This is a genomic window from Nocardiopsis alborubida, from assembly GCF_012396365.1.
Taxonomy (GTDB): Bacteria; Actinomycetota; Actinomycetes; order Streptosporangiales; family Streptosporangiaceae; genus Nocardiopsis; species Nocardiopsis alborubida.
The window spans coordinates 173,015-230,685 of the sequence record NZ_JAAXPG010000006.1 but is presented as its reverse complement, the minus strand read 5'-3'; the positions used below and the strand labels follow the sequence as shown (position 1 = coordinate 230,685).

The following is a 57,671-nucleotide window of genomic DNA, read 5'->3' as shown; positions in this document are numbered from 1 at the left end:
CTCGGAGGGGATCCGGTCCAGGCCGGTGACCGCGACGTCGCGGACCACGAGCAGGCGGGAGCCGAGCAGCAGCCAGGCGACCACGCAGACCAGGGCGACCACCAGCAGAGCCACGAAGGCGAACTTCCAGGGATCGGACCGCTTGCGCGGCACCGCCTGTTCAGCGGCCTCCTCCTGCCCAGCGACCACCTACGCCCCTTCCGTGTGTCTGCTCGTCCGTTTCCCCCGTCGTCCGCCGCTCCCGCCTCAGTTCCCGGTGCCGTCGGCCCTCTCGGCGAGCGCCTCGACGATGCGCGGGCCCAGCTCGGTGACGTCGCCGGCGCCCATGGTGAGCACGATGTCGCCGGGGCGGGCCAGCTCGGCCGCCCGGCGCACGGCCTCGTCGCGGCCGGGTACGTACCGCACGCGGTCGTGCGCGACACGGGAGGTGATCAGCTCGCCGGTGACCCCGGGCTCGGGGTCCTCGCGGGCCGCGTAGACCTCGGTGACCACGACCTCGTCGGCCAGGCTCAGCGCGGCGGCGAACTCCTCGGCGAAGATGCGGGTGCGGCTGTACAGGTGGGGCTGGAACAGGGCCAGGACCCTGCCCCCGGCGTGCTCCCGACCGGCCTCGCGCGCCTCCTCGGCCAGGGACTCCAGCGCCGCCCGGGTCGCGCGCAGGTCGGCCTCGATCTCGGTGGGGTGGTGGGCGTAGCTGTCGTAGACGGCCACTCCCCCCGCCTCGCCCTTGGGCTCGAAGCGGCGCGCGGCGCCGGCGAAGTCGGCGATGCCCTCCACCGCCACCTCCAGGTCGTGGCCCAGCTCGTCGGCGACCGCGACGGCCGCGGCCGCGTTGAGCACGTTGTGGCGGCCCGGGACGGCGAGCTGGCCGTCCACGGGCTCCCCGCCCGCGGTGCGGATGGTGAACTCGGTGGTGAAGCCGCGGGCGCGCACCCGGGTGACGCGGTAGTCGGCGTCCTCGGCCTCGCCGTAGGTGAGCACCCGTTTGCCGCGCTCGCGGGCCAGCTCGGCCACCCGGCGGGCGCCGGGGTCGTCCACGCCCACGACGAGCGTGCGCTCGACCCGGTCGACGAACGAGGCGAAGTTGGCGTGGATCTCCTCGATGCCGCTGTAGTTGTCCAGGTGGTCGGCCTCGACGTTGGTGACCACGGCGATCTTGGGGGAGAGCATGAGGAAGGAGCCGTCGCTCTCGTCGGCCTCCACCGCGATGACCTCGCCGATGCCGGCGTCGGCGCCCAGGCCGGTGGTGACCAGCTTGCCGCCGATGACGTAGCCGGGGTCGGCGCCCACGTGCTGGAGCACCACCGCGACCATGGACGTGGTGGTGGTCTTGCCGTGGGTGCCCGAGACGGCGACGCCCTCGCGACCCAGCAGCAGCGCGCCCAGGGCCGCGGCCCGGGGCAGCACCCGCAGGCCGCGGCGGCGCGCCTCGGCCAGTTCGGGGTTGTCCTCGCGGATGGCGGAGGAGACCACCAGGGTCTCCGCCGTGCCGAGGTTCTCGGCGGCGTGCCCCACGTGGACGTCGGCGCCCATCTGCTCCAGTTCACGCAGGGTGTCGCTGTCGCGGGCGTCGCTGCCCGAGACCTCCACTCCCGACTGGAGCAGGACTCGGGCGATGCCGGACATGCCCGCCCCGCCCAGGCCGATGAAGTGGGTACGGCCCAGCTTGTCCACGGGCACCGGCTCGGTCTGCCGCACCAGGCTCATCGGGTGTCCTTCCCGTCGTCGTAGAAGGCCTCGTCGCCGTCGTCCTCGGGCACGGGCATGTCGGGCGTGGGTTTGTCGCCGCGGGCGATGGCCGTGACCTCGCGGGCCAGTTCCATGTCGGCGTCGCGGCGGCCCATCCGGGCGGCCGCCTCGGACATGGCCACGACCCGGTCGGTGTCGGTGAGCAGCGGGATGAGCTGCCGGGTGACCCACTCGACGGAGACGTCGGCGTTGTTGACCACCATCCCGCCGCCCGCCTGGACGATGGGTTCGGCGTTGAGGGCCTGCTCGCCGTTGCCGATGGCCAGCGGCACGAACGCGCCGGGCAGGCCGACGGCGGTCAGCTCCGCGCAGGTCATCGCGCCGGAGCGGCACATGGCCACGTCGGCGGCGGCGTAGGCCATGTCCATGCGGTCCACGTAGGGGACGGCGACGTAGGGGACGCCCATCTGGGTGAGGTCCTGGGGCTCGTCGGCGTTCTTGGGGCCGACCACGTGCAGGACCTGGACACCGCTGTCGCGGAAGGCGTCGCGGGCGGCGTAGGCGGTCTCGTTGATGCGCTGGGCGCCCTGGGAGCCGCCGAAGATCAGCAGGGTGGGCAGGTCGTGGCGCAGGCCGAAGTAGGTGCGGGCCTTGTCTCCCATGGCCAGCCGGTCGAGCGAGGTGATCTGCTGGCGCAGCGGGATGCCCACGAAGCGGCCGTTGCGGATCTGGGTGTGGGGGTGGCCGGTGAACACGTGCGGGGTCAGGCGCGCGCCCAGCCGGTTGGCCAGGCCCGGCAGGGGGTTGGCCTCGTGGACGACGATGGGGATGCGCCTGCGGCGGGCGGCCAGGTAGCCGGGCGTGGCCACGTAGCCGCCGAAACCGACGATGATGTCGGCCTGGAGGCGGTCCAGGTGCTCACCGGCCGCGCTGAGGGCGCCCGCGAGCTTGCCGGGCACGCTGAGCAGCTGCGGGGTGAGCCTGCGCGGCAGGGGGACGGCCGGGATGATGCCCAGCTCGTAGCCGCGCATGGGCACCAGACGGGTCTCCAGGCCCCGCTCGGTGCCCAGGCAGAGGATCTCCGTGCTGGGGTCCATGCGCCGCAGCGCGTCCGCAAGGGAGAGTGCGGGCTCGATATGCCCGGCCGTGCCGCCTCCGGCGAGGGCTACCCTCATCGTCGCCGATTCCTCCTTGGCCGGTCACCCGCCGGGACCGGTCCGCTCCTGTGCTTGGCCGTTGTCCTGCCACCGCGGGCGCCCGCCGTGCGTGGGCCGCGTGCCGTGGTGGGTCGCCCGGACGCCGCCGCGCCGCCGAGGTTGCTGACCGAGGCGGCGATGTTGTCCAGGCCCAGCCAGCTTAGAGCCCTTTGCACCCGACTGGGACCCCGGGCCTCCAGCGCCTTGCGCGCCTCGGGCTCGGTCTTGGCCAGCGCCAGCAGCACGCCCAGGGCCACCATGGTGGTCACCAGGGACGAGCCCCCGTAGGAGACCAGGGGCAGCGGGACGCCGGTGACGGGCAGCAGCCCGATGACGGCGCCCATGTTGATCATGGCCTGGCCCATGATCCAGGCGACGATGGCGAAGGAGGCCAGGCGGGGGAAGGGCTCCTTGACGCGGAAGGCCACGCGCAGACCGGCGTAGCCGAGCATGCCGAACAGGACGAGCATGAGCAGGGTGCCGATGAGGCCGAACTCCTCGCCGATGATGGCGAAGACGAAGTCGGACTCGGCGAAGGGCAGGAAGCCCCACTTCTCACGACTCTCACCGATGCCGACGCCGAGGATCCCGCCGGTGCCCAGGGCGTAGAGGCTGTGCAGCGACTGCATGCCCGAACCCAGGGGGTCGGCCTCGGGGTCCAGGAAGGAGGTGACGCGCGCCATGCGGTAGGGCTCGATGGCGATGGCGATGGCGGCCAGTCCCAGGACCAGGCCGAACATGGCCCCGAAGAGCCTGCCGGGCGCGCCGACCACCCACAGCAGGCCCAGGAAGGTGACCAGGAACACCAGGCCCGTGGACAGGTTGGAGCCCATCAGCACCAGCAGGACCAGCAGGCCGCATCCGGGCAGCAGCGGGATGAGCAGGTGCCGCCACTCGGTGAGCTCGCGCAGCTCCTCCTTGCGGGCCAGGATGTTGGCGCCCCACAGGGCGAAGGCGAGCTTGGCCGGTTCGGAGGGCTGGATGACCAGGCCGCCCAGGTCCAGCCAGCGGGTGGCGCCGTTGACCTCCACGCCCTGGAAGACGGTGAGCAGCAGCAGTGCCGCCGAGACGATCATCGCCGGGTAGCCGACCAGCCGGAAGATCCGCTGGGGCAGGTGGGAGGCGAGGAGCATCAGCGGCAGGCCGAGGGCGGCCGAGACCAGCTGCTGCTGGAACATCGAGAAGGCCGAGCCGGTCTCGTCGATGGAGTTGACCATCGTGGAGGACAGCACCATCATCAGGCCCAGCGCGATGAGCAGGACCGAGGTACCCAGGATCAGGTAGTACGAGGTGAGCGGCCGGTCCAGCAGGCGGACCCACTCGCGCCACAGGGCGCGCTCGCGCCCGCCCGCCGCCGCGCGCACCTTGGACCGGGTCGCCCCGGGAACCGCCGTCGTCGCCGCCATCCACACCCTCCGCACGAAATTCGCGCCTCAATACTGGCGTACCGGCGGGTGGGAAGCCGTGGACATTTCGCGCGTGTTGGCCATCTTTGGCGGCCCGTGGCGTGGCGGAGGGCACAGTGGGGGCCGCCCGCGCGCATTCTGTCACGCACGGGCGGTGTTACGTCACTCAGAGCAAGCGGCGCACGGCCTCGGCGAAGAGGCGACCCCGCTCGTGGTAGTCGGTGAACATATCCATGGAGGCGGCCGCGGGCGCCAGCAGCACGGTGTCCCCCTCCCCGGCCAGGGAGGCGGCGGCGGCGACCACCGCGTCCATGACGGTGCGGTCCCCCTCGGCGGGACCCTCGACCTCCAGCACCGGCACCCCGGGGGCGCGTTCGGCCAGGGCCTCGCGCAGCCGGGCGCGGTCGGCGCCGATGAGCACGGCGCCGCGCAGGCGGTCGGCGGCCATCGCGGCCAGGTCGTCGACCTCGGCGCCCTTGAGCAGGCCGCCCGCGATCCAGACCACGGACGGGTAGGCGCCCAGGGACGCGGCGGCGGCGTGCGGGTTGGTGGCCTTGGAGTCGTCCACGTAGTCCACGCCTCCCGCCGAGGCCACGAGGGCGATGCGGTGCGGCTCGGGCTCGAAGGCGGTCAGCCCGGCCCGGACCGAACCGGGGTACACGCCCACCGAGCGGGCCAGCGCGGCGGCGGCCAGGGCGTTGGCGACGTTGTGCGGCGCGGCCGGGCGCACGTCGGAGAGCGTGGCCAGTTCCTCGGCGCTGCTGTGCGGGTCCTCGACGAAGGCCCGGTCCACCAGCAGGTCCTCGACCACGCCGACCTCGCCCGCGCGGGGCGTGTCCAGGCGGAAGCCGACCAGCGGCGTGTGCGGGTCGCCGTCCTCCTCGGCCAGGCGCGCCGACCAGGCGTCGGCGGTGTTGACGACGCGGACGGTCCCGGGCGCGTAGACCCGGCCCTTGGCGCGGGCGTAGGGCTCCAGACCGCCGTGCCAGTCCAGGTGGTCGGAGGCGATGTTGAGGACGGTCGCGGCGTGCGGGCGCAGGCTGGAGGACCAGTGCAGTTGGAAGCTGGACAGCTCCACGGCCAGGACCTCGCGGACGCGGCCCTCGGAGTCGGGCTGGACCGCCTCCACGACCGGGGTGCCGACGTTGCCGACGGCGAGCGCGTCGCGGCCGTCCGCACGGAGCATCGCCTCCAGCATGCGCACGGTGGTGGTCTTGCCGTTGGTGCCGGTCACGGCCAGCCACACCTGGTCGGCGGGCTTGAGCCGCCAGGCGAGTTCGACGTCGCCGATGACCTCGATCCCGGCCTCGGCGGCCCGGACCAGCAGCGGGGAGTCGGGGCGCCAGCCGGGTGAGGTGACGACCAGGTCGCAGTCCCCGGGCAGCGGGGTGGCGCCAAGGACCACCTCGGCGCCCTCCGCCCGGAGCCGGTCTGCCACCGGGCGGACGGTGTCGTCGTCGCGGCCGTCGACGACCGTCACGCGGGCCCCGCGGGCCAGGAGCGCCCTGGCCACGGGGGGCCCGGACACGCCCAGGCCCGCGACGCAGACCCGGCGCCCCTCCATGGGCGCGCCCTCGGGTGCGGGGCCGGACGGTGTGTCGGAAGCGTGGTGCGCCATGCCTACCTCGGCATCCATTCCAGGTAGAAGAGCCCGATGGCGATCGCCACGAACAGGCCCTGGATGATCCAGAAGCGGATCACGATGGTGGGTTCGGCCCAGCCCTTGAGCTCGAAGTGGTGCTGGAGGGGCGCCATGCGCAGCACGCGTTTGCCGGTGAGGCGGAACGAGGTGATCTGGACCATCACCGACAGGGTGATGATGACGAACAGGCCGCCGATGAGCAGAAGCAGGAGCTGGGTGCGGGTGGTGATGGCCAGGCCCACGATCAGGCCGCCCAGGGCCAGGGAGCCGGTGTCGCCCATGAAGATCTTGGCGGGCGGGGCGTTGAACCACAGGAAGGCGATGCAGGAGCCGAGCACGGAGGCGGCCACCACGGCCAGGTCCAGGGGGTCGCGGACCGTGTAGCAGCTGTCCGAGAGGTAGGACACGCAGGACTGGCGCAGCTGCCAGTTGCCGATGATGACGTAGGCGACCAGGGACAGGATCGTCGCGCCGGTGGCCAGGCCGTCGAGGCCGTCGGTCAGGTTCACCGCGTTGGAGAAGCCGACGATGAGGAAGAGGGCCCACAGGACGAACAGGCCGATCATCAGCGGGGGGCCGAAGTCGCGGAGGAAGGAGATGCTGGGGGCGGCGGGGGTGTAGCCGTAGCCGTTGGGGAAGAGGGTGACGCCGTAGGCGAAGCCCACGCCGACGATGGCCTGGCCGACCATCTTCGCGCCGCTGCGCAGGCCCAGGCTGCGGCGCTTGTAGATCTTGATGAAGTCGTCGAGGAAGCCGACGCAGCCCATCCCGACGAACAGGAACATCACCAGCAGGCCCGAGGCGGTGGGCCCGCTGGAGCTGGGCTGCACGATCAGGAGCACCACGTGGGAGCCGAAGTAGCCCACGACGGCGCCGAGGATGACGACGATGCCGCCCATGGTGGGCGTGCCCTGCTTGGTCTTGTGGCCCTCGGGTCCGTCGTCGCGGACCTCCTGGCCGAACTTGAACCGGTACAGGAGCTTGATCAGCGGGGGCATCAGCCCCATGGAGACGACGAGCGCGAGGGCCGCCGCCAGAGTGATGCCGATCACCGGGCGTCACCCTCCGTGATGAGGTCGATAACCCTTTCGAGCCCTGCCACGCGTGATCCCTTCACAATGACGACGTCTCCTGTGCGCATCCGCGCGCGCACCGCCGCGGCGGCCTCGTGAACGTCCGCCACGCGGACGCTCTCGCCCTGCCACAGTCCCTGCCGCGCGGCGCCCTCGGCGCCGACGGCGATGCCCTCGGCCGCCTCACCGACCACGACCAGGTGGGCCACGCCCGTGCGTGCGGCGAGCTCACCGATCCTCTCGTGCTCGACCCCGCCGTCCTCGCCGAGCTCGGCCATGTGGGCCAGGACGGCGATGGAGCGGCGGCCCCGGGCGAGGGCGCCCAGGGTGGTCAGCGCCGCCCGCATGGACTCGGGGTTGGCGTTGTAGGCGTCGTTGACGAGGGTGGCGCCGGCGTGCTCGGTGACCTCCATCCGCCACCGGCTGACCGGTGTGGCGGCGCCGAGCGCCGCGGCGATCTCGTCCACGTCCATGCCCAGTTCGTCGGCGACCGCGGCGGCGGCCAGCGCGTTGTGGATCTGGTGGGCTCCGACGAGGGCCAGTTCCACCCGGGCGGTGCGCCCGGCCAGGTGGAGGGTGAAGGAGGGGGCGCCCGTGTCGCGCAGGACCACGTCCGTGGCGCGCACGGCGGCGTCCTCCCCCAGTCCGTAGGTGACCACGCGCGCACGGGTGCGCGAGGCCATGGCGTTCACGCGCGGGTCGTCGGCGTTGAGGACGGCGACCCCTCCCCCGCCCCTGGCCTCGGCTCCCGGCGGGAGCGCCTCGACCAGCTCGCCCTTGGCCTTGGCGATGGCGTCGCGGTCGCCGAACTCCCCCATGTGGGCGCTGCCGACGTTGAGCACCACACCGATCCGGGGCGGGGCCACGCCGCACAGGTGGGCGATGTGCCCGATGCCGCGGGCGGCCGCCTCCAGGACCAGGTACCGGGTGCCGGTGTCGGCGCGCAGCACGGTGAGGGGGTGGCCGATCTCGTTGTTGAACGAGCCCGCCGGGGCGACGGTCGGGCCCATACGGGCCACGACCTGCGCGATGAGGTCCTTGGTCGTGGTCTTGCCGGAGGATCCGGTGACCGCGACGACCTCGGCGCGCTCCGCTCCGCGGCGGGGATCGCTGAGTTCTCCCGCGACGTGCCGGGCCAGCCGCGTCAGGGCGGCGACCACTCCCTCGTCCCCGCCCTCCGCCAGGAGGTGGGGGGCGTCGACGGGCCGGGAGACCAGGGCCGCCGCCGCTCCGTCCGCGACCGCGGACGCGGCGAAGTCGTGCCCGTCGACGCGTTCGCCGCCCAGGGCGACGAAGAGCGCGCCGGGCGCTGCCTGCCGCGAATCGATGACGACGGGGCCGTCGACGACGGCTTCGGGGCGCGCTGATCCGCCGATGGCGGTTTGGGTGATCTCAGCGATCCGATCGAGCGTGAGCGCGATCAAATCCACTCCTCATGTCAGGCCCGGTCCACGACGCCACAGGGGCGGCTGGCCACCCGGCCGGAGTCTCAGGTCAGGGGATGACACCGCGGATGCCGCGCGTTGCCGCGCCGGGCCTCACCACGGTGTCGGCATGGGCCGCGTCGTGGTCGCCACCGGGGGCGTCACGTGTCGGGCTGCGATTGCCGGACCTACCTTAGAACATCTTGGGGCGTCCGGGATCCCGCCGGGCCCCGCGGGCGGCAATATGCGCCACTTCGTGACCGTCGGCCCGGACCTGCCCCGAAGCGCTCGGACGCCGTCCGGCACGGACTCGGAGGGGGCGCGGGCCGCGCCCGCGCCCCCTCGTCGAGTTGGTTCGCACTCCGGGAGTGTCGGGGTGTCAGCCCTGGTCAGGCACCCGGTGGATGTCCTGGAGGGCGACACCCAGCCGCTCACGGGCGCTCATGCCGAGGTGGTCCTCGATGGCCGCGCGCAGCACCTCGCGGTCGTCGAAGGGCAGTACCTCGCCCTTGACGTACTGGCCGGTCTCGTGACCCTTTCCAGCGACGACCACCACATCGCCCGGACGGGCGCGCTCGACGGCCAGGCGGATGGCCTCGGCCCGGTCGAACTCCACCGTGACCCGGGCGCGGTGCTCCTCGGGGACCTTGGCGACCCCTTCGAGCATCGACGCGGCGATGCTCACGGGGTCCTCGGTGCGCGGGTTGTCGTTGGTGATGACCACCTGGTCGGCCAGGCGCGCGGCGGCCTCGCCCATGAGCGGGCGTTTGGCGCGGTCGCGGTCGCCGCCGCAGCCGACCACCATGGTCAGCCCGCCCTCGGTGGTGGCGCGCAGGGCCGTCAGGACGGCCTCGATGGCGCCGGGCTTGTGCGAGTAGTCCACGAGCGCGGTGAAGTCCTGGAAGGCGTGGGGCACGGCGTTGGCCACGACCGGTTCCATGCGCCCGGGCACGCCCGGGGCGGCGGCCACACCGGCGATCGCGGTCTCCAGCGGCAGCCCGGCCTCGACCAGTCCGACGATGGCGGCCATCGCGTTGGAGACGTTGAAGGGGCCGGGCAGGGCGATGGAGGCGTTGGCCTCCATGCCGCCGGGGCCCACGATGCGGAAGGCGCTCCCCGTGGCCCCCAGACGCACGTCCACGGCCCGCCAGTCGGCCTCCATGGCGGTGGCGGGGTCGGCGTCGGTGTAGCCGTCCACGGCGAAGGTGGTGACGGGGACGCGGCCGTCGGCCTGCACCATGTCCACGAGCGCGCGGCCGAAGCGGTCGTCGGCGTTGACCACCGCGATGTCGCAGTACTCGGGGGTGAACAGGCGGGCCTTGGCGTCGAAGTAGTCGCGCAGGTCGGAGTGGAAGTCCAGGTGGTCCTGGGACAGGTTGGTGAAGACCGCGACGTCGTAGCGGGTGCCGCCCACCCGGCCCAGGGCCAGGGCGTGGCTGGAGACCTCCATGGCGGCGGCGGAGACGCCGCGTTCGCGCATGAGGGCGAACAGGCCGTGCAGGTCGGTGGCCTCCGGCGTGGTGAGCGAGGAGGTGACGCGCTCGTCACCCACCCGCATCTCCACGGTGCCGACGAGGCCGGTGTGCATCCCGGCGTGGCGCAGGCCCGACTCGACCAGGTACGTGACGGTGGTCTTGCCGCTGGTGCCGGTGGTGCCGATCAGCAGCAGGTCCTGCGCCGGGTCCTTGAAGATCCACGAGGCCGCCGTGCCCAGCGCGGCGCGCGCGTCGGGGACCACGACGACGGGCAGCCCGGTGGCGGCGGCCCGCTCGGCCCCGTCACCGTCGGTGAGGACGGCGGCGGCGCCCGCCTCGGCCGCCTGCGCGGCGAAGTCGGCGCCGTGCGCGCGGGTCCCGGGCAGGGCGGCGTACAGGTCGCCGGGCCCCACCTTGCGGGAGTCGTGGGTGATACCGCGGACGTGCACCTCCCTGTCGGGCACCTCGGGGGGTCGGTCCGCGCCCAGATCCGGGCGCAGGAGGGAGGTGTCCGGCCCGAGCAGCGCTGCGAGGGCGGACAGTGGACGAAGTGGCGTGTGTTCAGGTCGCATTACCGGTGGCACGTGTGGAGGTTAACCGCTGTCGACGACCGGCCGGTAATTTCCACGCTGCGTTCGCCGAGGTTTCCCGAACCGGGCGTTTCGCCCAGGTTGCGCGTGTTCGTCGCACGCGTCGATGACCGTCCTGTGTCCTTCGCGGCCGGGGGCGCGTCCTCCGCGGGCGGGCCCCGGGAACCGACGACCGAGAGGAGGAGCGACCGTGCCCTGGCGGGCTCCGGACGGTGCGGCGGCAGGCAGCCCTGGTCGGGCTGTCCCGCACCTGGTCTGGAGGTCTCCTCAGCTTGCGGGGGTTTGTCCGGGCGCCCGCGGGGTTCTGGAGGCGGCGGAGGCGGGTTTTCGCGGAAGGACCGCGCCGTAGGCGTCGGTTGAGGGTGGTGGCGGGCGACGGGTGGGGCGAAGCGAAGCGGAGGCCCCAAGGAACACTGCCTAGTCTGGAGGTCTCCTCGCACGCGGAGGTGGCACATGGCCGGAACCGTCCCGTCGGAGCGCCCCCTGGTGCTCGACGGCGGGCTGGCGACCCGTCTGGAGGCCTACGGCCGCGACCTGGGCGGCGGGCTCTGGTCGGCTCGGCTGCTGGCCGAGGAGCCCGACCTCGTCCGCAGGGTGCACCGGGACTACTTCGAGGCTGGCGCGGACGTGGCCATCGCCGCCGGTTACCAGGCGAGCGTTCCGGCGCTGACCGCGCGTGGCGCCACCGAGGCCGAGGCCCTGGCGCTGATCGCCCGCTCGGTGGAGCTGGCGCGGGCCGAGCGCGACGCGTTCGGCTCCGGCCTGGTGGCCGCCGGGGTGGGCCCCTACGGCGCGGCCCGGGCGGACGGCTCGGAGTACACCGGCGACTACGACCTGGACGAGGAGGGCCTGTACGCCTGGCACCGGGAGCGCTGGCGGGTGCTCGCCGACGCCGGGGCCGACCTGCTCGCCTGCGAGACCGTCCCCTCGGCGGCCGAGGCCCGTGCGCTGGCCCGGCTGCTGGCCGAGACCCCCGGCGCCCGCGCGTGGATCAGCTTCTCCTGCCGGGACGGCGAGCGCGTCAGCGACGGCACGCCCCTGCGGGAGGCCGCCGCCGAACTCGCCCCTCTGCACACCGCCGGACTCCTGGTGGCGGTGGGCGTCAACTGCACCGCGCCCCGGCACGTCCCCGCGCTGGTGCGCGCGGTCGCCGCGTGCGGCGTCCCGGCGGTGGCCTACCCCAACTCCGGGGAGGAGTGGGACGCGGCGCGGGGTCGGTGGACCGGCACGGCCGATCCCGAGGAGTTCGGCCGTGCCGCCGTGGGCTGGTACGAGGCCGGAGCGGTGCTCGTGGGCGGGTGCTGCCGCACCGGCCCCGAGCACGTGCGCTCCGTGCGCGCCCACCTGGACCGCGCCGCGCCCTGACCCGGTGGCCCGGCTCCGACCGGCCGTGATCTCGTACCCGTGGCGGGGTTCGAGCGCCGAGACCGGCCGCAAGCACGAGACCAACGCGGGCCAGGGCACGCGCCTCACACCGGCGTCGCTTCCGGCCAGCCCTCCTAACCGGCGCCCTGCTCCTCCGACAGCCGGATGGCGGGCGGCTCTGTCCCCGACGGCGGGATCTTCAGCGTCTTGAGCGCGAAGGACATGATGTCGTTGAACACCGGCCCCGCGGCCTCGCCGCCGTAGTAGTCCTCCTGCGGGTCGTGCAGCACCACCTGGACGACGACCTCGGGGTCGTCGGCGGGCGCGAACCCGGAGAAGGTGGACGTGTACCCGCCGCCGTCGTAGCCGCCCGTCTCGGGGTCGATCCGGTTGGCGGTACCGGTCTTGCCCGCGACCCGGTACCCGTCGATGCGGGCCTGGGGCGCGGTGCCCTCGTCGCTGGTGACCGCCTCCAGCATCAGCGCGAGCTGCCCGGCGGTCTCCTCGCTGAACACGCGCCGCTGTTCGGGCTCCTCGGACGGGGTGAACTCCCCCTGGGCGTTCACCGTCCCGGCGACCACCCGGGGCTCCACCCGCACCCCGCCGTTGGCGACGGTGGCGTACACCGACGCCATCTGCGCGGCGGTCACCGACAGGCTGTGGCCGATGGAGACCGACGGCAGCTGGGTGCCCCACCAGTCCTCCGGATCGTTGAGGACGCCCGCCTGCTCACCGGGCAGCTGGAGCCCGGTCGGCTGCCCGAGCCCGAAGTCCTCCAGGTAGGAGTGCAGGACGCCCCGTCCCACCTGGTCGGCGATCTTGATGGTGCCCACGTTGCTGGACTGGGCCATGATGCCGTTGGTCGTCAGGCGCAGGGTCTCGTGGGGGCTGGAGTCGTTGAACGTCTGGTCCAGGTACCGGATGCTGTCGGGCACGGTGTAGACCGTCTCCGGGGTGGTGAGCCCCTCCTCCAGGGCGGCGCCGATGGTGATGACCTTGTTGGTGCTGCCCGGCTCGAAGATCGTGGCCACCGCGCCGTTGGACCACTGCTCGGCGGAGCTGGAGGAGATGTCGCTCTGGGAGTAGGTGGGGTAGTCGGCCATGGCGAGGATCTCACCGGTGCCGACCCGCTCCACGATGACACTGCCGCCCTGGGCGTCCAGCTCCTCCACGCGCTCGGCGAGGGTCTGGGCGGCGTACCACTGGATGTCCTGGTCCAGGGTCAGGCGCACGTCCTGGCCCGGCTCGGGCTCACTGACCAGGCCGCCCGCCATGGGGATCTGGGTGCCGTCGGCGCCCACCTCGACGCGGCGCTTGCCCGCCTCACCGGCCAGGGTGTCGTTGAGGTAGCCCTCCAGCCCCTCCAGGCCGTGGCCCTCGGCGCCCACGAAGCCGACGAGGTCGGCGGCACCGGTCTCCTCGGGGTAGACGCGCTCGTAGGAGGTCTGCGAGCCCAGACCGGACAGGTTGAGGCCGGCCAGCTCCTCCCACTCCTCGGGCAGGACCCCGCGGGCGACCACCTCGTAGCGGCTGGGCGCGGCGTCCACCTTCTGGGCGACCTCGTCCTCCTCCAGGCCGAAGCGGGTGACGAGCTCCTCGACGAGCTGGTCGCGCTCGTCCTCGGCGACCATCTCGGGATCGACGAAGACGGTGCGCACCTCCAGCGACAGCGCGAAGGGGTTGCCGTCGGCGTCGGTGATCTGGCCGCGCAGGGTGGGGATGTCGATGGTCTGGAGGCGCGTGTTGGAGGCCGCCTCGGCGTAGTGGTCGGCCTCCACGACCTGGATCTGCACCAGGCGTCCGGCGAAGAGCAGCAGGACGGCCATGATCAGGGCCCCGCCGATCTTGATGCGGCCCGGCGGCTCGCCCCTGCGGAAGGTACGGCGCAGCAGGGGCGGGAACGAGGGCGGGGAGCCCCCGCGGCGGGGGCGCTCACCGCCGCGCGCCTCCCGTGCCGGACGCCCCTGGGCGCGCGCCGAGGGGCGGGTACCGCCGTCGGGGCGGCGCGGCTCGCGCTGGGGCCGCCTGTTGGGACGGGACCCCGAGCGGTTGGCCGCCCCGGGCCTGCGCGGGTCCCGGGGACGCCGGTCCCTGGGAGCGCTCACTCACCGCTCCCGATGGCGCCGCTGATCTCGCCGGTGTCGGGATCGAGGAAGAGCGGGGGCTCGCCGCCCTGCTCCATGCCCATGGCCTCGGCCTCGTCGGAGATGCGCTCGGCGCTCTCCAGCTCGGCGACGTCGCGACGCGCCTGCTGCTCCGCGTAGGACAGCTCCTGGTTCTCCTCCTGGAGGTTGGAGATGGCGAAGGCCTCCTCGGCCACGACGCTGCGCAGGACGAGCAGGCTGACGAGCGTGGCCCCCAGCAGGAACAGGATGAGCAGGACGAAGGGGATGCGCGGCGCCCGGCCCTGTGTGCCGCCCCCGGACCGGGTGCGCCCGGCCGGTGCGGGCGCGGACTTGGCCGGGGGCCTGGCCGCGCGCTTGGGCCGCGCGGGGGCCTTCCCGGCTGGGGCCTTGCCACCGCGGGCGGGTGCGCGGCGCGTGTCCGTCCTCGTGCTCATCTGGGTCTCCCTACTGCCGCGGTGGTCGCACGCGCTCGGCCGCCCGGAGGCGGGCCGACTGTGCGCGCGGGTTGCGTTCGTTCTCTTCGTCCGTGGGGAGTTCGGCGCCCCGGGTGAGGAGCCGGAGTTCGGGCTGCCGTTCGGGCAGGGGGACCGGCAGGTCGGCGGGCGTGGTGTCGGTGGCCAGCGCGGCCAGGGCCCTCTTGGTCATCCGGTCCTCCAGCGAGTGGTAGGACAGCACGGCCACGCGACCGCCGACCGCCAGGCGCGCGACCGCGGCGGGCAGGGCGCGTTCGAGGATGGACAGCTCGGCGTTGACCTCGATGCGCAGGCCCTGGAAGGCGCGCTTGGCGGGGTGGCCGCCGGTGCGGCGGGTGGCCGCCGGAATGGCCTCGCGCACCAGCTCGGCCAGGGCGCGGGTGGACTCGATGGGCGCCTGGGCGCGCTGGCGTTCGATGGCCCTGGCCACGCGGGAGGCGAAGCGCTCCTCGCCGTAGGTGCGCAGCACGCGGGTGAGCTCGGCGACCGGGTAGGTGTTGACGACCTCGGCGGCGGTGAGCGGCTGGGTGCGGTCCATGCGCATGTCCAGCGGCGCGTCGTGGGCGTAGGCGAAGCCGCGGTCGGTCTCGTCCAACTGCGGTGAGGAGACGCCGAGGTCGAGCAGCACGGCGTCGGCCTCGGCCGCGCCCGCCTCGTCCAGGGCGCGCGGGATGTCGGAGTAGACCGCGTGCACGAAGTGGGTGCGGTCGGCGTAGGGCGCCAGGCGTGCGGCGCTGCGTTCCAGGGCGGTGGTGTCGCGGTCCACGCCGACCAGGCGCATGCCGGGGCAGGCGCGCAGGAGCGCCTCGGAGTGGCCGCCCAGGCCCAGGGTGCCGTCGACCAGGACGGCGCCGGGGCGCTCCAGGGCCGGGGCGAGCAGTTCCACGATCCGGTCGAGCATGACGGGCACGTGCAGGGGGTCGGCTCCGGAGCGGGCCGCGTCGACGCGCGTCCGCTCCCCGCCGGTGTGCCTCTCGCCGGTGTGCTCCCCGTCCGCGGGGACGCCGTCCCCGCCCGGGTGGGCGCCCCCGGGCCCACCGTCCTGCCCGTGCTGCCGGATGTCCCCCATGCGCTGCTGTTCCTCCACGCTGTCGCCGTCTCCCCCCGAGTCGCCGCGGTAGCGCCCCGGTCGGTGCGCTCCACGGTGTCCTTGGCACGGCCCGGCGGGTTCCGGCGGGCCTCCGGACACGGCCGCTATTGTCCACCTTCCGGTGGCTTCGCGCTCACGACCTGGCACCGGGGAAGTCGCGCCAGCTCGTGGAGACCGCGTCCGGAGGCCGTTGCCGGACTCCGGCTTGCGAGGGTGTGGACTGTGTGCTGGTCGGCCCGGCGGTGCCTCCGCCGGGGTCACAGCACCCCGGGCAGCACCTCCTCCGACAGTTGCGCGAAGGCGGGTTCCTGCTCGGCCTCGTAGTCCGACCACGCCCGGGAGTCCCAGATCTCCAGGCGGGTGTTGGCGCCGATCACGACGCACTCCCGGTCCAGGTCCGCGTAGTCGCGGAGCTTGGCCGGGATGGTGACCCTGCCCTGTTTGTCGCAGTTCTCGTCCGAGGCGCTGGCGAAGAGGACCCTGCTGTAGTCGCGCACCGCCTTGGCGGTGACCGGGGTGGTGGCGAGCGCGTCGGTGATGCGCCGGAACTCCTCCGTCGGGAAGACGTAGAGGCAGCGCTCCTGGCCCTTGGTGATCACCAGACCCCCCGACAGCTCGTCGCGGTACTTCGCGGGGAGGAAGAGCCGCCCCTTCTGGTCGAGCCGGGGCGTGTGGGTGCCGAGGAACACACTTCCACCTCCCTCACCCTCGAAGTGGAGAATTCACCCTCTCCACGGTTCCCCACCTTACTCCACTCTTCCCCACCGTCAACAGATCTTTCCGGCTTTTGCGACCTCCGGGAACAGCGAAACCGCAGTTCACAGCACTGGTCGCGGAGGTGGGGGGAAGTGGAGGGCGCGGGGTGTGTCGCGGGGACAGGGGCCTTCGGGACCGCGGCGACCTGCGGCGACGCCTCCCGCGTACGCGCGTGCGCGCGTGGGGGACGGGGCGGGCGCCCGCAGGATCGGCTCGGCGTGTCGGACCGGCGTGACGGGTTTCGGGACCGGCCGGAGACAGGGTCCTCCCTACTCCGCACCCTCGCCCCGCACCGGTGCCGTCACCGAGGATCAGGAGGGTGGTTGGAGCCCTTTGACCTCTTTGGCCATCCCTGGAACCAATCGGCCGCTGATTCCGGCACTTTGGTTTGCAATCGGTTTGAATGGGCTTAGCCTCAGTTCCGAACAGCGACACACGGAGCCACAGGGAGCGGGAGGGGTCTGGTGTCACTCGGTACACACCACGGCGGTCGCGGGGGCGGCGTCCAGGGGGACGTCGGTGAGGTCGTCGCCGTGGCCGACCGCGTCCGCGCCGCGATCGAGAAGGTCATCGAGGGCAAGCCGGAGGTGCTGCGCCTGGCGCTGACGGTCCTGCTCGCCGAGGGCCACCTGCTCATCGAGGACGTCCCCGGAGTCGGCAAGACCATGCTGGCCAAGGCCCTGGGCCGGGCCGTGGACTGCTCCGTGCAGCGCGTGCAGTTCACGCCGGACCTGCTGCCCAGCGACATCACCGGCGTCAGCGTCTACCACCAGGACCGTCGCGAGTTCGAGTTCAACCCCGGCCCGGTGTTCGCCAACATCGTGGTGGGCGACGAGATCAACCGCGCCTCGCCCAAGACCCAGGCCGCCCTGCTGGAGTGCATGGCCGAACGCCAGGTGAGCGTGGACGGCCAGACCCGCGCCCTGGAACGGCCGTTCATGGTGGTGGCCACCCAGAACCCGGGCGACATGGAGGGCACCTACGCCCTCCCCGAGGCCCAGCGCGACCGGTTCATGGCCCGCGTCTCGGTCGGCTACCCCGCTCCCCAGGCCGAACTCGACATGATCGACTCGCACAGCTCCAGCTCGCCGCTGGACAACCTGACGCCCGTCACCAACGCCGCCCAGATCCGCGACCTGGCCGACCGGGTGCGCACGGTGCACGTGGCCCCGGGCATGCGCCGCTACGTCGTGGACCTGATCAACGCGACCCGGACCACCCCCGAGCTGCGCCTGGGCGCCTCGCCGCGGGCCACCCTGCACCTGGTGCAGGCCGCCCGCGCCTACGCCGCCCTGGACGGACGGCACTACGTCGTTCCCGACGACGTGCAGACCCTGGCCGTGCCGGTGCTCGCGCACCGGCTGCTGCCCGGCCCCGAGGCGCAGATGGAGCGCCTGACCCCCGAGCAGATCGTGGCCAAGCTGGTCGCGCGCCTGCCCGTGCCCGGACCGCAGTAGACCCGGCGCCCGCGGCCCTCACCCCCGCCCCGCCCCGTACGCACCCGCCCCCGAGAGAGGGTCCATGCGCCCGCACCGAACCCTCACCGCACGAGGCGTCTGCATGCTCATCCTCGGCCTGACCGCCCTGGTGGCCGGCCTGGTCGTGGGACAGCGCGAGGTCGTGGGCCTGGGCGTGCTGCTGACCGCGGTCCCGCCGCTGTCGGCGCTGACGGTCCTGGGTGCCGCCTCCCGCGTCGTGCACAGCCGCACCCTGTCCCCCGTCCGGATCCCGGCGGGGCACAACGCCCAGGTACAGCTGCGCGTGGGCAACTCCTCGCGGACCTGGCCGGTGGCCGCGGTGTCGGTGCAGGACACGCTGCCCGTACCCCTGGGCGGCGAACCCCGTTACACGGTGGGCTACCTGGGTCCGCGCGCCGTGCGCGACGTCGCCTACCTGGTGCGCCCGGCCGTACGCGGGAACTACCCGGTGGGCCCGCTGCGGATCGGGGTGACCGACCCGCTGGGGTGCGTGCGGGTCAGCCGCAGCGTGGGCGGGCCCTCGCGCCTGCTCGTGACCCCCGTGACCGTCCCGCTGACCTCGCTGGGCGCCGCCGACGGCTCCAAGGGCGAGGACTCGCCGCGGCGTTCGATGACCGGCGCCGGGGAGCAGGACCCCGTCCCCCGCGAGTACCGGTACGGCGACGACCTGCGCAAGGTGCACTGGCGGTCCACCGCCAAGCACGGTGAGCTCATGGTGCGCCGGGACGAGCAGCACTCGCGCGAGAACAGCGTGGTCCTGCTGGACACGCGGCGCGGGGCGCACGGGTACCCGGGTCCCGGCGGGTCCCTGGAGACCGCGGTGAGCGCGGCCGCCTCGGTGGCGGTGCACCTGCTCGACAGCGGCCACGAACTGCGCCTGCACACCGAGCGGGGCCGGGTACGGACCGCGAACGCGTCGGGCGTGCTGGACAGCCTGGCCGTCGCGGAGTCCTCCGACACGCCCGGACTGCTCGGCGGGATCGGCATGCTGGCCGACTCCCGCGGAACGACCAGCCTGGTCGTGGCGGTGCTGGGCGCGGTGAACCCGGAGGAGGCCGCCGCGCTGTCCCGCACGGGCGGCCGGGGCGTGCGCGTCGCCGTGCTGTGCGCGCACGCCGCCTGGCCCGGCCCCGACACCCTGCGCGGGGTCCACGACGTGCTGACCGCGGCGGGATGGCGCGTCCTCGTCCTGGGTTCCGCCGCCGAACTGCCCGACCTGTGGCGCCGCGCCTGCGCGCCCGCTCCCGCCGCCGCCGGGCCGCACACCCCTCGGAAGGGTCCGCGTTGAGAGCACTGATGCCCCTGGCCACCCTGGCCTGCCTGCTGATGGCGCTGCCGCTGCTGGGCGGCCTCGTACGGGGCGAGACCTGGTGGGTCCCCGCCCTCGTGATGACGGTGGCGGTGGGCGGGGTGTCCGCGCTGTACCGCCTCAGCGGCTGGAGCACCTTCCCGGTGCCGTTCCTCCAGGTGCTGGTGGCGGCGCTGCTGATGACGCCGCTGTTCGCCGGGCACGTCGCACCCCTGGGGCTGCTGCCCTCCGGTGACGTGGTGGCGCACCTGCTGCGGGTGTTCGACGAGGGCTTCGAGACGGTCAACGCCAGCGCGCCCCCGGTCTCCTCCACCGCCGGGATCATGCTGATCATCGCGCTGGTGTTCGTCCTGTTCGCGATCGTCGCGGACTTCCTCGCGGTGACCGCGCGCTGCCCCGGGATGGTCGGCGCCCTGGTGGCCGTGCTGATGGCGGTCCCGCTGATCGTGGACGACGCCGGACTGGGCTGGCTGCCCGCGGCCAGCGGCGCCGTGGGTTTCCTGCTGCTGCTCGCGGTGGACGTGTGGGTGCGCGGCCGCGAGTGGGGCGTGCGCGTCCCGGACGGCCACGACTCCTCGGCCCGGGTTCTGAGCGCGGTGCGCAGGACGGCGACGGTGTCGCTGGCCTCGGCCGCCGCGGTGCTCCTGGCGCTGACGGTGCCGCTCGCGGTGCCGTCGCTGCGCACCGACGCGCTCCACACGATGGCCGACGGCACCTACATCGGCACCGGCGGGGACCTCATCACCACCACGCACCCGCTGGTCTCGCTGCGACGCGAACTGGCCGCCTCCTCCGACCGCACGGTACTGACCTACCGGACCGACGCCGAACAGCCCGACTACCTGCGTACGTACGTGCTGGACGAGTTCGACGGCGCGAACTGGACGATGACGCCGGTGAACGCCTCGGGCGACACCCTGGTCGACGGGGAGCTGCCGCCGCCCACCGGGTGGGGGTCGGACTCCTCCGGCGAAGCGGTGACCACGCGGATCTCGATGGACTCGGACTCGCCCGGGATCGACTTCCTGCCGCTGCCGTACTGGGCGCGGACGGTGGACGTGGCCGGGGAGTGGTACGCCGACCCCGCCAGCCACATGGTGTTCACCACCGAGAGCGCGCCCACGGGGCTGAGCTTCACCGTGGAGACCGTGGACCGGGAGCCGTCGGCCGAGGAACTGTCCGACAGCGGCAGCCCGCGGTCTCTGCCTGGCGACTTCCGCGACCTGCCCAGCGGGCTGGACCCGCGGGTCCGGGAGCTGACCGAGCAACTGACCGAGGACGCCCGCACCCCCTACGAGCGGGCGGTGGCGATCCAGGACCACTTCACGGGGGGCGCGTTCACCTACGACCTGTCCCCGCCCGCGGTGCCCGACGGCGCCGACCCGCTCGCCTACTTCCTGTTCGAGGACCGGGTGGGCTACTGCGAGCAGTTCGCGGGGGCGATGGCGGTCATGGCCCGGCAGGTGGACATCCCGGCGCGGGTGGCGGTGGGCTACACCGCGGGCGAGCGCCAGGGCGACGACCGCTGGGCGGTGTCCGTGGGCGACGCCCACGCCTGGCCGGAGCTGTACTTCGAGGGCGCGGGCTGGGTGCGGTTCGAGCCGACCCCGTCCTCTGCCGGGGGGCAGGGCTCGGCGTCGGTGCCCGACTACTCCCAGGGCGGGCAGGAGGGCGCCGACGCCCCGGACGGCGCCGCGGAGGAGACGGCGGCCCCCTCCCCCGAGGAGTCGCAGGCCGCGGAGGACGAGGCCTCCGCGGAGGACGAGGAGCCCAGTGCGGCCCCTGAGGAGGACTCCGAGGACGAGCCGTCCTCGTCGGTGGTGGCCCCGGGCGGCGGTGCGCAGGACGGCCCGGACCTGTCGTGGCTGCCCGTGGCGGGCGCCGTCGCGGGCGTGCTGCTGCTGTTGGCGCTGCCCGCGCTGGTGCGCGCCCTGACACGCTGGTCCCGGACGGCGTCGCTGCCCGGCGTCGGGCGGGAGACGGGCGCCGGGGGCGCGCACACCGCGTGGCGGGAGCTGCGGGACACCTGCCTGGACCTGGGCGGTACGTGGTCGTTGGCGGAGAGCCCTCGTACCACGGCCGAGCGCCTGGCCGGTTCCGGTCCGGTGCCGCGGCCCGAGACGGCCCCGGCGGGACTGATGTCGGGGACCGCTCCGGGCCCGGTTCCGCCGGAGGCCGCGGCGGCGCTGCGGCGGCTGGCCCTGGCTGAGGAGCAGGCGCGTTACGCGCCCTCGCCCCGGGCCCCGGAGGGGCTGCGCGAGGACCTGCGGACGGCCCTGGCGGGGTTGGCCGGGGTGGTCGGGGCGGGAGCGCGCCTGCGCGCGGTGCTGCTGCCCCGGTCGCTGGCCCCGTGGCACCGACCGCGCCGCGCCGCCGACCCCGAGCCCGTGACGTCGTAGTTGGCTGGCCAGGAATGTGGCTGGCGTGACGCAAGGGTTCTGACCTGCGATGATCTTGTACTTATAGCCGATGTCGGCGCTCGAACCTCGCCATAAGCACAAGATCACTGCGAACGGGCGGGCCGGTGAACCCTTCCGGTCACCGCACCGGCGGTACGGGCCGGGGCTCACACCACGGGGCGGGGTCCGGTCCACGCCGCGCTCCGGTCCGTGTCCGGACCCTTCGTACGGGGATGCTCGCCCACCTCGCGCGCAGGGGGCAGGGCCTGCCCGCTGGCCCCTTCCCGCCGAAGCCGGGCGCCGGTCCGCCCGACGGTGGGCCCGTGTCCGGCCAGCAGGCCAGAGGCCCTCTCCGCTGGGTTCGGCGCTCCTCCGGAGAGACCACGGCCCCCGCCCGGAAAACGTGGTGGGCCCCGCACCACTGTGCGGGGCCCACCACGGGGAACTGCGTGTCCGGCACGGATCCCCTGCGGGATCCCCGCCCGACAAGGTGCGGCCGGGTGCGACCGCCGCGGGGCGTGGGAGCGGGGTCCTACTCCTCACCCTCCTGGCGGCGGCGCCAGCGCTCCTCGAAACGGTTCATCATGCCGGGACGGCTGCCGCCCCGACGCTTCTGCTTGGGCTCCGCCACCGCGGCGCCCTGGTCGGCACCGCCGCCACCCGAGGCCTTGCGCCAGGCGTTGGCGCCCCACAGGAAGCACAGCAGCATAACGAGGAAACCGAGGACGCTGATGGCGACCTGGGCGACTGTGGACTGGAGCATCAACCCCGTCATCAGCAGCACGACACCGACGACGAAACCGAGTCCGGCCTTGATGATCCAGCGCTTGTAATGGACCGCGGGGTTCGTTTGCCGAACGGTGTTCGCGAACTTCGGGTCCTCGGCATACAGCGCCCGCTCGATCTGGTCGAGCATGCGCTGCTCGTGTTCAGAGAGCGGCACGGCGCCTCCCTACGGCAGTCCCCGGTTGGGGTGACGGGTACTGAAGAACAGTCTCTTGGTCAGTGGTATGCCCAGAATACGATGAGCTAGCGCCCGGTGGAAAGAAAAGCTGCGTGCGTACCTGACCACCACAGGCCACGATACCCTCGCCCTGTATCGGAAACACCGGCTTCCATGCCTCTCTTCTACCCTCATTCCGGTCCTACCCTTGGGAACGCTCCGAAGGCCCCGGAAGTTGCCGCATCATACGTCGTTTTCGTCACGCTTGGCCAACACGGCCGACTGTATCGCGCCCGGCCCGAAACGTGCCGTTACGCGATCCATAACCCGTTCAACATCCCTCCAACCCGATTCCTCCTCCCCCAGCGCCAACTGGCGGTGCACCTGTCCCACCGGAATGACCCCCTCCACCCGCACCCCCACCAGGCGCAGCGGCACCCCCCGCAAACCGGATGCGGTGTACAGCTCGCGGGCGACGGCGCTGATCTCGCGGGCCACGTCGGTGCCCTCGGGCAGGGTCCGCGACCGGGTGATGGTGGAGAAGTCGCCGCGGCGCAGCTTCACGCTCACCGTGCGCCCCGCCTGCCCCGAGGCCCTCAGGCGGCGCCCGACCTTCTCGGCCAGCCTCAGCAGCTCACGGTCCACCACCCCGGGGTCGGTCACGTCCTCGTCGAAGGTCTCCTCCGAGCCGATGCTCTTGTCCGGCGACTCGGGCACGACCGGGCTCGTGTCCACGCCCCGGGAGAGCTCGGCCAGGCGGGTTCCGGCCTTGTCGCCCAGCTCCATGCGCAGCAGGTCCGGCTCGTAGCGGGCCAGCTGGCCGACCGTGCGCACGCCCAGCCGGGCCAGGGTCTGCTCGGTCCGGTCACCCACTCCGGGCAGCGCCCCGACCGGCAGCGGGTCCAGGAAGCCGCGCACGTGGGCGGTGGGCACCAGGAGCAGGCCGTCGGGCTTGCAGTGCGTGGAGCCGAGCTTGGCGGTGAAGCGGGTGGCGGCCACACCCACGGAACAGGTCAGGCGCTGTTCCCTGCGCACCCGCTCGCGGATCATCGCGGCGATGCGCACCGGCCCGCCCAGGCGGCGGCGTGCGCCTGACACGTCCAGGAAGGCCTCGTCCAGGGAGAGCGGCTGCACCAGCGGCGTCACCGAGCGCAGGATGTCCATGACGGCCTCCGACGCCTGGCGGTAGGCGCGGCCGTCGGGCGGGAAGACCAGGGCCTCCGGGCACAGGCGCAGGGCCCGCGCCATGGGCATCGCCGAGTGCACGCCGTGCGCGCGGGCGAGGTAGTCAGCGGAGGAGACCACGCTGCGCGGGCCGGTGCCGCCCACGATGACGGGACGTCCGCGCGCCTCGGGATGGCGCAGCTGCTCCACGCTCGCGAAGAAGGCGTCCATGTCCAGGTGCAGGATGTGGCAGTCGCCGTCCGGTCCGGAGCCGTCCGCGGGGAAGTCCGCGTCCAGCGCGGCGATGCCCTCCGGGGAGACCATGCCCCGCATCGCGGCGCCGCGTTCCAGTTGGCGTCGGCTCATACAGCCAGGTTATGCCGTGCCGGGGGAACCCCGTCCCCCGGCACCGGGGTTCAGGAGCGGTGCGCGACGACGTGCAGCTGGGTGGCGATGCCGATCAGCTCGGGGTGCTCGGCGGCGGCCCTCTCCAGCTCCACCAGGTGCTGCCCGGCGTGGGCGTCGCCCTCCCAGGCGTGCCCGGGCACGAGGTCGGCGAAGGCGCGGACGCCGCGGACGCTCTCCCCGGACAGTCCGGCCCGGCCGATCAGCTCCAGGACCTGCTGACGGGTGAAACGGCGCGGCATCGGGTCCCCCTCGCCCCAGCGGCCGTCGGGGTCGCCGAGCAGGTGGTGGGCCTCGGTGATGTGCCCGGCCAGCGCGCGGTGCAGGGCTCCGGCGACGGCGTTGGTGACCAGCAGGCTCACCGCACCGCCCTCACGGGTGGTGCCGACCACGTCGTGCAGCGCCGCGGCGGGGTCGTCGACGTACTCCAGCACGTTGTGCACCAGGACGAGGTCGGCACTGCCCGGTGCGAACAGGGAGGCCAGGTCGCGGGTCTCCCCCTGGACCCCGCGCACGGACACCCCCCGCTCCGCGGCGCGGCGCTCCAGGGCCGCGAGCGAGTCGGGGCTGGGCTCGACCACGGTCACCCGGTGGCCGAGTTCGGCCAGGGGGACGGCGGCTCCGCCGGTGCCCCCGCCCGCGTCGACGATCTCCAGGGGCCCGTCCCCGAGCCGGTCCAGCAGTCCGACGAGGGCGTCCCACACGACCGCGGTCCGGGCCGCGTTGGCAGCCCTCCCCGGTCCGGTCGCCCCGCTCGCGCCGAGGCCGCCGCCCGCGGCCACGCTGGTCCTGTCAGTCACCTGCGTTCCCTCAATCCACGTTGCCCCGGCGGTCCCCCGAGCGCCGATGTGCCGACACCCCCTAGAGCGAGAGCGTCGACTTGTTCTCCATCAGCCTGGACAGGAGTCCGCTGACGAAGTTGGGGGACTCGTCGGTGGACAGCTCCTTGGCCACGCCGACCGCCTCGGCGATCGCCACACCGTCCGGGATGTCGTCGGCCCACAGCAGTTCGTAGGCGCCCATCCGCAGGATGTTGCGGTCCACGACCGGCATGCGCTCCAGGGTCCAGCCGATGGCGTAGGTGTCCAGGAGCTCGTCGATGCGCTCGCGCCGCTCGTCGACCGAACGGGCCAGAGTCTCGGTGAAGTCGTTGATCGGCGGTTCGGGTTGGGCCCGCCGGCGCCGGATGACGTCCTCCACCGAGGTGGCGCGCACCTCGGCCTCGTAGAGGACCTCGACCGCGCGCCGCCGCGCCTTGCGCCGTGCTCCGCTCATCAGTTGACTCGCCCGAGGTAGTCGCCCGTGCGGGTGTCGACCTTGACGCGCTCGCCGGTGGTGATGAACAGGGGCACCTGGATGGTGGCGCCGGTCTGGACGACGGCGGGCTTGGTGCCGCCGGTGGAGCGGTCGCCCTGGACGCCCGGGTCGGTCTGGGTGATCTCCAGCTCGACGGCGGGGGGCAGCTCGATGTAGAGGGGGTTGCCCTCGTTGGTGGCCACGGTGGCCTTGGTGTTCTCGAGCATGAAGTTCTTGTCGTCGCCCACGACGGCCTCCGAGACCGGGATCTGGTCGTAGGTGGCGGTGTCCATGAAGATGAAGGACTCGCCGTCGTGGTAGAGGTACTCCATCTCGCGGCGGTCGACGTTGGCGAACTCGACCTTGGACCCGGCGTTGAAGGTCCTGTCGACGATCTTGCCCGTGAGGACGTTCTTCAGCTTGGTACGGACGAACGCGCCGCCCTTGCCCGGCTTGACGTGCTGGAACTCCATGACGTTCCAGAGGACGCCGTCGAGCCGCAGGGTCGTGCCGTTCTTGATGTCGTTCGTCGTGGCCACTTCGGTCGTCTCTCCAAGGGGTCTGACACGTCGGAGACCGGCCCACGCGGGGGCGCCGGTCGGTGTTCGGTGGGGCCGGGCCCGGGCACCTCGGGGAGCTCCCCGGGCGCACCGGCGCGCACGTCGCCTGTGTGCAGTCTAGTGGCTTCGCGGAACCCGGGCGTCGCCCGTGACCGCGCGGTACGCCTCGTCCAGCAGTTCGGGGGCGGGGCCGCTGAGGATGGTGGGCCGCGCCAGGCCGTCCAGGACGACGAAGCGCAGGGTGGCCCCGCGGGCCTTCTTGTCCACGCTCATGGCGGCGCGCAGCTCGGGCCAGGCATCGGGAGCGTAGGAGACGGGCAGGCCGACCGAGGAGAGCAGTGAGCGGTGGCGTCGGACCAGGTCGTCGCCCACGCGTCCGTCCAGGCGGGCGAGTTCGGCGGCGTAGACCATACCGATGGAGACTGCGTAGCCGTGCCGGAAGGTGTAGTTCTCGGCGCGCTCGATCGCGTGGCCCAGGGTGTGGCCGTAGTTGAGGATCTCGCGGCGGCCGCTCTCCCGCAGGTCGCCGGAGACGACGTCGGCCTTGACCCGGATGGCGCGCTCGATGAGTTCGCGGGTGTGCCTGCCCTCGGGTGCGGCCGCGCCCTCGGGGTCGTCCTCGACCAGGTCGCAGATGACGGGGTCGTCGATGAACCCGGCCTTGACGATCTCGGCGAGGCCGCCGATGTAGTCGGCCCGGGGAAGGCTCGGCAGGGTGGCGAGGTCGCACAGGACCCCCGCCGGGGGGTGGAAGGCGCCGACGAGGTTCTTGCCCTCGGGGGTGTTGATGCCGGTCTTGCCGCCGACGGCGGCGTCGACCATGCCGAGCAGGGTGGTGGGCACCAGGACGGAGCGCACGCCGCGCAGCCAGGTGGCGGCGACGAACCCGGCCAGGTCGGTGGCGGCGCCCCCGCCGACGCCGACGACGGCGTCGCTGCGGGTGAAGCCCCGCTGCCCGAGCCGGGACCACAGGTCGGCGGCGACGGCGGCGGTCTTGGCGGCCTCGCCGTCCGGGACGGGCATGGAGTGCGCCCGGTAACCGGCGGCCTCCAGGGCGCCGACCACGGGGCGGGCGATCCCGTCCAGGCTCCGGGGGTGGATGACGGCCACCTGGGCGGCGTCGCCGACCAGGGAGGGGAGTTCGGAGAGGACCCCGCTGCCGACCACCACGTCGTAGCGGCCGGCGGAGTCGCCCACACCGATCCGGGTCGCGGTCACTGCTGGGCCCTTCCGGAGTCCTGTCCGGCCAGCGAGGGCAGGATGGCGTCGACGATCTCTTCGGGGTGGTAGCCGGTCGTCTCGACGGTGACGGTGGCCAGGCGCTCGTAGACGGGCAGGCGCTCGTTGAGCAGCTGGCGCAGCCGGGTGCGGGGGTTGCCCGCGAGCAGGGGTCGGGCGACGTCCATGCCCACGCGCTTGGCGGCCTCGCCGAACTCCACCTGGAGGTAGACCACGTGGTGCTCGGCCAGGTCGCGCTGGGTGCCCTCGTCCAGGACCGCGCCGCCGCCGACGGCGATCACGCCCTCCCAGGCGCGCAGGCCCTCGGCGACGACCTCGCGCTCCAGGGCGCGGAAGCGCTCCTCGCCGTCCTCGACGAAGATGTCGCCGATGGGCTTGCCCGCGCGCTTCTCGACCTCGGTGTCGGTACACAACAGGTCGGCGCCCAGACGCCCGGCCAGGGCCTCACCGACGGTGGACTTGCCCGATCCGGGCGAACCGATGAGCACCGCGATCGCTTTTGCCACGCTCTGCCTGCCTAGGTGATCCGTGGGTCCCTTCACCGCGTGCGCGGGGGGTACCGCCCTGTTACGTGCGTCTTCCTGTCTAGCAGACCTCGAACACCCGGGTTCGGGGAGAGGAGGTTGTCCACAGGCCGGGCCACGCCGCTGGTGCGGGTGTTCGGCCCGCCCTGTGCCCGGATTCGGGGGCGACTTCGTCGCTCACAGGCGCGTCGTGCGCCCCCGAACCCAGGGTGGTCCCTTCCGTCCGTGCCCCGCCAGCCCCGAAGACGCCCCTGTGGACAACCGCTCCGGCAGCGGGGCGCCCGTGTCGGGGACCGAAGGTCAGCGGATGGTCAGCGCGTCCAGGTAGCCCTTGAGGTTGCGCGCCGTCTCGGCGACCGAGTCGCCACCGAACTTCTCGACGGCGGCCTCGGCGAGCACCAGGGCGACCATCGCCTCGGCGACCACACCGGCGGCCGGGACGGCGGTGACGTCACTGCGCTGGTGGTTGGCCTGCGCGGGCTCGCCGGTCTCGACGTCGATGGTGTCCAGCGCCCTGGGCACCGTCGCGATGGGCTTCATCGCCGCGCGCACGCGCAGCGGGTCGCCGGTGGTCATACCGCCCTCGACGCCTCCGGCGCGGTTGGTGCGGCGGCGCACGCCGTCCGGACCGGGTTCGATCTCGTCGTGGGCGGCGGAACCGCGGCGGGCGGCGGTGCGGAAGCCGTCGCCGACCTCCACGCCCTTGATCGCCTGGATGCCCATGAGCGCACCGGCCAGGCGCGCGTCCAGGCGCCGGTCCCAGTGCACGTGGCTGCCCAGGCCGGGCGGCAGGCCGTAGGCCAGCACCTCGACCACGCCGCCGAGGGTGTCGCCGGACTTCTTGGTGTCGTCGACCTCCTCGACCATGCGGGCGCTGGTCTGGGCGTCGAAGCAGCGCAGGGGGTCGGCGTCGATCGCGGCCAGGTCCTCCGGACGCGGCTCCGGCGCGTCCTCGGGCACCGCCACGGGTCCCATGGACACCACGTGGCTCAGGATCTCCACGCCCAGGGCCTGGCGGCAGAACTGGCGCGCCACCTCGCCGATCGCGACGCGGGCGGCGGTCTCGCGGGCGCTGGCGCGCTCCAGGATCGGCCGCGACTCCTCGTGGCCGTACTTCTGCATCCCGACCAGGTCGGCGTGGCCGGGACGGGGCCGGGTGAGCGGCGCGTTGCGCGCCACGCTCTCCAGTTCCTCGGCGGGCACGGGGTCGGGGGACATCACCTTCTCCCACTTGGGCCACTCGGTGTTCCCGACCTCGACCGCGACCGGACCCCCCTGGGTGCGGCCGTGGCGAATGCCCCCGATCACGGAGACCTGGTCCTTCTCGAACTTCATCCGGGCACCCCGGCCGTACCCGGCGCGGCGGCGGAGCAACGCGGCGGCGATGTCGTCAGAGGTGACGGAAACACCGGCCGGGAGGCCCTCCAGAATCGCGACGAGTGCGGGTCCGTGGGACTCCCCCGCGGTCAGCCAACGCAACATGTGCACGATCCTTTCACGGATCGGTGTGCGGTGGCGCCCCCGGGTTCAGGGTTGTGGAAACAGCGCTCCTCCAGCCAGGACGGTGGCCAGCGCGGCGGCGAGCATGAACGGGCCGAGGGGGAAGGGGTCCCTGCGGGTGAGCCTTCGCAGCGCCATGAGCACGATTCCCACCAGGGAGAAGGCCGCGAAGGCCCAGAACACGGCGACCAGCGCGCCGAAGGTCCCCGCCGCCCACCCCGCGTACAGCGCGGTGAGCCCGGAGAGCTTGACGTCGCCGAACCCCAGCCCCGCGCTGTGCACCCGCCACAGCAGCCAGTACAGCACCGTGACCAGGACCATGCTGGCCAGCGCCCCGGAGGCCCGGCCGGTGTCGGGGCCCTCGGGGGGCAGCAGGACGGCCATTCCGATCAGGGCCGCGGCGACGGGGTAGGCGGGGAGGACGACGGCGTCGGGCAGGCGCATGACCCGCAGGTCGATGACGGCCAGCAGCACGCCGACGGCGGTCAGCCAGAGCACGGCCAGCACGCCGAAGGGGCCCCAGTCGGGTTGAAGGGTGGCCCACAGGCCGACGCAGCCGAAGAGCGCGGCGGTCATGGCAACGACCGCGGGGTGGGATCGGATGACCTGCTCGCAGTGGGGGCAGGCCCCCCGTCTTCGGAACGTCCGGGCCTCCACGGCGGGGAACCAGCGCAGGAAGCGCAGCTCGGCGCGGCAGTGGGGACAGCGGGGCGGCGGCGGGCCCTCGTCGTCCTCCGCCGGGAGTCGGCGCTCGCCGTGCACGTCCTCGCCGGGGTCGGGAACCGTGGCGTCGGGGACCGTGGTGGCGTCGTCGCGCGCGGGCTGGACGTGCCGGTCGGCGCGGGGTGTGAGCGAACCGCGGGAGGCGGGTGTCCGCTGCGGACCGGCGGGGCCGAAGAGGTGGACGATGCGGCCGTTGAGCTGGCCCACCACCACTCCGAGCAGGGCGAGCAGGACGGCGACGGCGACCGTCCACAGGTGCGGGTGGAGGAGGAGTGTCGAGGGGGTGGGCATGGTGGGAAGCTACCCTTCCGCGGCCCGTGGCGACACCGCCCGGTCCGGCCTGTGGAAAACCCCACGCCCGCGAACGCCGTGGCACCGCACGCCCGCACGGGGCACACACGGGACGAAGGCGCCCGGCGGACGGGACCCGCGGGGCCCGCGGTCCGGCCGGAAGCTCCCGGGACGGGGTCAGCCCTGGTCGGCGGCCCCGGGCCCGTTCGGGGGCGCGTCGTCGCGCTGGGCGCGCACGACGGCGCTCAGTTCGATGCCCCCGGGCAGCACGTACCGCAGTTCGGCGGTGAGCCTCTCGGCCACGCGGCGCAGGACCTCGTCGTCGCGCTCGTCGAGTTCGAGGCGGATGCCGATCTCGCCGCGCTCGGAGGGGTGGATGCGGACGCGCCCGATACCGGGCTCGGCTCGGGTGATCTGGTAGATGAGCCCGAGGACCTGCGGGTCGTCCTTGGGCTCGGGAACGGCGCCGTTCTCGGCGAGCATGCTCAGGAAGGGGCCCTGCACGGTGTAGGGCACGGGACCGGCCACGTCGAGCACCAGCGCGTCCGCCTCCTCCTCCAGGGCCGCCTGGCAGGCGTCCCTGACGGTGAAGGGGACCGGGCGCGCGTCCGCGCGCCAACGGCGGACCGCGTCCACGGAGGTGAAGGCGAGCATGCCGCGCCGCCCGTCCCTGCCGGTCATGATCGGGACGGCGACCTCGCTGTTCTTGTCCCTGGTGAGCCCGCCGGCGCCCTCCTCGGTCTCGGTGGCCACGGCGACCACGGGGATGAGCACGCGGGTTCCGCTGAGCGCGGCCAGCACCTGGCGGTCGCCCGTCTCACCCGACGCGTGTTCGCGCAGGCGTGCCTCGACCTCGGGATCGACGCTGCCGTCGTCGTCACGGAAGTTCTGGGCGCCGATGATGGATGGTCTGCTCACGTGCACCGACTCTACCGGTGGGGCGCGGGACCCGTATCGCGCACGCGCGAAGCGGCGCCAATCGGGCGACGCGTACCCGGCCCCGGCCCGCCCCGAGGATTCGGACACACGAAACGCTCGGACCCGCGGGTACGACACGCGTGGTCCCTCACCCCCGCGCGGCCCCGCCCTCCTCCAGCGCCCCGATGATCGAACCGAGCTGGGCGATCTGCTCCCCGCTGAGGCGGTCGAAGATCAGCGAGCGCACGCGCGTGGCGTGTCCGGGCGCGGCCTGGCGCAGGAGGAGGGAGCCCTTATCGCTGAGCACGGCCCACAGCCCGCGGCGGTCGTCGTCGCAGTGCTCCCTGTGCACGTAGCCGCCGCGTTCGAGCCGTGCGACCTGGTGGGAGAGCCTGCTCTTGGACACGATGACGCTGTCGGCGAGCACCCGCATGCGCATGCGCCGCCCCTCGGCCTCGGACAGGTGCACGAGGATGCCGTACTCGATGAGCGAGAGCCCGGTACGGGCTCTCAGGTCCTTCTCCAGCTCGTCGTAGACCCAGGCGTTCATCCTGAGGAAACCGCGCCAGACGTGCTGTTCTCCGACGTCGAGCCACCCGGCGTTCTCCATGCGGCCCATCGTAGCGGCGTGTCCGAAACCTCCGCCTCGCCACACCGCCGGGTCCCACGGCGGCGCGCGGCGGAAGAACGCCTTGCACGAGAGCCCGGCATTGCCTAAACTCCTCTTCCAAGGAAGATTCTTCTAGGACACCTTGTTACACCTCAGTGAATGGGCCCGACCCCGGGTCCGCCGACCCGACAGGGAGACACCATGGCAGCGCAGGAACTTCAGGCCGGAACCTGGAAGATCGACACCGCCCACAGCGTGGTCGGCTTCTCCGTACGCCACATGATGGTCAGCAAGGTCCGCGGACGGTTCGAGAAGTTCGACGCCACGCTGACGGTGCCCGAGGACCCCACCCAGGCGTCCGTCGAGGCCACCATCGACGCCAGCTCGATCAACACCGACAACGGTGACCGCGACAACCACATCCGCTCCGCCGACTTCTTCAACGTCGAGGAGCACCCGGAGTTCACCTTCCGCTCCACCGGCGCCGTCGCCAAGGGCGAGGACTTCGTCCTGCGGGGCGAGCTGAGCATCAAGGGCAACACCCGCCCCATCGAGATCGCGCTGGAGTTCAACGGCTCCACCATCGACCCCTACGGTCTCAACCGCGCCGGCTTCACCGGCTCCACGCAGATCAGCCGCAAGGAGTTCGGCGTGGACATCGAGATGCCGATGGACGGCGGCGGCGTGGTCGTCGGCGACAAGATCACCATCGACATCGACGCCGAGTTCACCCGCCAGGCCTGAGCGCACCCGTGACGGCCGGGCGGACTCCGGGCCGAGCGGGACGGGGAAACGGGCGGGGCGGAGCGGCCCCCCGGAAGTTTTGACGACACACCGTCATCACCTTCGGGCCGCTCGGATATCGTCGGCGGGGGGAGGGCGCACAGCCCTCCCCCCGCTCGTGTCACGCGTGCGCGCCACCCGCCGACCAGGAGGTCCCGTGTCCCCGTCCAATCCCTTCTCCCCCGAGGTCGTCGCCGCCGTCACCGCCCACATGAACGACGACCACCCCGAGGACACCCTGCTCATCTGCCGCGCGCTGGGCGGTCGGCCCGAGGCCACCGCCGCGCGCATGACGGGCCTGGACGGCGACGGCGGCGACTACGCGGTCACCGCGGACGGGACCGAGCACGCCGTACGCGTGCCGTGGGCGCGGCCGCTCACCGAGCGCGCCCAGATCCGCACCGAGGTCGTGCGCATGTACCAGGAGGCCTGCGAGAAGCTCGGCGTGGCCCCGCGCGGGCGGCACTGAGGACCTCGGACGGCTCCTCGTGCGGTGGGGACGTTGCCCCGCGCGGGCGGCGCCGGATACCTCGGGCAGGCCCGGACCTCATGCGGCAGGGGCATGGCCCCGCGCGGGCGGCGCCGAGGCGCGCGGAGGGCGGCGGCACCGGCCGCTTCGCGCCGTGTCCGACCCCACACGCACCGTTCCGCACCCCGGGCGGAACTCCACGCGCCCGCGGGGAGTCAAAGGGAACGAGGGGCTACGTCGAGGAACCCGCACCGGGCCCGGGCCGACGGCGCGCGAACCGCGCCGCGCGGACCTACCCTGGAGGGACCCTCGTTCCCCCGCAGGTCCACGACACGAACGCCTATCCGAAGGATGGCTCCGACCCCGATGGTCACGCCCGACCCCGGTGACGAGAACGCGCCGACCCAGCGGATCGAACCCACCGCGCCCACCACACGCATCAGCCCCGGTGAGGACCGTACGCGTGCGGGACGCACGCGCTGGGCCACCCGTGTGTTCCGCCCGGGGACGGCCCCGGGGGACGGCACCGAGCCCACCCGCGTGTCCCCCCCGGCCGCGGACCGCACCAGCGTCCTGCCCGGTGCCGGTCAGGCGGACGCCACCCGTACAGCCGCCGGGACCCCGGGGACGCGCCCCGCCCGCACCATCCCGGGCGACGGCCGCGTCGACGGCCGCGCGCCCTGGTGGCGGACCCTGTTCGGCCCGCTCCTGGACTGGATGGCCCGCCTGGTCTCGCGCGTGGTGGTCGGCCCCGCGAGCGACCTCGACTACGCCGTCCCCGCCGAGCTGCGCCGCCGCTACCGCGTGCTCGACCACATCGGCGCGGGCGGCGAGGCCGTCGTCTACCTGGCCGAACCCACCGACTCCCCCGGGCGCAGGCTCGCGCTCAAGGTGTACCGGCCCGGTCACGACATCAACCGCGAACTCCTCGACCGCCTGCGCGCCCGCGGCACCGCCTCACCGCACACCCCCGCCATCCAGGGGTACGGCACCGCCGCCAGCTCCTGGGGCGAGGACCTGGCCTGGGAGGCCCAGGAGTACTTCTCCCACGGCTCGCTGCGCGCGCTCATCGACCAGGCCCCGCTGCCGGACGACCGCGCCCGAGCCGTGGTCTCCGCCGTCGCCGAGTGCCTGCACCACTGGCAGGACGAACTCCAGCACAACCACACCGACGTCAAACCCGAGAACCTGCTGGTGCGGTCCCTGGACCCGCCGGTCGTGGCGCTCACCGACTTCGGCGGCGCCGTGCGGGCCACAATGAGCCGCGTCTACGGCGGACTGGCGGTCACCGAGGACTACGCCGCGCCGGAGGTCGTCGAGGGCCGCCGCGAGGCGCCCGCGGCCTGGTGGTCCCTGGGTGTGATCGTGCACGAACTGGTGGCCGGACGCCGCCCCGAGCGCGGCGGCAACTGGCTGACCGCCCGCAACACCGAAGTGGACATCTCCGCGATCACCGACGAGCGCTGGCGTCTGCTGGCCCGCGGCCTGCTCGCGCTCGCCCCGTCGGCCCGCTGGGGCTACGACGAGGTCGTGCAGTGGCTGGCGGGCGAGCGCCCGCGGATCCGCGCGGTGAGCCGCCTGCGCCCCATCGAGTTCGCCGGGACCAGCCACGAGGACCCGCCGAGCCTGGCCTTCGACCTGCTCGACCGCTCCGAGACCGGCGCCATGTGGCTGCGCACCCACTGGTCGCAGCTGCGCAGCTGGCTGGACCGCGAGGTCAACGACTACACCTTCGACCGCGCCTACCTGACCGGCCTGGACGCCCACCCCGAACAGGCGCACGTGGCGATCAGCGCGCTGGCCGCCCGGTACGTGCCCGGGATGCCGCCGCGCTTCCGCGGCCACGAGATCAGCGCCGACGGGCTGCTGGACCTGGCCACCGGCGACGCCAGCCGCCACGCGGTGGTGCGCGAGGCCGTGACCTCGGGCGCGGTGGGACTGGGCGCCCAGCACTGGTGCCCGCACCCGGCCTGCCGCTCGGGCGGTTCGGGGCGGTGCGCCCTGTTGGAGCGCGTCCAGCACGAGGTGCCCCTGATCATGCGCAAGGTGTCCGAGAACGTCGACCGGCTGGTCGGCTCGGGCCCCGACGCGCCCCGGCGCCCGGACACCCACGAGACCGACACCGCCTGGGCCAGGGCGGTCGAGCTGGTCCTGCTCCCCGACACCGCGTCCCGGAGCCGGTCTCTGCTGCGCCGCCAGTCCTGGCACCCGCGCCAGCGCACCGCCGCCCCGCACGCCCCGTGGTGGGTGGAGCAGCGGCGCCTGGCCCTGCGCGACGCCAACGGCCGCGACGCCCTGGCCACCCGGAGCGCTCTGATCACGGCGGTGCTCCTGCTGCCCGAAGCGGCCCGGGTGGGCGGCGGGATCGCCGAGCGCGAGCGCGCCGACGGCAGGGCGCGCCGCCGGGACCGGTGGGCCTCGCTGGCCGGTTCGGCCGGTGAACGCTGGTCGCAGGTCCGCGAGAAGGCGGCCGGAGTCCGCAGGCGCGCCGCCGGGGCCTCCGCGTCCGGCCGCCCCGAGGACCCGACCGCTCCGCACCCCTACAACCCCGCGGGAGCGCAGGACCCCTCGCTCGACCCCCGGGAACAGGAACGCCGCAGGCGCCGGGCCGACAAGACCATGGGCCAGATCCAGCGGGCGATGAAGGCGGGCAGGTGCCGCCGGTTCGCCTACCCCGCGGCGCTGCTCGGACTCCTGGACGGGCTGGGCCGCGTGGTGCGCCCGCAGGAGGGGTTCTACCCCGAGAGCGAGTTCGTGACCTCGGCCTACACCGGACTGCTGGACGCCAGCGACGGCGCCGTCCTGGGCTGGCTGTCGGAGGTCACCGGGGCCGTGACCGGCCTGCTGCCCGGCGGCGTCGGCGCCGCGTGGTGGCTGCCGGTGCTGCTGTCGGTGTCGCTGGTGGCGCTGGGCCGCTCGGCGGCCAGCAGGAAGCCCACCTCGCGGGCCCGGCGACGGCTGGGGGCCTTCCGTCTGGCCGTGGTGGGAACGCTGTTCATGGTGGTGGTGCTGCTGTCCACGGGCCTGCTGGCGCTGGGCTCGGGCGTGCTGATCCCCCTGGACGGCCTGCTCGCCTGAGGGCGGCGACCGCTCAGGCCCGCCTGGCCGCCCCCTTCACCGTGATCTTGTACTTATAGCGGGTCTGGGGCACCGAACCTCGCTATAAGTACAAGATCATCGCAGGTGGGGCCTCTCGCACCGGACACGGCGAACCGGGGCGCACCGCCAGGCCGGAAGGTGTCCGCGGTCGCCGCACGAGGCCTCCACTACTCCTGAACAACTTCCGTCGCACGCGTCACGTGTCCCACTGTGTCCCCCCGACAGGACGCGTGGGCTATGATCGCCCGGTTCGGCACACGGACGCATGGCGACGACGGGGAAGCAGGTGTCAGGTGGGTGAGGTGACCGAGCTGCGCTCGGGAGAGTACCGAGCGCGCGTCGACCGCACGGGAGCGGGACTGCGGGCACTCACCTGGCGCGGCCGCGACGTGGTCTGGCCCTACGACGGGGACGGCCCCAAGGCCTTCCAGGGCCAGGTGCTGGCGCCGTGGCCCAACCGCGTGACCGAGAACGGCTACCGCTTCGACGGGGACGAGCACCACCCGGAACCCAACGACCCGGCTACGGGCACGGCCATCCACGGCCTGGTCCACGACCGGACGTGGACGCCGGAGTCGGTGTCCGAGGACGCGGTCGAACTGCGGCTGGACTTCGAGGGCAGCCCCGGCTTCCCCTTCCCCCTGGAGATGACCGTCGCCTACCGGCTCACCGCCGACGGGCTGACGGTCGCCACCACCGCCCGCAACCGGGGCGGCTCCCCCGCGCCGTTCGGGCTGGGCTTCCACCCCTACCTGACCCTGGGCGAGCCGGTGTCGGCGCTGGCCGCGCGCGGCGAGTTCGCACTGGAGGTCACCGCCGGCATCCGGCAGCCGGTGGACGGGCAGATGCTGCCCGTGGGAGACCCCGTCCCCGTGGACGGCGGCGACTTCGACTTCCGCACGCCGGGCCGCCAACTGGGCGACACCGTCCTGGACACCGCCTTCTCCGCGCTGGAGCGGGACGCCGACGGGCGCGCGTGGGTGCGGGCGAGCGGCCCGGAGCACCGGGTGTCGCTGTGGTGCGACCGCAGCTTCGGCTGGTTGCAGCTGTTCAGCGCCGACACCCTCGGCGGGGACGACCACCGGGCCCACCTGGCCGCCGAGCCCATGACCTGCCCGGCCAACGCGCTGGCCACCGGCACCGACCTGATCGTGCTCGCCCCGGGGGAGTCGACCGCGCACGTGTTCGGCATCCTCGCCGAGCCCCTGGCCTGAGCCGGGTCCGGGCGCCGACGCACCAGCGCCCGCCACGTTCGCGACGCGGCCCGCGGCACGGGGCTCAGCCCGAGCCGGAGGGCTCCCGGCCCAGCACGTCGCTGAGCCGCTCCAGGTCCTCCGCCGTGTCGATGTCCTCAGGACTGGCGATGTCGTCACAGGCCACGGCGGTGACCAGGTGGGAGTACGCGCGCAGGAACGGGCGCGCCCCCACGTCGTGCACGGCCATGGCGTAGGCCGTCGACCAGTGCTCGCGGCCCAGCAGCACGGGGTTGCGCTGGTTGCCGTGGTAGGTGGCCACCGCGGCGCGGGCGCCCTGCTCGTGCGCCTCCACCAGGCGGTGCACCGCCTCGGGGGTGACCAGGGGCTGGTCGGCCAGCGCGATCAGCACGGCGTCGACCGTGTCGGGCAGGGCGTCGATCCCGGCGCGCACCGAGGACCCCATACCGGTCCGCCAGTCGGGGTTGTGCACCGTGTGGGCGCCGCGCACCGGGGTGTCGGCGGCGCCCAGCACCACCATGACGGGGGCGCAGCCGCCCGCGGTCAGCGTGCGCACGCCGCGGTCGACCAGGCGTTCGCCGCCCACCTCGACCAGCGCCTTGGGACGCCCGAGTCTGCTCCCCGAACCCGCGGCCAACAGCAGGCCCGCCACCGGGCCCGTACGCGTCCGCTCCCTGCCCTGCTCCTGCCCCCCAGTACCCATGACGTGATGATGCCACGCACGGACGCGGAGGATGGGCGACCTGGAGCAGCCCGTCCGGACCTGTTCCCCGACCGATCCCGAGGACCCGCCGTGACCAGGCACTCCAGGGATGGACGGGTTTCGGTTCACTTCACACGGTGGCCGAATCCGGCCGGAACCAGGGGTTTACCCGGCGTTTCGTGGTGGATCCGCCCGCTGGTCTCGCGCAGGGCCCGCCCGCTGCCGCCCCACCGGACCTGCACCAGCTCCGCGGCGATCGACACCGCCGTCTCCTCCGGGGTGCGCGCCCCCAGGTCCAGCCCGATCGGCGAGTGCAGGCGCGCCAGCTCCGCCTCCCCCACCCCGGCCTCGCGCAGCCGCTCCATCCGGTCCTCGTGGGTGCGCCGGGACCCCATCGCGCCGATGTACCCGGCACGGGTGCGCAGGGCCGCACTGAGCACCGGCACGTCGAACTTGGGGTCGTGGGTGAGCACGCAGATGGCCGTGCGCTCGTCGATCTGGTCGGCGATCTCGTCCAGGAACACGTGCGGCCACTTGACCACCACCTCCTCGGCGGTGGGGAAGCGCTTGGCCGTCGCGAACACCGGCCGGGCGTCGCACACCGTCACCCGGTAGCCCAGATAGGTGCCCAGGTCGGCGACGGCCGCCGCGAAGTCGATCGCGCCGAACACCAGCATGCGGGGCGCGGGCGCGAAGGACTGCACGAACACCTCCAGCTCGTCCCCGCGCCGCTGCCCGTCGGTGCCGTAACGCAGCAGGCCCGTGCTGCCCTGGGCCAGCATGCCGCGCACGTCGTCGTCCAGGGCGTCGGCCAGCCTGTCGCTGCCCAGGTCGCCCTCGGCGTGGCCGGGCCAGACCACGCGGCGGCGCCCCACCCTGCCCGGGTCGGAGGGGTCGGAGACGATGGTGGCCACGGCGACCGGCTGGTGCTCGTCGATCGCGCCGATCACCGAGCCCAGCTGGGGGTAGGCGGTCCGGCTGATCGGCTCGACGAACATGTGCAGTGTTCCGCCGCAGGTCAGGCCGACGCTGAAGGCGTCGTCGTCGCTGACCCCGTAGGTGCGGCGCACGGGGACTCCCGTGCGGATGACCTCCAGGGCCTCCTCGTAGACAGCTCCCTCCACGCAGCCGCCGGACACACTGCCGACGACCTCCCCCGAGGCGCTGACCAGCATCGCCGCCCCGGCGTCGCGGGGCGCGCTCTTGTAGGTGTCGATCACGGTGGCCAGCGCGAACGTCTCGCCCGACGCGTAAAGGTCGGACACGGCCGCTCGGATGTCGCGCACGCGGTACCTCTTCCACGTTCCGTCGATGGCTCTCGGTACCAAACTATGTGCCCCGCACAACACCCGGGAGCCACCGATCCTCAGGAATTCGGCGGCTCCCTCCGGAGGTTCCTACGAGCGGCCGGGCTCGCGTCCCTCGCCCCGCGCGTGCAGCAGCGCGCGGAACTCCTCCAGGCCGCGCCGGGCGGTCTCGCCGTCGGCGCTCTGGATGGCCATCACCGCCAGGGTCGTACCGTCGGACAGGTCCGCCGAGGGCCAGGGTTCGCCCTCGGGCATCCGCATGTCCACGACCTCCGCCCAGGACAGCACGTGGGTGCGGATGCTGTTGACCACCGTCACACCCTCCTCGGTGGCCACCAGCCGCGGCCGGGCCAGCAGGTGCAGGGCGGCCGCGATGGCCAGGCCCAGGCCCACCATCAGGACCCGGTCCATGATCCCCCAGCTCCCCGGCAGGATCGCGGCCAGGACCGCCAGGGTCGCCACGATCAGCAGTGCCAGGCCGTAGGCGACCCATCGCACCGACCGGGGCCGCCACGTCCTGGGCAGCACCGCCTGCCCCGACGCCTCGTCGTCCACGGGCTGTTCCCTCGTCCGCACCAACTGCTCCACTTCTGGACCGTGTCCGCCGCGGCCCCTCGGCTCACCGCCGCCGGGCCGGATCAGCGGCGCAGCCCGCGCAGGACCGCCGCCGTGTCCAGGGCGGCCAAGGCGGCCTCGGCGCCCTTGTCCTCGGCGCTTCCCGGCAGTCCGGCGCGGTCGAGCGCCTGTTCCAGGGTGTCACAGGTGAGCACGCCGTTGCCCACGGGGGTGGAGTGGCGCAGGGCCACCTCGGTCAGGCCGTGGGTGACCGACTGGCACACGTAGTCGAAGTGCGGGGTGCCCCCGCGGATGACCGCGCCCAGGGCGATCACGGCGTCGTGCTTGCGGGCCAGCTCCTGGGCGACCACCGGGATCTCGACCGCCCCCGCCACCTCCACCACGGCGGGCTCGGCCGCACCGGAGGTCCTCACCACCTCCAGCGCCCTGGTGAGCATCGGCTGGACCACGTCCGCGTTCCAGCGGGTCACGACGATGCCCACCGACATCCCCGAGGCGTCGACACCGTTGCTGTCGGGGCGTCCTTCACCACTCATGGGTTCCTGCTTTCTGTACGAACGGATCGTGCGGGGCCCGGGCCCGCCCACCGGAGGCGGCACGGCCTCGGACCCGGGGAGCGCCGCGCGGGGCGGCCGCACCGGAAGGCCGGGTCAGCGGACGACGCCGGTCAGGTCGTGGCCCATGCGGTCACGCTTGGTGCGCAGGTAGTCGATGTTGTCCTCGGTGACGAAGGAGGGCATCGCCACCCTCTCCTTGACCCGCACCCCGTGGTGCTCCAGACCCTCGGCCTTGGCGGGGTTGTTGGTCAGCAACCGCACCGAAGACACCCCCAGGTCGGTCAGGATCCGCGCCCCGGCGCCGAACTCGCGCGCGTCGGCGGGCAGGCCCAGGCGCAGGTTGGCGTCCACGGTGTCCGCCCCCTCGTCCTGGAGGCTGTAGGCGCTCAGCTTGTGCAGCAGGCCGATCCCCCGGCCCTCGTGGCCGCCCAGGTAGACGACCACCCCGCGGCCCTCCTCGGCGATGTCGGCCATGGCGGCGTCCAGCTGGGCACCGCAGTCGCAGCGGTGGGAGCCGAACGCGTCACCGGTGAGGCACTCCGAGTGCAGGCGCGCCAGGACGTCCGTGCCGTCGGCCAGGTCCCCGTACACCAGCGCGACGTGCTCGGCGCCGTCGGCGGCGCCCCGGTAGCCGACCGCGCGCCACTGGCCGTACCTGTTGGGCATGCGCGTCTCGACCACGCGGGTGACCAGCGGCGGGTGGGCCTCGGCGTCGGTGAGCACCTCGCCCAGGGCCTTCCGGTACGCGACGAGCTGCTCGACCGAGACCAGCTTGAGGCCGTGCTCGTCGGCGAACGCGCGCAGCCGCGGCAGACGGGCCATGGTGCCGTCGTCGTTGACGACCTCGGCGAGCACTCCCGCGGGGCGCAGACCGGCCAGGCGGGCGAAGTCGACGGAGGCCTCGGTGTGTCCGCGCCGGGCCAGCACGCCGCCCGGGCGGGCGCGCAGCGGCAGGACGTGGCCGGGGCGCACGAAGTCGGCGGGGCTGCTGCCCTCCGCGGCCAGCAGGCGGATGGTGCGGGCCCGGTCGGCGGCGGAGATCCCCGTGGTGACGCCCTCGCGCGCGTCCACGGTGACCGTGTAGGCGGTGCGCAGGCTCTCCTCGTTGCGCGCGGTCATCAGCGGCAGGGCGAGGCGGTCCAGGTCCTCGCCCTCCAGGGGAACGCACACCACGCCGGAGGTGTGGCGGATCATGAACGCCAGGAGTTCGGGCGTGGCGAGCTCGGCGGCGAAGATGATGTCGCCCTCGTTCTCGCGGTCCTCGTCGTCCACCACCACGATGGCCCGCCCCGCGGCGAACTCGGCGACGGCCTCCTCGATCGGGTCGAGGACGACGGCCTGGTCGATCGGTGTCGTGGCCGGGGTGGGCTCGGTGACGGTCATGTCCGCTCCCTGGGGTGCGTCGTGGATGTGGGTGGTGTGGCGGGCGGCGGACCGCCCTCGCGGGTCCGCCCCCTCGCGCCGTGCGCGGGCGCTCACGCCCTCGGGCGGACCGCCGCCACGGCGGTGATGCGTTCGACGTACTTGGCGATGACGTCCACCTCGATGTTCACGGTGGCGCCGGTGGCCAGGCCGCCCAGGGTGGTCGCCCGCAGGGTCTCGGGGATGAGGCTGACCTCGAAGAACTCCTGCTCCGCACCGGGCTCGCTGACCGCGGAGACGGTGAGGCTGGTGCCGTCGACGGTGATCGAGCCCTTCTCGACCACGTACGGCGAGAGGTGGGCGGGCAGCCCGAAGCGCAGAACGTCCCAGTTGTCGCCGGGATTCCGGGAGACCAGGGCGGCGGTGCCGTCGACGTGGCCCTGGACGATGTGGCCGCCCAGGCGGCCGTCGGCGCGGGCGGCGCGTTCGAGGTTGACGGGGGAGCCCGGGACCAGGCCGCCGAGGTTGGAGCGGTCCAGCGACTCCTTCATGACGTCGGCGGTGAAGGTGCCCTCGCCCCGGTCGACGACGGTCAGGCACACGCCGTTGACCGCGATGGAGTCGCCGTGTCCGGCGTCCGAGCTGACCAGGGGGCCTCGGACGGTGAGCAGCGCGGCCTCACCCGTGGTGCCCGCGGCCTGGATGGAGACGACCTCGCCGAGTTCCTCGACGATTCCGGTGAACACGTCCTTGCCTTCCCTTCGCCTGGTGGCTCCGGGGTGAGGGGACGCGTGGAGAAGGGTCCACGAACAGGACGGCACCGAAGCCGCGCGTCAGCGGACGCGGGCGGCGAGGGGCCGTCCCGACACGTACTGCCTCCCATCCGGACTTTCACCGTCGGTACCGGAATTCCACCGGTTCAACCGGCCGATGGACTCGGCCGGGTCGCGGACTGTCACCGCCGGTTCGGAATTACACCGACCCCGGAGCACGTGTTGAACTTGCTGGTAGGGATCCTAACCCCTCGTCAACAGGAGCGCCCAGCCGATGTGACGCGAATCATCCGCCCCGTCGCCGTCGGCGGAGGCGGCGCACGCGCGGGCGGGCGGCCCCGGCGGGCGTGTCGCCGCGACCGCGCGTCCCGCCCGCTCAGGGGGTTTCGGACGCGGTTTCGGGGCGGGTGGCCAGGCCGCTGCGGACGAAGGCCTCCGGGGCCAGGAAGGAGGCCCAGAAGGTGATCGCGCCGTAGGCGGCGAAGGACACGGCGGCGTCGGCGAGCCCGGTCAGGTGACCGAACAACACGCTCACGAACACCTGTACCAGCACGATCACCGAGACGCCGAGGACGAAGCGGGCGGCCCGGGAGGCCAGGGTGCCCGCGGCGCTGTACCAGCCGCGCCGGGCGAGCAGGGTGAAGCCCACGAGCCCGCCCAACAGGGTTCCGGCCACCGTGTACAGGCCGGTGAGGGTCTCGGCGGCCGGGTCGGCGGGTACGGCGCCGATCCACTCGTCGGGGACCGTCCAGTCGCCGCGCACCAGCAGCTGCCACAGGGTGGCCGCCAGGCAGGGCAGCAGGGCGGCGGCCAGGGCGTAGCCCGCCCAGCGGGCGGCGCCCAGGCCCAGCCACCAGGCGGTGACGCGCTCCTCCCAGCGCAGGACCGCCCACAGCAGTGCGGCGCCCAGCAGCAGCCCGGCCGCGACGTCGCTGACGAAGTGCGCGCCCAGGTAGACCCGCGAGAGCGAGACGAGCGCGATGACGGCGACCGCCGCCCACAGCACGGCGCGACGGCCGGACCTGATCCCGAGGTAGCCCCAGGTGACGGTGGCGCCCTGGGTGTGCCCGGAGGGGATCCCGAAGCTGTCCGAACTCGTGTGGGCCGTGACGCGGGCGTCGAACCAGGGTGGCCGGGCCCCGTAGAGCACGGACTTGAACAGCTGGTTGACCACACCGGAGGAGGCCACCACGACGAACAGGCGCGCCCCCAGAGCGGGGTTGACGCACCAGAAGACCAGGGTGAGGGCGAGGATGACGAGGGTGTGGGAGCCCAGGTGGGTGACCAGGCCCAACGGGTGGGCGAGCCAGTCCCCCAGGCCCTGGAGCCAGCGGATGGGGACGGTCTCCGCCTCCCACAGCGCGTCCATGGCCAGGTGCTCGGCGGTCCAAGCGTTCAACGCGTACTCCCGGGGGTCCGCGCCTGGCAACGCGCTCACGCCGCGCCGCTCCCCCACGCGCGCGGAGGCGGAGGGGAAGACGGAGCCGCGACCAAGCGAGATTCACGACTACGAGTCGCACAGCATAGGGGGAGGCGCCGGACGGGGCCAGCGGGGGGCGGGACCGTGTCGCGATCGTTGCACGGACGGACGTTCGGTGACGGCGGGGTCAGGGCTTCGCGGAGGCCCCGGCGGCGAGTGCGCGCAGGGACTCCACGGCCTTGGCCGGGTCCTGGGCCCCGTAGACGGCCGAACCGGCGACGAAGACGTCGGCTCCGGCCTCGGCGGCCCGCTCGATGGTCTCGTCGCTGACGCCGCCGTCGACCTGGAGCCAGACGGAGGCTTCGCGGCTGTCGAGGATCTCGCGGGCTCGGCGGATCTTGGGCAGGACCACGTCGAGGAACCTCTGCCCGCCGAAGCCGGGTTCGACGGTCATGAGCAGGAGCATGTCCATCTCGCCGACGAGGTCGGCGTAGGGCTCGACGGCCTCGGCGGGGTTGAGGGCCAGGCCCGCGCGGGCGCCCAGGCGGCGGATCTCGCGCAGCGTGCGCACGGGGGCTCCGGCGGCCTTGGCGTGGATGGTGACGCTGCCCGCGCCCGCCTCGGCGTACGCCGGGGCCCAGCGGTCGGGCTCCTCGATCATCAGGTGGCAGTCCAGGGGGGTGTCGGTGGCCTTGAGCAGGGACTCCACGATGGGCAGGCCGAGCGTCAGGTTCGGGACGAAGTGGTTGTCCATGACGTCGACGTGGAGCCAGTCGGCGGACGGGGACACGGCGGCCGCTTCGTCGGCGAGGTGCGCGAAGTCGGCGCTCAGGATGCTGGGTGAGATCTGGATGGCCACGCGTGCAGTGTAGCCATGGTGAGCGGGGTCGGGTGGCCGGGGTGCGGGGCCCGGAACTGCGGTGACGCGGGGAGGACGCGGAGAAACGGCTTCCCTCTCCCTCACGTGGGGACGGCTTCGCGGCGGATCTTTACGACGTAGATCACAAATCGCCCTTTTCGGACATGGGGGCTGGCCGAGAGGAGGAGGAGAGGGCGCCCGCGCGCACCGGGCACGGACCCCGGGGAGGTGGGCCCGTGCCGGTTGCCGTGGAGGGCGCCCCGCGTACCAGGAGCGGCTGGAGGGTGGGAGATCCGTGACCGAGGACACCGCGACGGAGCTGGGCGTGGTCTGCGAGCACGCCCACGACATCCGCGACCGGCTGGAACGGGTGCCCGGCGGACCCGCACTGGTCGACGCGGCGCTCGGGGCCGCACGCGGCGGCGGGGACGCGGCGGCGGAGCTGGCCCGGCTCCGGGAGGCCCTGGTCGCCCTCGACGGGCGCGGGCTGGCCGCCCACGCCGACGGCGTGCACCGGGTGGGATCCGGGGGCGCGGGGGTGACCGGGGCCGGGCTGCCCCGCCCCGCCTTCGCCCTGTACGGGTGTCCCCAGGGCCGGTGCCCGCGCACGTGGGAGCCCACACCGGCCGAGGACGTGCCGGTCTGCCTGGTCAGCGGCGCCTCCCTGCGCCCGCCGCGGGGACGGTAGGCGGTGGGCGACCTGTGGGCGGAACTGGGCCGCAGGCTCACCGAGCGGTGGGGCAGCGCCCTCGCGCTGCCCGGCGCCCTCTACCTGGCGGTCGCCAGCGCCGCGTACGCCCTCGGCTGGACCGGGGCGTGGGACGTGGGACACCTGGCCGAGCGGGTCACCGGCTGGGCCGCGGATCCGCGCGTGGACACCCTCGGCGGCCAGGTCCTGGTGCTGGCCGCCGTGCTGGCCGGGAGCACCGCCGTGGGCCTGGTCGCCCGGGGCCTGGGCTGGCTGGTCGAGCGCCTGTGGACGGGCGCGGACTGGGAGCGGTGGCCGCCGCCGCTGCGCGGCTGGACCGGACGGTGGGTGCGGTCGCGCCGCGCGAGGTGGGACCGGTTGCGCGGGGAGGTCGAGCGGGCTCGGCGCGGGGGCGGGGAGGAGGCGTTCGCGGAGGCCTACGACCGCATGGCGCGGCTCTCCCCCGAGCGGCCGGAGCGCCCCACCTGGTGCGGTGACCGGATCGGGGCCGTGCGCACGCGGCTGGCCCGCGACCACCGCGCGGACCTCTCCGTGCTGTGGCCGCACCTGTGGCTGGTCCTGCCGGAGGAGGAGCGCGTGGAGGTCACCGGGGCCCGCGAGGACCTGGCCCGCGCCACCGGGCTGACGGCGTGGGCTCTGCTGTACCTGCCGCTGACCGTGTGGTGGTGGCCCGCCGCGCTCGTCGCGGCCGCCGTGGCGGGGATCGCGTGGGTGCGGGCCCGGTCGGCGGCCGGGGCCTACGCCACGCTGGTGGAGGCCGTCGTGCGCCTGCACGCGGTGGAGCTGGCCGACCGCGCGGGGGTGGCGCACGACGGGTCGTTCAGCGGGGAGGTGGGCGAGCGGCTGACCCTGCGCCTGCGCGCGAGCATGCCGCCCGCGCCCCCGCCCCGGCCGGACGGCGGCGCCTGAACACCGCGCGGACGGCCCCGAACGGGTCGCGGACGGCCCCGGGCGGGATCAGACCTGCTCGGACCTGCGCAGCAGCGCCAGGAACATCGCGTCGGTCCCGTGCACGTGCGGCCAGAACTGGGCGTACCTTCCCTCCGGACCGGCCGCGAGGTCGGGCACCCCGTCCAGGTAGTCGGCGGCGCGCAGCAGCGTGAGGTCGTCGCGCTCGGAGAGCACCCGGCGCACGATCCCGTCGGTCTCGTCCAGGTGCGGCGAGCACGTGACGTAGGCGACCACACCGCCGGGGCGCACCGCCTCGACCGCGCTCACCAGCAGGTCGTGCTGGAGCGGCGCCAGATCGGCGGCCGACCTCTCGGTGCGCCGCCAGCGCGACTCCGGGCGTCGGCGCAGCGCGCCCAGGCCCGTGCACGGCGCGTCCACCAGCACCCGGTCGAAGGCCCCCGGACGCCAGGCGGGCCTGGTGCCGTCGGCGACCACGACCCGGCCCGCGTCACGCGGGGAGCGGCGCACCGCACCGGCCACCAGCCCGGCCCGCGCGGGCTGCACCTCGGCGGCCAGCAGGCGGGCGTCGCGCTGTCCGGCCAGGGACGCCAGCAGACCGGCCTTGCCGCCCGGCCCCGCGCACATGTCTAGCCAGCGCGCGTCGTCGCCGCGGGTGTCCACCCTGGTCAGGGCGAGGGCGACCAGCTGGCTGGCCTCGTCCTGCACCGCGGCCCGGTTCTGGTGCACCTCCCGGATCGCCGCCGGGTCACCCTCGGGCAGGTAGGCGGCGAAGGGCGAGTAGCGGGCCTCCTCGGCACCGGAGGCCACCAGGTCGGCGACGGTGGAGCGGCCCGGCTTGGCCACGAGGGTCACCCGGGGGCGCTCGTTGTGCGCGGCGAGCAGGCGCTCGGTCTCGACCAGGCCGCCGGCGGACCGCTCCCCCAGCGCCCGGGCCAGCTCCTTGACGATCCAGCGCGGGTGGCTGTGCACGACCGACAGGTACCCGCTGGGGTCGGTGGCGCGGTCGGGGGCGATCACGGCCGTCCACGCGTCCAGGTCACGGGCGGACACCTTGCGCAGGACGGCGTTGACGAACCGGCCGCGGTGGTGGCCCACGACCCTGCGCGCCAGGTCCACGGTGGCGCTGACCGCGGCGTGCGGGGGGATCTTGGTGGACAGCAGCTGGTGGGCGCCCAGGCGCAGCAGCGGCAGCGCCTCGGTGTCCACGGAGGCGAGCGTGCGGTCCACGCAGGCCTCCAGGATCGCGTCGTAGGTGCCCTGGAGGCGCAGGGTCCCGTAGGTCAGCTCGGTGGCCAGGGCCGCGTCGCGGCCGCTGATGCCGCGCTCGCTGAGCAGGGCGGGCAGCAGCAGGTTGGCGTAGGCGTCGCGCTGGCCGACCGCGCGCAGCACGTCGTAGGCGACGCGGCGGGAGGGGTCGCGGGGCGGGGACTGTCCGTCCCCGCCCCGGCCGCCGCCCTGCGCGGGCTTCCCGCCGCGGCGGGGACGGCGGTACGGGGATCGGGACTGCTCGCTCAACGTGTGCTGCCTCAACAAACCGGGGACGGGACCGGCGGGCTCACCCGCCAGGTCGAGACTACGGCAGCTCAGCGCCCCAGGCGGTCCTCGTCGCCGGGACGCACGCCGCGCGCCCAGTCCACCGCGGCCATGGCGCGCTTGCCCTGGGGCTGCACCTCGCCCAGGACGACCGGGTGGGTGGCGGTCCCGACCAGGACCCGCTTCTTGTCGGCGTGCAGCTGGCCGGGGTCGAGCGCGGGTGTGTCGGCGTCGGTGAGGGGGGTGACCGGACCCACCTTGAGGCGGCCGCCGCGGAAGGTGGTCCAGGCGCCCGGGGCGGGGGTGCAGGCGCGGGCCGTGCGGTCCACGCGCAGGGCGGGGGCGGTGAAGTCGAGTTCGGCGTCCTCGGTGGTGAGTTTGGAGGCGTAGGAGACGCCGTCGGCGGGCTGCTCGACCGGGCTGAGCCGGTCGGCGGCGATGCCGTCGACCGTGCGCACGAGGAGTTCGGCGCCGGAGACGGCGAGCCGTTCCAGGAGTTCACCGCTGGTGTCGGTGGGGCGCACGGCCTCGGTGAGGGTGCCGTAGACGGGTCCGGCGTCGAGTTCCTTGACGATCTGGAAGGTGGACGCGCCGGTGATGTCGTCGCCGTGCAGGACCGCGTGCTGGACGGGGGCGGCGCCCCGCCAGGCGGGCAGCAGGGAGAAGTGCAGGTTGACCCAGCCGTGGCGGGGGATGTCGAGCGCGGACTGGGGCAGCAGGGCGCCGTAGGCGACGACGGGGCAGCAGTCGGGGGCGATCCGCTCCAGCCGCTCCAGGAACTCGGGGTCGCCCGCCTTGGCGGGTTTGAGGACCTCGATGCCCTCGCTCGCGGCGAGTTCGCCGACCGGGCTGGCGGAGACCTTCCGCCCGCGCCCGGAGCGGGCGTCGGGACGGGTGACCACGGCGGCGACCTCGTGGCCGGAGTCGATCAGTGCGCGCAGGGACGGTACCGCCACCTGCGGTGTTCCGGCAAAGACAAGCTTCAACGTGGGTTCCCCTCCACCGAGGTCTGTCGGTTCCCCAGTTCTACCAGTGGCGCCGGGCCGCGCCGCCCGGTGCGCGGGGCGGTGTCGCACGGTTCTGGTAGACAGAAGAGGATGACAGCGCAGCCCGGTCAGCCCGACGGGGTCCTCTTCGACCTTCCGGAGCAGGAGAAGGCCACGGCTCGGGCGGCAAGCAGATCCCGCCGCCCGGCCCCACGCAGGCCCGCCGAGCGGCTGCCCGTCGCGCGCGTGGTCGTGGACACCCCGCTGCCCCACCTGGACCGGTACTTCGACTACCGGGTGCCCGCCGACATGGACGAGGCGGCGGTGCCCGGCTGCCGGGTGAAGGTGCGGTTCAACAACCGCCAGCTGGGAGGGTTCCTGGCCGAGCGGGTGGAGACCTCGGAGTTCTCGGGGCGGCTGGCGTACCTGGAGGCGGTCGTCTCCCCCGAGCCCGTGCTCACCCCCGAGATCCTGGGGCTGGCCCGCGCGGTCGCCGACCGCTACGCGGGCACGCTGAGCGACGTGCTGCGGCTGGCGGTGCCGCCCCGCCACGCCCGCGTGGAGAAGGAGGCGGCGAAGGCCGCGAAGGACGCGGAGGCAGCCGGATCCGACGTACCCCCGGAGGCGACCGGGGCCGGGGCGGAGGCCGACGCGCCTCCGGAGGCACCGGGGCAGGGCCTGTCCCCGGGGACCGCGGCGACCGGAGCGGACCCGGACGACGCCCCCGCCGTGACGGCCTCGGGCGAGCCCCCCGGGGCGGTCCCGCACGGCACTCAGCCCGGGGCGCCCCCCGACACCGCGCCGAGCGCCGCCGACACCCCACTGGTGTCCGCAACCGTGACAGGCGCGCCCTCTGGCGCGGCAGCGGCACAGGATGTCGCCGGGGCGGATCCCGGCCCCTGGGCGGACTACCCCGAGGGCCCCGCGTTCCTGCGCGCGCTGCGCGCGGGTCAGCCCGCCCGTGCGGTGTGGAACGCCCTGCCCGGCACCGACTGGGCGGACGCGGTGGCGGTCGCCGCCGGGGAGACCCTGGCCGCCGGGCGCGGCACCGTGGTCGTCGTGCCCGACGGCCGCGACGTGCAGGCCGTCGACCACGCCCTGGAACAGCGCCTGGGCGAGGGCCGGTACGTGGCGCTCACCGCCGACCTCGGACCGGCCGAGCGCTACCGGCGCTGGCTCTCGGTGCTGCGCGGCGGGGTCCGGGTCGTGGTCGGCACGCGCGCGGCGGTGTTCGCGCCCGTGCGGGACCTGGGGCTGGTGGTGCTGTGGGACGACGGCGACGACGTGCACGCCGACCCGCACGCCCCCTACCCGCACTCGCGCACGGTGCTGTCGATGCGCGCGCACCGGGCCGGGGCCGGTGCCCTGATCGGCGGGCACACGCGCACCACCGACGCCCAGCTGCTGGTGGAGTCGGGATGGGCGCACCCGCTGGCCGCCGACCGGGCGACCCTGCGCCGCCGCGCGCCCGTGGTCCGGGCGGCCGGGGACGACCGGGAGCTGGCCCGCGACGAGGCGGCGCGGTCGGCGCGGATGCCGAGCGTGGCTTTGCGCGCGGCCCGCGAGGCCGCCCGGACCGGTCCGGTGCTCTTCCAGGTCCCGCGCCGGGGCTACCTCAACACGCTGGCCTGCGCCGGGTGCCGCGAACCCGCGCGCTGCGACTCCTGCCGGGGCCCGCTGGCCGTGCGCGGTTCGCACGCCATGCCCTCGTGCGGCTGGTGCGGCCGGGTCGCCGGTCAGTGGGCGTGCCCGGAGTGCGGCGTCACCCGCATGCGCGCCGTGGTGGTGGGTGCCCGCCGCACAGCCGAGGAACTGGGCCGCGCGTTCCCCTCGCTGACCGTGCGCACCTCGGGCCGCGAGGACGTGCTGTCGCGGGTGGCGGACGCGCCGTCGCTGGTGGTGGCCACCCCGGGGGCCGAACCGGTGGCCGAGAACGGGTACGCGGCGGCGGTCCTGCTGGACGGCTGGGCGCTGCTGAACCGGATGGACCTGCGCGCCTCGGAGGAGGCGCTGCGGCGCTGGTTGAACGCGGGGGCCCTGGTGCGGCCGGGCGGCACGGTGGTGGTGTCGGCCGACGCCTCGCTGCCGGTGGTGCAGTCGTTCGTGCGGTGGGACCCGGCGGGCTTCGCCGAGCGCGAGCTGGCCGAGCGCCGGGAGCTGGGGTTCCCTCCCGCGGTGGCGATGGCCTCGGTCACCGGCGCCCCCGAGCACGTGCGCGAGCTGCTCGACCAGATCGAGCTGCCCGAGGGCACCGAGCTCCTGGGGCCGGTGCCGGTGGGCGCGGACCGGGCGGTCGGCCCGGACGGCGCCCACCCCACGGAGCGCGCGCTGCTGCGGGTGCCCCGGAGCGGGGTGGGCGCGCTGTCCCGGTCGCTCAAGGTGGCGGCCTCGGCGCGTAGCGCGCGCCGCGACGAGCACCTGGCCCAGGTGCGGATGGACCCGCTGCACGTGGTCTAGCCGTGCCCGGCCGGAAGTGTTCCCGGTGTGGCTCAGGAGGCCCTGATCTGCGCGGCGGGCGGGTGGATCAGCGGCCGTACTCCGCGCGGTACAGGTCGCGCAGCGCGGCCACCTCCGCCGCGTGGTGGATGACCTCCCGGTTGACGTGGAGCACGAGGGCGACCATCGGGAAGTCCTCCCACTGGGGCGCCTCGGCGCCGCGCACCGGCGCGGCCAGGCCGCTCTCGTCCAACTCCTGGACGTGCGCGGTCCAGGCCGTGTAGGCGTGCCGCAGCCGCTGCCGGGCCTCGGCGGCGGTCGCGGGCCAGTCGGCGTTCTCCCGCGTGGCGGTGCGGTCGCCGAAGTGCCAGTTGACGCGGGTCTCCAGGACCTCGACGACGATGTGCCCGAGCCGCCAGGCGATGGTGGTCACCGGCGGCGGTTCGGGTTCGGGGACGGCCGTGTCGGGCCGGTGGCGCCCGTCCGGCCCCTCGCGCACGGTCCAGGCGCCGGGTACCGGCATCCAGTGGAACTCCTCGTCGGTGAGCCCCTCCAGACGGGGCCACAGGGAGAAGTCCCAGTAGAACCGCAGCTGCGCCAGGACCTCTCCGGTCCAGTTCACCGCCACCCGCGGACGCCCCCTCCGCGGCCGGGCGCGCGGCCCAGGCCGGCGAGGACGCCGGTTCCCGGGTCGGGCACGTCCTCGTCCGGGTAGGGCCACCACCGCAGGTCGGCCACCCCGGGTTCGATCGGCTGGAAGGGGGCGAAGGCGCGCTCCACCGCGGCGCGGGGAGCCGGGGAGGCGAGCGCGAGGTAGCCGCCCCCGCGCATGAGGGCGTGCAGGCCGTCGATCCCGGCGGGCGGGTCGTCCGCGGTGAAGGGGCGGGTCATCAGAACGGCGACGGGCTCGTCGAAGTCGACGAGCCCGGAGGTGCCGAGGCGGCGCAGGAGCGTTTCCGTGCCGGATCCGTCGCCGGAGAGCACGGAGGCCCCGGCGGTGGAGAGCATGCCCGCCGCGCCGTGCGGGGCGACGTGGACGACCGAGGCGTCGGGGGCGGCGGCGTGCACCCGCTCGGCGGTCCCGGGCACCGGGCACCCCCAGTCGACGAACTGGCGCACGCCCGCGTCGGCGGCCAGGTAGTCGACCGCACGCCCCAGGAAGGCCTGGTGCAGGCGGATGTGCTCGGTGTGCCGCGGATCGGGACGCTCGCCCGTGCGGGAGCCGAGGTCGACCACACCGGACCGCTGGCCGGGGACGGGTACGGACCCGCGCCCGCGGAACACGGCCGTGAGCCGACCTGTCTTGGGCCCTCGGACGTTGGTCACGTTCACGCTCCCCCAGCCGGTTCGCTCGCGGGAGGCAGACGCTCGGCGGGGCGGGCCGGTCGGGCCCGGACAGCGTCGCGCCATGCCGTCAGGGCCCGATGGTACCTCCTGTGAAAGTGATCCTCGGCACACACATGGGTGTTATGCGCCCTATTTCGCCCTTTAGGGCTTCCTGGGGCGCAAGTGTTTCTAGTGAACGAACCCGGCCCCGCGGACGGAGAGGGGGCGTCACACCCCGCTCCCCCGCGATTCCAGCAGGTCACCGCGCCGCGTCCTCGGAAAAGCCCTCCGACGCGGCCGGACGATCCCGAAAGGCACCACCTTCCTCCGTTTCCCGGGAAACGGCCCCGTCCGGTGGCGGAGGCTCCCCGTCCGGCCACCGGCCGCCCGTCCCGAGACGCTGGCCCGTGGTGGAGGGGCCCGGCCCTCCGCCACGGAAACCGTCCCCCGTCGGAGGGCACCCGTCAGGACCCCCGCGCTACCGGTCGGCGGTCAGCCTCCTGGCGGGGAGCTCCGCGCACAGCCAGGACACCACCGCGACCACCAGCACGGTCGCGGGCAGCAGCCAGAACGGGCCGCCGGGCCACGGACGCCCCAGAAGCCCCATCCCCGCGAAGGCGAGCGGGACCGCGGAGGCCAGGACACCGGCGACGACCGCGCCGACCGCGATCAGGGCGGCCTCCCTGCGCAGCAGCGACCGGACCTGCGCCGGGGTCATGCCCACGGCGCGCAGCGCGTCCGTCTCCGCACGGCGGCGCAGTGTCTGGGCGGACAGGCGGTTGGCCACCGAGAGCAGCACGTACCCCGCCAGGCAGAGCAGCACCACGAGGTTGAGCAACGTGTTCGCCGCGAGCCCGGCCCCGGACGCGTCCGGGGCGGCGTCGGCGACCTCCACCCCCGGGTGGGCCGAGGCCAGGCCGTCGAGGGCCTCGCGGACCTCGGACTCCCGTCCGGGTTCGGCGAGCACCCGCAGTTCGGCGGCCAGGTCACCGGTCAGATGCCCCCGGGCCAGGTCCCGCGAGACCAGGGCCCGGCCGAAGCCGAGTTCGCGCTCGTACAGCGCGACCACCTCGGCGCTGACCTCGCTCCCGTCCCCCATCCGGAACGTCACCGTCTGCCCCGGCTCCGCGCCGAGGGAGCGCGCGGTCTGCGCGCCCAGCGCGACGGTGTCGCCGGTCAGCGCGCCCAGGTCGCCCTCGGTGACGCCCACGTCGACGACCTCCGGTGCGCCCGGCCCCAGGACCAGCGCGGGTACCTCCTGGTGCAGCGCCCCCTCCTCGAACGGCATCTCGGTGGTCCACACGAGGGCGGTCGGCGTGGCGGTGACGGCCGCGGCGACGGACGGGACCTCCCCGACGGTCTCGGCCAGCCCCCGCGGAAGCCCGCCGAGCGCGGGCGCGGTCAGCGTGCTCGAGGCCAGCCCGCCGTCCTCGCGCTGCTCCGCCTGCGCGGTCAGCAGCGTGGTGTTGACGTAGCCCTGGCTGAGGGCGAAGGCCACCAGCATCGCCAGCGCGCTGACCGCCCCCGCCACCCGGTGGGAGTGGCCGTGCAGGTTGCGCACCGCCAGCCAGGTCAGGGCGGAGGAGGCTGCGGGCAGGCGGCGGCCGAGCGCCCCGCTCACCGACCTCAGCAGGGCGGGGCCGACCAGGGCCAGCCCGACCACCGCGAGCAGGCTGGCCGAGGCCGGGCCGACCGCGGCCATCTCGTTGCCCAGCACCAGCGCCGGAACCGAAGCCCCCACCGAGGCCAGGAGCAGCGCCGCCCCCGACCAGGTCCGCGCCCGGCCGGGAACGCGCGGCTCGGCGACGGACTCGGCGAGCGCGTCGGTGGGCGGCGCGGCCGCGGTCCGGCCGACCGCGGCCAGCGAGGCCAGCCACACGGCGAGCGCCATCAGCACGACCGTGGCCAGGGCGGGCAGCGGTCCGAGCACCGGAGGCAGGCCCGGCGGGACGAGGCCCAGGGAGGCGAACCAGTCCAGCGCGACCCCCGCCAGCAGGTAGCCCCCGCCCACACCGAAGGGCAGGACCGCCAGGGTGACGAGGAGGTTGGGGACGGCGACCAGGCGGCGGACCTGCCGGGGCGTGGCGCCCACGGCCCGCAGCAGCGCCAGGTCGCGGCGCTGGGCGGCCACGGAGACCGACAGCGCTCCGGCGACGGTCAGGCCGATGGTCATCACCAGGACGCCGCCGAGCGAACCGGCCACCGCGACCAGGACACCGCGCGCGGCTCCGGCGGCCGGGGACTCGGCGTCGCCGATCCGGTCCCCGGTCCGCACGAGCGCGTCCTCGCCCGCCAGGGCCTCCTCCACCGCCTCGGTGAGCCGCTCCTCCGACACGTCGGGCGCGGCGCGCAGGGCCACCAGGTCCACGGTGCCCTCACGGGGACCTCCGGTGCGCCCGGCCAGGTCGGCGGCGGTGTCGTCGGCGAACAGGACCACGGTGGCGCCGGTGTCCAGCACTCCGGAGAGCCGGTGGTCGCCGGTGCTTCCGGCAGCGGTGACCCGCACCCGGTCCCCGACCCCGGCGCCGGCGGCGGCGGCCGTGGCGGCGTCCAGGACCACCTCCCGCGTTCCCTGGGGGGCCTGCCCCTCCAGGGCGGCGTCCTCCAGCAGCGCGGCGGAGGACCACCCGTGGCCGGTGGTGCGGGGGTCGGCTCCCGTGACGACCCCGTCCCCGGTGTGCACGGCGGCCGGGAACCCGACGTCGCCGACGGCGGTGCCGACCTCGGGCAGGGCGGCCAGCCGGGCGGTGAACTCCTCGGGCAGTCCGGCCCGCTCGGGCAGTGGCAGGTCCAGGTCCTCGGCCTGCTCGACCGTCTGGGGCGCGGTGACCACGGCGTCCGCGCCCCGGAGCCGTTCCGCGGGGACCGACGAGCGCACTCCGGTGTCGGCGAGCACGCCGCCGACGGTGACGAACGCCGATCCGCCCAGGACCGCGACGGCGACGGCGGTCAGCACCCCGGCACGGCCGCGCGCCAGCTTCAGCGCGAGGGGGCCGCGGCCGCCGACGGGGTCCGGCGCGACGGGATCGGGGGTCGCCGTCATCGGTCCGCCTCCGCCCCGGCCGTCTCCAGGGAGGCCAGGCGCTCGGCCAGGTCGGCCGCGGAGGGGGCGTGCAGGACGTCGGCGAGGCGGCCGTCGGCCATGACCGCGGTGGCGTGCGCCCGGGCGGCGGCCTTGGGGTCGTGGGTCACCATGACCACGGTCTGGCCGAGCTCGTCCACGACCTCCCGCAGCAGGCCCAGGACGCTGTCGGCGGTCGCGCCGTCGAGCGCTCCGGTGGGTTCGTCGGCGAAGACGATGTCGGGGCGGGAGGCCAGGGCGCGCACGATCGCGATCCGCTGCTGCTGGCCGCCGGAGAGCTCCGTGGGCCGGTGGCGCAGCCGCTGCCCCACGCCCACCCGGCCGACGAGCGCGCGCAGCCAGCCCTGGTCGGGGGTCCGACCGGCCAGGCGCAGCGGCAGGGTGATGTTCTCCTCCGCGGTGAGGGTGGGCACCAGGTTGTAGGACTGGAACACGAAGCCGACCCGCTCGCGGCGGAACTCGGTGCGCCGGGGCTCGCGCAGGGTGCTGATGTCGGTGCCGCCGACCACCACCGAGCCCGAGGTGGGGCGGTCCATGCCGGACGCGCAGTTGAGCAGGGTGCTCTTGCCCGACCCGGACGGCCCCATGACGGCGAGGAACAACCCGCGGGGAACCCGCAGCGACACCCCGGCCAGCGCCGAGACGGCTCCCTCGCCGTCGGAGTAGACGCGGTGGACGTCGGTGAGCCGGACGGCCTCGCCGTCGGCGTCCGGACCGGTGGAGCCCGGCGCGGTAAAGTCCGGGGCGGTGGCCGCCGGGTTCGCGCCGCTCACCGGTCCCCCCGGCGGGCCAGGACGATCAGCGCGATGAGCGAGACCAGCGCGGTGAGTCCGAAGGCCGACCCGACCAGCGTGTGGCCGAGCAGGGACAGGGTTCCGTTGGCCACGGCGGACCCGGCGAAGACGACGCCGAGCAGGGCCAGGAGGGCCCTGCGGGCGGGGGTGCGCCGGGGTCGGGAGGGCGCGGGAAGCGGCTGCGGAACGGAGGGCGACGGGGCTCCGGCGGTCGGAGCGTCGATGCGGTAGGGGTCGTCGGGCACGGCTGCTCCCTGGGTTCGGTGGGTGGCTGGACACGGCCGGTGTACCGCCCGCCGTGTCGTCTACGACGCTACGCAGGCGCGGCCCGCCGAAACATCCCGCCCACCCGCCGACCCCTGCTACAGCCAGCTGTAGCAGCGCTGGCCCGAACCCTTCTGACCAGCCGCCGCACGCGCTCCCGCCGTCACGCTGAGCGCGCTGTGCCGCACCGCCGCAGGGTCCGGCGGGACGGCTCCGTCCGCGGCGCCCGTCAGAGCACCCGCGCGGGGTCGGGCACCGGGGCGAGGCGGCCGTCGCAGTCGGCGTACTTCCAGCGCGGTCCGCGGGCCACGAGTTCGGCGACCGCGCCGACGAGGCGGTCCACGTGCTCCCGCGTGGTGCCCACCCCCAGGCTCGCCCGCACCGCCTGGCTGTGCCCCCGGGGCAGCAGGTGCCGGGTGAGCGGATGGGCGCAGAACAGGCCGTCGCGCACCCCGATCCCGTACTCGGCGGACAGGGCCGCGGCCAGCAGGTCGGCGGGCAGGCCGTCCACGGTGAACGACACGATGCCCACCCGCGGGTGCTCCCCGCCCCACAGGGTCAGCTCGGTGACGCCGTCGATCCCGGCCAGCCCCGCGCGCAGCCGCTCCAGCAGCGCCGACTCGCGGACGTGCAGGAGTTCCTGGACGGCGGGGGCGAGGGCGTCGCAGGCGGCGGCCAGCGCCACGGCGCCCAGCACGTTGGGGCTGCCCGCCTCGTGCCGCGCGGGCAGGTCGTTCCACACCACGTCGTGCTCGGTGACCAGCCGTGTGGCCCCGCCGCCGGACAGGTAGGGCGTGGCCTCGCGCAGCCAGTCGGCGCGTCCGGCCAGCACCCCGGAACCGA

Annotated in this window: 50 protein-coding genes and 1 riboswitch (2 of these 51 running past the window's edge); of the genes, 11 read left to right on the top strand and 39 right to left on the bottom strand. The window is 74.3% G+C overall.

All coding sequences use genetic code 11. The features are described from left to right. The 8 genes from HGB44_RS08660 to HGB44_RS08625 all read right to left on the bottom strand — a co-directional run. Nucleotides 1-189: the 5' portion of a cell division protein FtsQ/DivIB gene (locus tag HGB44_RS08660; protein ID WP_061078487.1), read on the bottom strand. The gene continues 540 nt to the left of window position 1, outside the view; only the first 189 of its 729 coding nucleotides appear in the window; the start codon lies at nt 187-189; its stop codon lies beyond the left edge, outside the window. Nucleotides 190-246: 57 nt separating this feature from the next. Next, the gene (gene murC, locus HGB44_RS08655; protein WP_061078486.1) at nt 247-1,707 is read right to left on the bottom strand and encodes a UDP-N-acetylmuramate--L-alanine ligase; all 1,461 of its coding nucleotides are present in this window, start codon (nt 1,705-1,707) and stop codon (nt 247-249) included. Then, nucleotides 1,704-2,864, bottom strand: a complete 1,161-nt coding sequence (murG, locus tag HGB44_RS08650) for an undecaprenyldiphospho-muramoylpentapeptide beta-N-acetylglucosaminyltransferase (RefSeq protein WP_061078485.1) — start codon at nt 2,862-2,864, stop codon at nt 1,704-1,706. Before murG ends, murC begins: the two co-directional genes overlap by 4 nt. Then, nucleotides 2,861-4,291, bottom strand: a complete 1,431-nt coding sequence (gene ftsW, locus HGB44_RS08645; RefSeq protein ID WP_061078484.1) for a putative lipid II flippase FtsW — start codon at nt 4,289-4,291, stop codon at nt 2,861-2,863. The genes murG and ftsW overlap by 4 nt, the downstream gene beginning before the upstream one ends. A gap of 166 nt (nt 4,292-4,457) precedes the next feature. Further along, nucleotides 4,458-5,909 carry a UDP-N-acetylmuramoyl-L-alanine--D-glutamate ligase gene (murD, locus tag HGB44_RS08640; protein WP_061078483.1) on the bottom strand — a complete coding sequence of 484 codons (1,452 nt, stop codon included), beginning with the start codon at nt 5,907-5,909 and terminating at the stop codon, nt 4,458-4,460. Between the two features lie 2 nt (nt 5,910-5,911). After that, on the bottom strand, nt 5,912-6,985 hold the full coding sequence (gene mraY, locus HGB44_RS08635) for a phospho-N-acetylmuramoyl-pentapeptide-transferase (RefSeq protein WP_061078482.1): 1,074 nt from the start codon (nt 6,983-6,985) through the stop codon (nt 5,912-5,914). Next, nucleotides 6,982-8,430 carry a UDP-N-acetylmuramoyl-tripeptide--D-alanyl-D-alanine ligase gene (locus tag HGB44_RS08630; RefSeq protein WP_061078481.1) on the bottom strand — a complete coding sequence of 483 codons (1,449 nt, stop codon included), beginning with the start codon at nt 8,428-8,430 and terminating at the stop codon, nt 6,982-6,984. Before HGB44_RS08630 ends, mraY begins: the two co-directional genes overlap by 4 nt. Before the next feature lie 379 nt (nt 8,431-8,809). Continuing rightward, nucleotides 8,810-10,477, bottom strand: a complete 1,668-nt coding sequence (locus HGB44_RS08625; RefSeq protein ID WP_168443983.1) for a UDP-N-acetylmuramoyl-L-alanyl-D-glutamate--2,6-diaminopimelate ligase — start codon at nt 10,475-10,477, stop codon at nt 8,810-8,812. Between the two features lie 471 nt (nt 10,478-10,948). On the opposite strand from HGB44_RS08625, the gene mmuM reads away from it, so the two are divergent. Continuing rightward, a complete protein-coding gene (mmuM, locus tag HGB44_RS08620; RefSeq protein ID WP_061078476.1) occupies nt 10,949-11,860 on the top strand; it encodes a homocysteine S-methyltransferase in 912 nt (303 codons plus the stop codon). A 134-nt stretch (nt 11,861-11,994) separates the two neighbouring features. Here the strand turns inward: mmuM and HGB44_RS08615 are convergent, their stop codons facing one another. The 4 genes from HGB44_RS08615 to mraZ all read right to left on the bottom strand — a co-directional run bounded on the left by HGB44_RS08615 (nt 11,995) and on the right by mraZ (nt 16,238). Next, entirely contained in the window at nt 11,995-13,965 is a 1,971-nt protein-coding gene (locus tag HGB44_RS08615) for a peptidoglycan D,D-transpeptidase FtsI family protein (RefSeq protein ID WP_061078475.1), read from the bottom strand. Beyond that, nucleotides 13,962-14,420 (bottom strand): hypothetical protein, encoded by a 459-nt coding sequence (locus HGB44_RS08610; RefSeq protein WP_061078474.1) that lies wholly within the window; start codon nt 14,418-14,420, stop codon nt 13,962-13,964. The genes HGB44_RS08615 and HGB44_RS08610 overlap by 4 nt, the downstream gene beginning before the upstream one ends. 10 nt (nt 14,421-14,430) lie before the next feature. Then, nucleotides 14,431-15,528, bottom strand: a complete 1,098-nt coding sequence (gene rsmH / locus HGB44_RS08605; RefSeq protein ID WP_061078473.1) for a 16S rRNA (cytosine(1402)-N(4))-methyltransferase RsmH — start codon at nt 15,526-15,528, stop codon at nt 14,431-14,433. Nucleotides 15,529-15,806: 278 nt separating this feature from the next. Next, nucleotides 15,807-16,238: a division/cell wall cluster transcriptional repressor MraZ gene (gene mraZ / locus HGB44_RS08600; protein ID WP_061078472.1), complete on the bottom strand. Its 432-nt coding sequence runs from the start codon at nt 16,236-16,238 to the stop codon at nt 15,807-15,809. Between the two features lie 531 nt (nt 16,239-16,769). Here mraZ and HGB44_RS08595 point away from each other — a divergent pair. From HGB44_RS08595 to HGB44_RS08585, 3 genes are all read left to right on the top strand, one after another. Next, nucleotides 16,770-17,762 carry an AAA family ATPase gene (locus HGB44_RS08595; protein ID WP_061078471.1) on the top strand — a complete coding sequence of 331 codons (993 nt, stop codon included), beginning with the start codon at nt 16,770-16,772 and terminating at the stop codon, nt 17,760-17,762. A gap of 64 nt (nt 17,763-17,826) precedes the next feature. After that, nucleotides 17,827-19,071, top strand: a complete 1,245-nt coding sequence (locus HGB44_RS08590; RefSeq protein ID WP_061078470.1) for a DUF58 domain-containing protein — start codon at nt 17,827-17,829, stop codon at nt 19,069-19,071. Nucleotides 19,072-19,079: 8 nt separating this feature from the next. After that, entirely contained in the window at nt 19,080-21,491 is a 2,412-nt protein-coding gene (locus tag HGB44_RS08585) for a DUF3488 and transglutaminase-like domain-containing protein (protein ID WP_061078479.1), read from the top strand. 532 nt (nt 21,492-22,023) lie between these two features. Here the strand turns inward: HGB44_RS08585 and HGB44_RS08580 are convergent. The 11 genes from HGB44_RS08580 to HGB44_RS08530 all read right to left on the bottom strand — a co-directional run bounded on the left by HGB44_RS08580 (nt 22,024) and on the right by HGB44_RS08530 (nt 31,664). Further along, nucleotides 22,024-22,434, bottom strand: a complete 411-nt coding sequence (locus HGB44_RS08580) for a DUF3040 domain-containing protein (protein WP_061078469.1) — start codon at nt 22,432-22,434, stop codon at nt 22,024-22,026. 243 nt (nt 22,435-22,677) lie between these two features. After that, the gene (gene dinB, locus HGB44_RS08575) at nt 22,678-23,931 is read right to left on the bottom strand and encodes a DNA polymerase IV (protein ID WP_061078468.1); all 1,254 of its coding nucleotides are present in this window, start codon (nt 23,929-23,931) and stop codon (nt 22,678-22,680) included. An 83-nt stretch (nt 23,932-24,014) separates the two neighbouring features. Further along, complete coding sequence (locus tag HGB44_RS08570) at nt 24,015-24,803, bottom strand: methyltransferase domain-containing protein (protein ID WP_061078467.1); 789 nt, start codon at nt 24,801-24,803, stop codon at nt 24,015-24,017. 61 nt (nt 24,804-24,864) lie between these two features. Then, a complete protein-coding gene (gene nusB / locus HGB44_RS08565; protein WP_061078466.1) occupies nt 24,865-25,278 on the bottom strand; it encodes a transcription antitermination factor NusB in 414 nt (137 codons plus the stop codon). Further along, the gene (efp, locus tag HGB44_RS08560) at nt 25,278-25,838 is read right to left on the bottom strand and encodes an elongation factor P (protein WP_061078465.1); all 561 of its coding nucleotides are present in this window, start codon (nt 25,836-25,838) and stop codon (nt 25,278-25,280) included. The genes nusB and efp overlap by 1 nt, the downstream gene beginning before the upstream one ends. A gap of 138 nt (nt 25,839-25,976) precedes the next feature. Beyond that, entirely contained in the window at nt 25,977-27,077 is a 1,101-nt protein-coding gene (aroB, locus tag HGB44_RS08555; protein WP_061078464.1) for a 3-dehydroquinate synthase, read from the bottom strand. Continuing rightward, nucleotides 27,074-27,586, bottom strand: a complete 513-nt coding sequence (locus tag HGB44_RS08550) for a shikimate kinase (protein WP_061078463.1) — start codon at nt 27,584-27,586, stop codon at nt 27,074-27,076. The genes aroB and HGB44_RS08550 overlap by 4 nt, the downstream gene beginning before the upstream one ends. 336 nt (nt 27,587-27,922) lie before the next feature. After that, complete coding sequence (gene aroC, locus HGB44_RS08545) at nt 27,923-29,104, bottom strand: chorismate synthase (RefSeq protein WP_061078462.1); 1,182 nt, start codon at nt 29,102-29,104, stop codon at nt 27,923-27,925. Between the two features lie 45 nt (nt 29,105-29,149). Further along, nucleotides 29,150-30,136 (bottom strand): prepilin peptidase, encoded by a 987-nt coding sequence (locus tag HGB44_RS08540; protein ID WP_061078461.1) that lies wholly within the window; start codon nt 30,134-30,136, stop codon nt 29,150-29,152. Between the two features lie 177 nt (nt 30,137-30,313). Then, nucleotides 30,314-31,054, bottom strand: a complete 741-nt coding sequence (locus tag HGB44_RS08535; protein ID WP_061078478.1) for an SseB family protein — start codon at nt 31,052-31,054, stop codon at nt 30,314-30,316. Between the two features lie 148 nt (nt 31,055-31,202). Further along, the gene (locus HGB44_RS08530) at nt 31,203-31,664 is read right to left on the bottom strand and encodes a MarR family winged helix-turn-helix transcriptional regulator (protein WP_061078477.1); all 462 of its coding nucleotides are present in this window, start codon (nt 31,662-31,664) and stop codon (nt 31,203-31,205) included. 201 nt (nt 31,665-31,865) lie between these two features. Between HGB44_RS08530 and HGB44_RS08525 the strand changes: the two genes are divergently transcribed. From HGB44_RS08525 to HGB44_RS08510, 4 genes are all read left to right on the top strand, one after another. Beyond that, nucleotides 31,866-32,408 (top strand): YceI family protein, encoded by a 543-nt coding sequence (locus HGB44_RS08525; protein ID WP_017565713.1) that lies wholly within the window; start codon nt 31,866-31,868, stop codon nt 32,406-32,408. A gap of 196 nt (nt 32,409-32,604) precedes the next feature. Beyond that, nucleotides 32,605-32,916 (top strand): DUF2470 domain-containing protein, encoded by a 312-nt coding sequence (locus HGB44_RS08520; RefSeq protein WP_061078460.1) that lies wholly within the window; start codon nt 32,605-32,607, stop codon nt 32,914-32,916. Between the two features lie 366 nt (nt 32,917-33,282). Further along, complete coding sequence (locus tag HGB44_RS08515; RefSeq protein ID WP_061078459.1) at nt 33,283-35,994, top strand: protein kinase domain-containing protein; 2,712 nt, start codon at nt 33,283-33,285, stop codon at nt 35,992-35,994. Between the two features lie 314 nt (nt 35,995-36,308). Next, nucleotides 36,309-37,229 (top strand): aldose 1-epimerase family protein, encoded by a 921-nt coding sequence (locus HGB44_RS08510; protein ID WP_061078458.1) that lies wholly within the window; start codon nt 36,309-36,311, stop codon nt 37,227-37,229. 64 nt (nt 37,230-37,293) lie between these two features. Here the strand turns inward: HGB44_RS08510 and HGB44_RS08505 are convergent, their stop codons facing one another. The 8 genes from HGB44_RS08505 to rpe all read right to left on the bottom strand — a co-directional run bounded on the left by HGB44_RS08505 (nt 37,294) and on the right by rpe (nt 44,786). After that, on the bottom strand, nt 37,294-37,881 hold the full coding sequence (locus HGB44_RS08505; RefSeq protein WP_061078457.1) for a nucleotidyltransferase family protein: 588 nt from the start codon (nt 37,879-37,881) through the stop codon (nt 37,294-37,296). A gap of 176 nt (nt 37,882-38,057) precedes the next feature. Beyond that, entirely contained in the window at nt 38,058-39,218 is a 1,161-nt protein-coding gene (locus tag HGB44_RS08500; protein WP_061078456.1) for an XdhC family protein, read from the bottom strand. A gap of 111 nt (nt 39,219-39,329) precedes the next feature. After that, on the bottom strand, nt 39,330-39,794 hold the full coding sequence (locus HGB44_RS08495; RefSeq protein WP_061078455.1) for a PH domain-containing protein: 465 nt from the start codon (nt 39,792-39,794) through the stop codon (nt 39,330-39,332). A gap of 83 nt (nt 39,795-39,877) precedes the next feature. After that, nucleotides 39,878-40,351 (bottom strand): 6,7-dimethyl-8-ribityllumazine synthase, encoded by a 474-nt coding sequence (gene ribH / locus HGB44_RS08490; RefSeq protein ID WP_061078454.1) that lies wholly within the window; start codon nt 40,349-40,351, stop codon nt 39,878-39,880. Between the two features lie 114 nt (nt 40,352-40,465). After that, on the bottom strand, nt 40,466-41,755 hold the full coding sequence (locus HGB44_RS08485; RefSeq protein WP_061078453.1) for a bifunctional 3,4-dihydroxy-2-butanone-4-phosphate synthase/GTP cyclohydrolase II: 1,290 nt from the start codon (nt 41,753-41,755) through the stop codon (nt 40,466-40,468). Between the two features lie 92 nt (nt 41,756-41,847). Continuing rightward, entirely contained in the window at nt 41,848-42,480 is a 633-nt protein-coding gene (locus HGB44_RS08480) for a riboflavin synthase (protein WP_061078452.1), read from the bottom strand. A gap of 119 nt (nt 42,481-42,599) precedes the next feature. Then, nucleotides 42,600-42,730, bottom strand: a riboswitch (FMN riboswitch). A gap of 153 nt (nt 42,731-42,883) precedes the next feature. Beyond that, the gene (locus tag HGB44_RS08475) at nt 42,884-43,906 is read right to left on the bottom strand and encodes a phosphatase PAP2 family protein (protein WP_061078451.1); all 1,023 of its coding nucleotides are present in this window, start codon (nt 43,904-43,906) and stop codon (nt 42,884-42,886) included. A 208-nt stretch (nt 43,907-44,114) separates the two neighbouring features. Further along, the gene (gene rpe / locus HGB44_RS08470) at nt 44,115-44,786 is read right to left on the bottom strand and encodes a ribulose-phosphate 3-epimerase (protein ID WP_061078450.1); all 672 of its coding nucleotides are present in this window, start codon (nt 44,784-44,786) and stop codon (nt 44,115-44,117) included. Between the two features lie 295 nt (nt 44,787-45,081). On the opposite strand from rpe, the gene HGB44_RS08465 reads away from it, so the two are divergent. Together HGB44_RS08465 and HGB44_RS08460 are read left to right on the top strand one after the other, a co-directional pair. After that, nucleotides 45,082-45,474 (top strand): hypothetical protein, encoded by a 393-nt coding sequence (locus HGB44_RS08465; protein WP_061078449.1) that lies wholly within the window; start codon nt 45,082-45,084, stop codon nt 45,472-45,474. 3 nt (nt 45,475-45,477) lie between these two features. Next, a complete protein-coding gene (locus HGB44_RS08460) occupies nt 45,478-46,404 on the top strand; it encodes a hypothetical protein (RefSeq protein ID WP_231972210.1) in 927 nt (308 codons plus the stop codon). Nucleotides 46,405-46,452: 48 nt separating this feature from the next. Here HGB44_RS08460 and HGB44_RS08455 read toward each other — a convergent pair whose 3' ends face one another. Further along, nucleotides 46,453-47,922 (bottom strand): RsmB/NOP family class I SAM-dependent RNA methyltransferase, encoded by a 1,470-nt coding sequence (locus HGB44_RS08455; RefSeq protein WP_061078448.1) that lies wholly within the window; start codon nt 47,920-47,922, stop codon nt 46,453-46,455. A 68-nt stretch (nt 47,923-47,990) separates the two neighbouring features. After that, nucleotides 47,991-48,926 carry a methionyl-tRNA formyltransferase gene (fmt, locus tag HGB44_RS08450; RefSeq protein ID WP_061078447.1) on the bottom strand — a complete coding sequence of 312 codons (936 nt, stop codon included), beginning with the start codon at nt 48,924-48,926 and terminating at the stop codon, nt 47,991-47,993. Nucleotides 48,927-49,037: 111 nt separating this feature from the next. Between fmt and HGB44_RS08445 the strand changes: the two genes are divergently transcribed. Further along, the gene (locus HGB44_RS08445; RefSeq protein WP_061078446.1) at nt 49,038-51,383 is read left to right on the top strand and encodes a primosomal protein N'; all 2,346 of its coding nucleotides are present in this window, start codon (nt 49,038-49,040) and stop codon (nt 51,381-51,383) included. Nucleotides 51,384-51,450: 67 nt separating this feature from the next. Here the strand turns inward: HGB44_RS08445 and HGB44_RS08440 are convergent, their stop codons facing one another. The 6 genes from HGB44_RS08440 to HGB44_RS08415 form a co-directional block, all read right to left on the bottom strand. Beyond that, the gene (locus tag HGB44_RS08440; protein WP_061078445.1) at nt 51,451-51,990 is read right to left on the bottom strand and encodes a DinB family protein; all 540 of its coding nucleotides are present in this window, start codon (nt 51,988-51,990) and stop codon (nt 51,451-51,453) included. Continuing rightward, nucleotides 51,981-52,688 (bottom strand): SAM-dependent methyltransferase, encoded by a 708-nt coding sequence (locus HGB44_RS08435; protein WP_231972209.1) that lies wholly within the window; start codon nt 52,686-52,688, stop codon nt 51,981-51,983. Before HGB44_RS08435 ends, HGB44_RS08440 begins: the two co-directional genes overlap by 10 nt. 478 nt (nt 52,689-53,166) lie before the next feature. After that, entirely contained in the window at nt 53,167-55,731 is a 2,565-nt protein-coding gene (locus HGB44_RS08430; RefSeq protein WP_061078443.1) for an FtsX-like permease family protein, read from the bottom strand. Next, nucleotides 55,728-56,543: an ABC transporter ATP-binding protein gene (locus HGB44_RS08425; protein WP_061078442.1), complete on the bottom strand. Its 816-nt coding sequence runs from the start codon at nt 56,541-56,543 to the stop codon at nt 55,728-55,730. Before HGB44_RS08425 ends, HGB44_RS08430 begins: the two co-directional genes overlap by 4 nt. Then, complete coding sequence (locus HGB44_RS08420) at nt 56,540-56,809, bottom strand: hypothetical protein (RefSeq protein WP_061078441.1); 270 nt, start codon at nt 56,807-56,809, stop codon at nt 56,540-56,542. Before HGB44_RS08420 ends, HGB44_RS08425 begins: the two co-directional genes overlap by 4 nt. Nucleotides 56,810-57,057: 248 nt before the next feature. Next, a protein-coding gene (locus HGB44_RS08415; protein WP_061078440.1) for an aminotransferase class V-fold PLP-dependent enzyme crosses the window boundary here: on the bottom strand, nt 57,058-57,671 show its 3' portion. 736 nt of this gene lie beyond the right edge of the window; the window shows 614 of its 1,350 coding nt (coding positions 737-1,350); its start codon lies beyond the right edge, outside the window; it ends in the stop codon at nt 57,058-57,060.

Excerpts from the sequence above, each read along its gene's own strand:
- HGB44_RS08485 (WP_061078453.1), bottom strand. The coding sequence starts at position 41,755 with ATGACCGTCACCGAGCCCACCCCGGCCACGACACCGATCGACCAGGCC.
- HGB44_RS08430 (WP_061078443.1), bottom strand. The coding sequence starts at position 55,731 with ATGACGGCGACCCCCGATCCCGTCGCGCCGGACCCCGTCGGCGGCCGC.
- HGB44_RS08445 (WP_061078446.1), top strand. The coding sequence starts at position 49,038 with ATGACAGCGCAGCCCGGTCAGCCCGACGGGGTCCTCTTCGACCTTCCG.
- nusB (WP_061078466.1), bottom strand. The coding sequence starts at position 25,278 with ATGAGCGGAGCACGGCGCAAGGCGCGGCGGCGCGCGGTCGAGGTCCTC.
- murD (WP_061078483.1), bottom strand. The coding sequence starts at position 5,909 with ATGGCGCACCACGCTTCCGACACACCGTCCGGCCCCGCACCCGAGGGC.
- HGB44_RS08525 (WP_017565713.1), top strand. The coding sequence starts at position 31,866 with ATGGCAGCGCAGGAACTTCAGGCCGGAACCTGGAAGATCGACACCGCC.
- murC (WP_061078486.1), bottom strand. The coding sequence starts at position 1,707 with ATGAGCCTGGTGCGGCAGACCGAGCCGGTGCCCGTGGACAAGCTGGGC.
- ftsW (WP_061078484.1), bottom strand. The coding sequence starts at position 4,291 with ATGGCGGCGACGACGGCGGTTCCCGGGGCGACCCGGTCCAAGGTGCGC.
- HGB44_RS08530 (WP_061078477.1), bottom strand. The coding sequence starts at position 31,664 with ATGGAGAACGCCGGGTGGCTCGACGTCGGAGAACAGCACGTCTGGCGC.
- murG (WP_061078485.1), bottom strand. The coding sequence starts at position 2,864 with ATGAGGGTAGCCCTCGCCGGAGGCGGCACGGCCGGGCATATCGAGCCC.
- HGB44_RS08590 (WP_061078470.1), top strand. The coding sequence starts at position 17,827 with ATGCGCCCGCACCGAACCCTCACCGCACGAGGCGTCTGCATGCTCATC.
- mmuM (WP_061078476.1), top strand. The coding sequence starts at position 10,949 with ATGGCCGGAACCGTCCCGTCGGAGCGCCCCCTGGTGCTCGACGGCGGG.
- HGB44_RS08585 (WP_061078479.1), top strand. The coding sequence starts at position 19,080 with ATGCCCCTGGCCACCCTGGCCTGCCTGCTGATGGCGCTGCCGCTGCTG.
- HGB44_RS08540 (WP_061078461.1), bottom strand. The coding sequence starts at position 30,136 with ATGCCCACCCCCTCGACACTCCTCCTCCACCCGCACCTGTGGACGGTC.
- HGB44_RS08515 (WP_061078459.1), top strand. The coding sequence starts at position 33,283 with ATGGTCACGCCCGACCCCGGTGACGAGAACGCGCCGACCCAGCGGATC.
- dinB (WP_061078468.1), bottom strand. The coding sequence starts at position 23,931 with ATGCGGGGCATGGTCTCCCCGGAGGGCATCGCCGCGCTGGACGCGGAC.
- aroC (WP_061078462.1), bottom strand. The coding sequence starts at position 29,104 with ATGTTGCGTTGGCTGACCGCGGGGGAGTCCCACGGACCCGCACTCGTC.
- rsmH (WP_061078473.1), bottom strand. The coding sequence starts at position 15,528 with ATGGGGGACATCCGGCAGCACGGGCAGGACGGTGGGCCCGGGGGCGCC.
- ribH (WP_061078454.1), bottom strand. The coding sequence starts at position 40,351 with ATGAGTGGTGAAGGACGCCCCGACAGCAACGGTGTCGACGCCTCGGGG.
- HGB44_RS08625 (WP_168443983.1), bottom strand. The coding sequence starts at position 10,477 with ATGCGACCTGAACACACGCCACTTCGTCCACTGTCCGCCCTCGCAGCG.
- HGB44_RS08610 (WP_061078474.1), bottom strand. The coding sequence starts at position 14,420 with ATGAGCACGAGGACGGACACGCGCCGCGCACCCGCCCGCGGTGGCAAG.